This window comes from Xanthomonas dyei (genome assembly GCF_002939865.1).
Lineage (GTDB): Bacteria > Pseudomonadota > Gammaproteobacteria > Xanthomonadales > Xanthomonadaceae > Xanthomonas > Xanthomonas dyei.
The window spans coordinates 57,052-112,323 of sequence record NZ_MDEE01000005.1 but is presented as its reverse complement, the minus strand read 5'-3'; the positions used below and the strand labels follow the sequence as shown (position 1 = coordinate 112,323).

General features: G+C 64.5%; 54 protein-coding genes, 1 tRNA gene and 3 other RNA genes (2 of these 58 cut by a window edge). 19 read left to right on the top strand and 39 right to left on the bottom strand.

The window, feature by feature from the left end; genetic code table 11:
* Nucleotides 1-739, bottom strand: partial view of a sensor histidine kinase gene (locus XdyCFBP7245_RS05995; RefSeq protein WP_104614820.1) — the 5' portion only. Its footprint begins 461 nt before the window's first position; 739 of the gene's 1,200 nt are visible here — the first part of the coding sequence; the start codon lies at nt 737-739; its stop codon lies beyond the left edge, outside the window.
* A 435-nt stretch (nt 740-1,174) separates the two neighbouring features.
* Between XdyCFBP7245_RS05995 and XdyCFBP7245_RS05985 the strand changes: the two genes are divergently transcribed.
* The 5 genes from XdyCFBP7245_RS05985 to XdyCFBP7245_RS05965 all read left to right on the top strand — a co-directional run bounded on the left by XdyCFBP7245_RS05985 (nt 1,175) and on the right by XdyCFBP7245_RS05965 (nt 7,393).
* Entirely contained in the window at nt 1,175-2,419 is a 1,245-nt protein-coding gene (locus XdyCFBP7245_RS05985; RefSeq protein ID WP_170068541.1) for an efflux RND transporter periplasmic adaptor subunit, read from the top strand.
* Between the two features lie 371 nt (nt 2,420-2,790).
* Nucleotides 2,791-3,480 carry an ABC transporter ATP-binding protein gene (locus XdyCFBP7245_RS05980; RefSeq protein WP_104614818.1) on the top strand — a complete coding sequence of 230 codons (690 nt, stop codon included), beginning with the start codon at nt 2,791-2,793 and terminating at the stop codon, nt 3,478-3,480.
* Nucleotides 3,481-3,492: 12 nt separating this feature from the next.
* Complete coding sequence (locus XdyCFBP7245_RS05975) at nt 3,493-4,653, top strand: ABC transporter permease (RefSeq protein ID WP_104614817.1); 1,161 nt, start codon at nt 3,493-3,495, stop codon at nt 4,651-4,653.
* Between the two features lie 7 nt (nt 4,654-4,660).
* Entirely contained in the window at nt 4,661-5,986 is a 1,326-nt protein-coding gene (locus XdyCFBP7245_RS05970) for an ABC transporter permease (RefSeq protein ID WP_211287650.1), read from the top strand.
* A gap of 291 nt (nt 5,987-6,277) precedes the next feature.
* Nucleotides 6,278-7,393, top strand: coding sequence for an alpha/beta fold hydrolase (locus XdyCFBP7245_RS05965; protein WP_104614816.1), 1,116 nt, complete (start codon nt 6,278-6,280; stop codon nt 7,391-7,393).
* A 46-nt stretch (nt 7,394-7,439) separates the two neighbouring features.
* Here the strand turns inward: XdyCFBP7245_RS05965 and rarD are convergent, their stop codons facing one another.
* The gene (rarD, locus tag XdyCFBP7245_RS05960) at nt 7,440-8,357 is read right to left on the bottom strand and encodes an EamA family transporter RarD (RefSeq protein WP_104614815.1); all 918 of its coding nucleotides are present in this window, start codon (nt 8,355-8,357) and stop codon (nt 7,440-7,442) included.
* Complete coding sequence (gene yedA / locus XdyCFBP7245_RS05955) at nt 8,354-9,250, bottom strand: drug/metabolite exporter YedA (RefSeq protein WP_104614814.1); 897 nt, start codon at nt 9,248-9,250, stop codon at nt 8,354-8,356. The genes rarD and yedA overlap by 4 nt, the downstream gene beginning before the upstream one ends.
* A 329-nt stretch (nt 9,251-9,579) precedes the next feature.
* Here yedA and XdyCFBP7245_RS05950 point away from each other — a divergent pair, with 329 nt between their 5' ends.
* The gene (locus tag XdyCFBP7245_RS05950; RefSeq protein WP_372365884.1) at nt 9,580-10,008 is read left to right on the top strand and encodes a Rap1a/Tai family immunity protein; all 429 of its coding nucleotides are present in this window, start codon (nt 9,580-9,582) and stop codon (nt 10,006-10,008) included.
* Between the two features lie 30 nt (nt 10,009-10,038).
* On the opposite strand, the gene XdyCFBP7245_RS05945 is transcribed toward XdyCFBP7245_RS05950, so the two are convergent.
* The 4 genes from XdyCFBP7245_RS05945 to XdyCFBP7245_RS05925 form a co-directional block, all read right to left on the bottom strand.
* Nucleotides 10,039-10,114: non-coding RNA, sX9 sRNA (locus XdyCFBP7245_RS05945), on the bottom strand.
* A 150-nt stretch (nt 10,115-10,264) separates the two neighbouring features.
* Nucleotides 10,265-11,917 carry a M28 family metallopeptidase gene (locus XdyCFBP7245_RS05940; RefSeq protein WP_372469627.1) on the bottom strand — a complete coding sequence of 551 codons (1,653 nt, stop codon included), beginning with the start codon at nt 11,915-11,917 and terminating at the stop codon, nt 10,265-10,267.
* A gap of 123 nt (nt 11,918-12,040) precedes the next feature.
* A non-coding RNA gene (locus XdyCFBP7245_RS05935) (sX9 sRNA) lies at nt 12,041-12,116 on the bottom strand.
* A gap of 717 nt (nt 12,117-12,833) precedes the next feature.
* Nucleotides 12,834-13,778, bottom strand: coding sequence for an MBL fold metallo-hydrolase (locus XdyCFBP7245_RS05925; protein WP_104614812.1), 945 nt, complete (start codon nt 13,776-13,778; stop codon nt 12,834-12,836).
* Between the two features lie 62 nt (nt 13,779-13,840).
* On the opposite strand from XdyCFBP7245_RS05925, the gene XdyCFBP7245_RS05920 reads away from it, so the two are divergent.
* A non-coding RNA gene (locus tag XdyCFBP7245_RS05920) (sX9 sRNA) lies at nt 13,841-13,916 on the top strand.
* 191 nt (nt 13,917-14,107) lie between these two features.
* Here XdyCFBP7245_RS05920 and XdyCFBP7245_RS05915 read toward each other — a convergent pair.
* From XdyCFBP7245_RS05915 to rocF, 5 genes are all read right to left on the bottom strand, one after another.
* Entirely contained in the window at nt 14,108-15,397 is a 1,290-nt protein-coding gene (locus XdyCFBP7245_RS05915; RefSeq protein ID WP_104614811.1) for a tryptophan--tRNA ligase, read from the bottom strand.
* A 173-nt stretch (nt 15,398-15,570) separates the two neighbouring features.
* Nucleotides 15,571-15,780 (bottom strand): CsbD family protein, encoded by a 210-nt coding sequence (locus XdyCFBP7245_RS05910; protein ID WP_104614867.1) that lies wholly within the window; start codon nt 15,778-15,780, stop codon nt 15,571-15,573.
* A 246-nt stretch (nt 15,781-16,026) separates the two neighbouring features.
* Nucleotides 16,027-16,161 (bottom strand): entericidin A/B family lipoprotein, encoded by a 135-nt coding sequence (locus XdyCFBP7245_RS05905; RefSeq protein ID WP_005989324.1) that lies wholly within the window; start codon nt 16,159-16,161, stop codon nt 16,027-16,029.
* Nucleotides 16,162-16,239: 78 nt separating this feature from the next.
* On the bottom strand, nt 16,240-16,392 hold the full coding sequence (locus XdyCFBP7245_RS05900; RefSeq protein ID WP_055847227.1) for an entericidin A/B family lipoprotein: 153 nt from the start codon (nt 16,390-16,392) through the stop codon (nt 16,240-16,242).
* Nucleotides 16,393-16,502: 110 nt separating this feature from the next.
* The gene (rocF, locus tag XdyCFBP7245_RS05895; protein ID WP_104614866.1) at nt 16,503-17,426 is read right to left on the bottom strand and encodes an arginase; all 924 of its coding nucleotides are present in this window, start codon (nt 17,424-17,426) and stop codon (nt 16,503-16,505) included.
* A 319-nt stretch (nt 17,427-17,745) separates the two neighbouring features.
* Here rocF and XdyCFBP7245_RS05890 point away from each other — a divergent pair, with 319 nt between their 5' ends.
* The 4 genes from XdyCFBP7245_RS05890 to XdyCFBP7245_RS05875 all read left to right on the top strand — a co-directional run bounded on the left by XdyCFBP7245_RS05890 (nt 17,746) and on the right by XdyCFBP7245_RS05875 (nt 20,189).
* Nucleotides 17,746-18,198: a roadblock/LC7 domain-containing protein gene (locus tag XdyCFBP7245_RS05890; protein ID WP_104614810.1), complete on the top strand. Its 453-nt coding sequence runs from the start codon at nt 17,746-17,748 to the stop codon at nt 18,196-18,198.
* Between the two features lie 68 nt (nt 18,199-18,266).
* Nucleotides 18,267-18,626, top strand: coding sequence for a roadblock/LC7 domain-containing protein (locus XdyCFBP7245_RS05885; protein ID WP_104614809.1), 360 nt, complete (start codon nt 18,267-18,269; stop codon nt 18,624-18,626).
* 109 nt (nt 18,627-18,735) lie between these two features.
* Nucleotides 18,736-19,653 carry a hypothetical protein gene (locus XdyCFBP7245_RS05880; protein ID WP_104614808.1) on the top strand — a complete coding sequence of 306 codons (918 nt, stop codon included), beginning with the start codon at nt 18,736-18,738 and terminating at the stop codon, nt 19,651-19,653.
* A complete protein-coding gene (locus tag XdyCFBP7245_RS05875) occupies nt 19,650-20,189 on the top strand; it encodes a GTP-binding protein (RefSeq protein ID WP_104614807.1) in 540 nt (179 codons plus the stop codon). Before XdyCFBP7245_RS05880 ends, XdyCFBP7245_RS05875 begins: the two co-directional genes overlap by 4 nt.
* Before the next feature lie 298 nt (nt 20,190-20,487).
* On the opposite strand, the gene XdyCFBP7245_RS23710 is transcribed toward XdyCFBP7245_RS05875, so the two are convergent.
* A complete protein-coding gene (locus tag XdyCFBP7245_RS23710; RefSeq protein WP_146091649.1) occupies nt 20,488-20,925 on the bottom strand; it encodes a hypothetical protein in 438 nt (145 codons plus the stop codon).
* A 25-nt stretch (nt 20,926-20,950) separates the two neighbouring features.
* Here XdyCFBP7245_RS23710 and tmk point away from each other — a divergent pair, with 25 nt between their 5' ends.
* A complete protein-coding gene (tmk, locus tag XdyCFBP7245_RS05865) occupies nt 20,951-21,619 on the top strand; it encodes a dTMP kinase (protein ID WP_104614805.1) in 669 nt (222 codons plus the stop codon).
* Between the two features lie 251 nt (nt 21,620-21,870).
* On the opposite strand, the gene XdyCFBP7245_RS05860 is transcribed toward tmk, so the two are convergent.
* Nucleotides 21,871-22,797: a helix-turn-helix domain-containing protein gene (locus tag XdyCFBP7245_RS05860; protein ID WP_104614804.1), complete on the bottom strand. Its 927-nt coding sequence runs from the start codon at nt 22,795-22,797 to the stop codon at nt 21,871-21,873.
* A 127-nt stretch (nt 22,798-22,924) separates the two neighbouring features.
* On the opposite strand from XdyCFBP7245_RS05860, the gene XdyCFBP7245_RS05855 reads away from it, so the two are divergent.
* The gene (locus XdyCFBP7245_RS05855; protein WP_104614803.1) at nt 22,925-23,365 is read left to right on the top strand and encodes a YybH family protein; all 441 of its coding nucleotides are present in this window, start codon (nt 22,925-22,927) and stop codon (nt 23,363-23,365) included.
* A 110-nt stretch (nt 23,366-23,475) separates the two neighbouring features.
* Nucleotides 23,476-23,865 (top strand): nuclear transport factor 2 family protein, encoded by a 390-nt coding sequence (locus XdyCFBP7245_RS05850; protein ID WP_104614802.1) that lies wholly within the window; start codon nt 23,476-23,478, stop codon nt 23,863-23,865.
* Between the two features lie 30 nt (nt 23,866-23,895).
* Here XdyCFBP7245_RS05850 and XdyCFBP7245_RS05845 read toward each other — a convergent pair.
* From XdyCFBP7245_RS05845 to birA, 4 genes are all read right to left on the bottom strand, one after another.
* Nucleotides 23,896-23,971, bottom strand: a tRNA-Thr gene (locus tag XdyCFBP7245_RS05845).
* 32 nt (nt 23,972-24,003) lie between these two features.
* A complete protein-coding gene (locus XdyCFBP7245_RS05840; RefSeq protein ID WP_104614801.1) occupies nt 24,004-24,876 on the bottom strand; it encodes an SPOR domain-containing protein in 873 nt (290 codons plus the stop codon).
* A gap of 282 nt (nt 24,877-25,158) precedes the next feature.
* Nucleotides 25,159-25,887 carry a type III pantothenate kinase gene (locus XdyCFBP7245_RS05835; RefSeq protein ID WP_104614800.1) on the bottom strand — a complete coding sequence of 243 codons (729 nt, stop codon included), beginning with the start codon at nt 25,885-25,887 and terminating at the stop codon, nt 25,159-25,161.
* Entirely contained in the window at nt 25,884-26,864 is a 981-nt protein-coding gene (birA, locus tag XdyCFBP7245_RS05830) for a bifunctional biotin--[acetyl-CoA-carboxylase] ligase/biotin operon repressor BirA (protein ID WP_342352082.1), read from the bottom strand. Before birA ends, XdyCFBP7245_RS05835 begins: the two co-directional genes overlap by 4 nt.
* A gap of 75 nt (nt 26,865-26,939) precedes the next feature.
* On the opposite strand from birA, the gene XdyCFBP7245_RS05825 reads away from it, so the two are divergent.
* Both XdyCFBP7245_RS05825 and XdyCFBP7245_RS05820 read left to right on the top strand, forming a co-directional pair.
* Entirely contained in the window at nt 26,940-27,254 is a 315-nt protein-coding gene (locus XdyCFBP7245_RS05825) for a hypothetical protein (protein ID WP_104614799.1), read from the top strand.
* Between the two features lie 8 nt (nt 27,255-27,262).
* Nucleotides 27,263-28,018, top strand: a complete 756-nt coding sequence (locus XdyCFBP7245_RS05820; RefSeq protein ID WP_104614798.1) for a M90 family metallopeptidase — start codon at nt 27,263-27,265, stop codon at nt 28,016-28,018.
* A 279-nt stretch (nt 28,019-28,297) separates the two neighbouring features.
* Here XdyCFBP7245_RS05820 and XdyCFBP7245_RS05815 read toward each other — a convergent pair whose 3' ends face one another.
* The 6 genes from XdyCFBP7245_RS05815 to dusA form a co-directional block, all read right to left on the bottom strand.
* Nucleotides 28,298-29,485: a DUF1501 domain-containing protein gene (locus tag XdyCFBP7245_RS05815; RefSeq protein ID WP_104614864.1), complete on the bottom strand. Its 1,188-nt coding sequence runs from the start codon at nt 29,483-29,485 to the stop codon at nt 28,298-28,300.
* 66 nt (nt 29,486-29,551) lie between these two features.
* The gene (locus tag XdyCFBP7245_RS05810) at nt 29,552-31,141 is read right to left on the bottom strand and encodes a DUF1800 domain-containing protein (protein ID WP_386261304.1); all 1,590 of its coding nucleotides are present in this window, start codon (nt 31,139-31,141) and stop codon (nt 29,552-29,554) included.
* A gap of 123 nt (nt 31,142-31,264) precedes the next feature.
* Nucleotides 31,265-32,635, bottom strand: coding sequence for an ATP-binding protein (locus XdyCFBP7245_RS05805; protein ID WP_211287651.1), 1,371 nt, complete (start codon nt 32,633-32,635; stop codon nt 31,265-31,267).
* Nucleotides 32,636-32,710: 75 nt separating this feature from the next.
* Nucleotides 32,711-33,394, bottom strand: a complete 684-nt coding sequence (locus XdyCFBP7245_RS05800) for a response regulator transcription factor (protein ID WP_002808458.1) — start codon at nt 33,392-33,394, stop codon at nt 32,711-32,713.
* A gap of 71 nt (nt 33,395-33,465) precedes the next feature.
* Nucleotides 33,466-33,768, bottom strand: a complete 303-nt coding sequence (locus tag XdyCFBP7245_RS05795; protein WP_104614863.1) for a hypothetical protein — start codon at nt 33,766-33,768, stop codon at nt 33,466-33,468.
* 335 nt (nt 33,769-34,103) lie between these two features.
* Nucleotides 34,104-35,108, bottom strand: coding sequence for a tRNA dihydrouridine(20/20a) synthase DusA (dusA, locus tag XdyCFBP7245_RS05790; RefSeq protein ID WP_104614795.1), 1,005 nt, complete (start codon nt 35,106-35,108; stop codon nt 34,104-34,106).
* 66 nt (nt 35,109-35,174) lie between these two features.
* Here dusA and XdyCFBP7245_RS05785 point away from each other — a divergent pair, with 66 nt between their 5' ends.
* On the top strand, nt 35,175-35,540 hold the full coding sequence (locus tag XdyCFBP7245_RS05785) for an NIPSNAP family protein (RefSeq protein ID WP_211287648.1): 366 nt from the start codon (nt 35,175-35,177) through the stop codon (nt 35,538-35,540).
* A 27-nt stretch (nt 35,541-35,567) separates the two neighbouring features.
* On the opposite strand, the gene XdyCFBP7245_RS05780 is transcribed toward XdyCFBP7245_RS05785, so the two are convergent.
* From XdyCFBP7245_RS05780 to aroE, 12 genes are all read right to left on the bottom strand, one after another.
* Nucleotides 35,568-35,792, bottom strand: coding sequence for a hypothetical protein (locus tag XdyCFBP7245_RS05780; RefSeq protein ID WP_170068538.1), 225 nt, complete (start codon nt 35,790-35,792; stop codon nt 35,568-35,570).
* 758 nt (nt 35,793-36,550) lie between these two features.
* Complete coding sequence (locus XdyCFBP7245_RS05770; RefSeq protein ID WP_104614793.1) at nt 36,551-37,126, bottom strand: ankyrin repeat domain-containing protein; 576 nt, start codon at nt 37,124-37,126, stop codon at nt 36,551-36,553.
* Between the two features lie 57 nt (nt 37,127-37,183).
* Nucleotides 37,184-38,689: a catalase KatB gene (katB, locus tag XdyCFBP7245_RS05765; protein ID WP_211287647.1), complete on the bottom strand. Its 1,506-nt coding sequence runs from the start codon at nt 38,687-38,689 to the stop codon at nt 37,184-37,186.
* 567 nt (nt 38,690-39,256) lie between these two features.
* A complete protein-coding gene (locus XdyCFBP7245_RS05760; RefSeq protein ID WP_104614861.1) occupies nt 39,257-39,868 on the bottom strand; it encodes a DUF6624 domain-containing protein in 612 nt (203 codons plus the stop codon).
* Nucleotides 39,865-40,998, bottom strand: coding sequence for an ATP-grasp domain-containing protein (locus tag XdyCFBP7245_RS05755; RefSeq protein WP_104614791.1), 1,134 nt, complete (start codon nt 40,996-40,998; stop codon nt 39,865-39,867). The genes XdyCFBP7245_RS05760 and XdyCFBP7245_RS05755 overlap by 4 nt, the downstream gene beginning before the upstream one ends.
* Before the next feature lie 20 nt (nt 40,999-41,018).
* Nucleotides 41,019-41,186, bottom strand: a complete 168-nt coding sequence (locus tag XdyCFBP7245_RS24135) for a hypothetical protein (RefSeq protein ID WP_017156254.1) — start codon at nt 41,184-41,186, stop codon at nt 41,019-41,021.
* Nucleotides 41,187-41,205: 19 nt separating this feature from the next.
* A complete protein-coding gene (locus XdyCFBP7245_RS05750; RefSeq protein WP_104614790.1) occupies nt 41,206-43,392 on the bottom strand; it encodes a peptidase domain-containing ABC transporter in 2,187 nt (728 codons plus the stop codon).
* On the bottom strand, nt 43,389-44,669 hold the full coding sequence (locus XdyCFBP7245_RS05745) for a beta-barrel domain-containing protein (RefSeq protein ID WP_244907771.1): 1,281 nt from the start codon (nt 44,667-44,669) through the stop codon (nt 43,389-43,391). The genes XdyCFBP7245_RS05750 and XdyCFBP7245_RS05745 overlap by 4 nt, the downstream gene beginning before the upstream one ends.
* A gap of 145 nt (nt 44,670-44,814) precedes the next feature.
* Nucleotides 44,815-46,947, bottom strand: a complete 2,133-nt coding sequence (gene dinG, locus XdyCFBP7245_RS05740) for an ATP-dependent DNA helicase DinG (protein ID WP_104614789.1) — start codon at nt 46,945-46,947, stop codon at nt 44,815-44,817.
* A gap of 268 nt (nt 46,948-47,215) precedes the next feature.
* Entirely contained in the window at nt 47,216-47,443 is a 228-nt protein-coding gene (locus XdyCFBP7245_RS05735; protein WP_104614788.1) for a hypothetical protein, read from the bottom strand.
* Complete coding sequence (locus tag XdyCFBP7245_RS05730; RefSeq protein WP_104614787.1) at nt 47,440-47,793, bottom strand: hypothetical protein; 354 nt, start codon at nt 47,791-47,793, stop codon at nt 47,440-47,442. Before XdyCFBP7245_RS05730 ends, XdyCFBP7245_RS05735 begins: the two co-directional genes overlap by 4 nt.
* 10 nt (nt 47,794-47,803) lie before the next feature.
* Entirely contained in the window at nt 47,804-48,655 is an 852-nt protein-coding gene (gene aroE / locus XdyCFBP7245_RS05725) for a shikimate dehydrogenase (protein ID WP_055847161.1), read from the bottom strand.
* A 52-nt stretch (nt 48,656-48,707) separates the two neighbouring features.
* On the opposite strand from aroE, the gene XdyCFBP7245_RS05720 reads away from it, so the two are divergent.
* Nucleotides 48,708-49,589 carry a TolB family protein gene (locus XdyCFBP7245_RS05720; protein ID WP_104614859.1) on the top strand — a complete coding sequence of 294 codons (882 nt, stop codon included), beginning with the start codon at nt 48,708-48,710 and terminating at the stop codon, nt 49,587-49,589.
* Nucleotides 49,590-50,208: 619 nt separating this feature from the next.
* Here XdyCFBP7245_RS05720 and XdyCFBP7245_RS05710 read toward each other — a convergent pair.
* From XdyCFBP7245_RS05710 to XdyCFBP7245_RS05700, 3 genes are all read right to left on the bottom strand, one after another.
* Complete coding sequence (locus XdyCFBP7245_RS05710) at nt 50,209-52,743, bottom strand: PepSY domain-containing protein (protein WP_104614786.1); 2,535 nt, start codon at nt 52,741-52,743, stop codon at nt 50,209-50,211.
* Between the two features lie 368 nt (nt 52,744-53,111).
* Complete coding sequence (gene hemB, locus XdyCFBP7245_RS05705) at nt 53,112-54,101, bottom strand: porphobilinogen synthase (RefSeq protein ID WP_104614785.1); 990 nt, start codon at nt 54,099-54,101, stop codon at nt 53,112-53,114.
* Nucleotides 54,102-54,324: 223 nt separating this feature from the next.
* Nucleotides 54,325-54,567 (bottom strand): hypothetical protein, encoded by a 243-nt coding sequence (locus tag XdyCFBP7245_RS05700; protein ID WP_005989387.1) that lies wholly within the window; start codon nt 54,565-54,567, stop codon nt 54,325-54,327.
* A 348-nt stretch (nt 54,568-54,915) separates the two neighbouring features.
* On the opposite strand from XdyCFBP7245_RS05700, the gene XdyCFBP7245_RS05695 reads away from it, so the two are divergent.
* Nucleotides 54,916-55,272 carry the 5' portion of a hypothetical protein gene (locus XdyCFBP7245_RS05695; RefSeq protein ID WP_104614784.1) on the top strand. 99 nt of this gene lie beyond the right edge of the window, so 357 of the gene's 456 nt are visible here — the first part of the coding sequence; it begins with the start codon at nt 54,916-54,918; its stop codon lies beyond the right edge, outside the window.

Below are 55,272 nucleotides of genomic sequence, written 5' to 3'. Positions count from 1 at the left end.
GCACCTGCGCCAGTGCGTCGCGCGAGATCTGCGCCACCGCATCGATCTCGCTCCGTGCGGCCTGCGGGTCGCGCTCGATCAGGCGTGCGGCCAGATCGGATTTGAGCGCCACCAGCGACAAGGTATGGCCCAGCAAGTCGTGCAGATCGCGGCCGATGCGTTCGCGTTCGGCGGTGGCGGCCAGGCGGCGGACTTCGTCTTGCGATAACCGCAGCAGCGCGTCCTTACGCTCGTTGATGCTGTACACCGCGCCGACCGCCGCCATGCCCAGCACCGACACCGGCAACCACACCAACGACTGCCAGCCCAGCCCGAGCCAACGCGCCCAGCCCAGGTACAGCGCGTTCATCAGCAACAGCATGGCGAAGTGCCGCCGCAGCGCGTACGGCGTGGACGGGCGCAGACTCAGGCAGGCAAATACGAAGTAGCTGATACCCGAGGCGTATATCGGCAGCAACGCGGCACTGAGCACGCCCATCGCCCAGGCATAGCGATACAGGGTGCCGCGCGGTGCCAGCAACATGCGTGCGTACAGCAGCAGGAAGATCGGATACGACAACAGCGTGCACAGCCACCAGGTGCTGTCGTACCCGCGCGAAGAAAACACCGGCACCACAAACACCCAGGCCGACCACAGCAGATGCACCGCATCCATCCATGGCGATTGGCCTTGCGCCAGGCGCGCGGCCACTTGCGAATTTGCGGCCGGACGAAGCCAGGCCGGGAGAGTCAGGTGCATCGGGATGGATCCGTAGGAGTGAGCGGATTCTGCCACTGCCGGGTTCGCCTGGGCGCGCCACGTGGCAGGTCGCGGCGGACGAGCGGCCTCATGCATGCGGGTCACCGCCGCTAGTGGATGGCATGCGATGTGATGGTGCGGCAGCAGGGACGTCGACGTCGGATTGGCGGAGACAGCGCATGGGGATTTCGGCAATCAGGCGGTGGCGCAAGCGTGGTCGCTTGCCGCCGATACGCACAGTTGCGCCTGTCATGGCGTGCAGGTGACAGCTGTCACTGGTCGATACGGCGGCCTTGGTCGCATGCTGCGCAGCACCTTGCAGTTGCACCGCACCGGCCGACCGTTGGTCGCCTCGCTGCAGTTGGTGACTTCCGGCAGCTTGCGGCGCGCCCTGCAGGCAGTCACATTCTGCGCAGCCTTCTGTCCTGGTTATCGATGAACACATCCGCCGATCTGCTCAAGCAACTCCGCATCGACCGCCAGCGTCCTGCCACGCCGCCGCCCGTGCGCCGCACCGGCTGGATCATCGCCGCCGTCGTCATTGTCATCGTGCTCGTTGCGGCCGCGTGGTGGTTCACCCGCACACCGGTGATCAAGGTGCAGACCGCGCCGGTGGTGGCGATCGGCGCCGGCAGCAGCAGCGCCTCGGTGCTGGATGCTTCGGGTTACGTGGTGGCGCGGCGCATGGCCACGGTGTCGGCGCAGGTCACCGGCAAGGTGCGCGAAGTGATGATCGAAGAAGGCATGCGCGTCGAACAGGGCCAGGTGATGGCCACGCTGGACCCGTTGGATGCCGATGCGCAGCGCACACTGTCTGCATCGCAGGTGTCGGCCGCGCGCAGCCACGTCGACAACATCCAGGCGCAACTGGCCGTGGCCAATGCCGATGCCACGCGCCTGCAATCGCTGGTGGGCGCACAACTGGTATCGCGCTCGCAGTACGAACAAGCCACCGCACAACGCGACGCATTGCGCGCGCAGTTGCAGAACGCACAGCGCAACGTGCAGGTGGCCTCCGATCAACTGGCCATTGCCGGCATCCGTTCGGACTTCAACGTGGTGCGCGCACCGTTTGCCGGTGTGGTCACCGCCAAGGCGGCGCAGCCGGGCGAAATCGTCTCGCCACTGTCTGCCGGTGGTGGCTTCACCCGTACCGGCATCGGCACCATCGTCGATATGGAATCGCTGGAAATCGAGGTGGAAGTCGGCGAGTCCTATATCGGCCGGGTGCAACCGCAGATGCCGGTGGAAGCGGTGCTCAACGCCTACCCGGAGTGGAAGATTCCCGGCGAAGTGATCGCCATCATCCCCACCGCCGACCGCGGCAAGGCGACGGTGAAGGTGCGGGTGGCGCTCAAGGTCAAGGACCCGCGCATCGTGCCGGAAATGGGCGTGCGGGTGAGTTTTCTGGAACAGGCCAAACCGCAGGAAGCGGCCAAGCCGCAAGGCGTGCGCGTGCCGGCAGCGGCGTTGGTGGAACGCGACACGCGCACCGTGGCCTTCGTGATCGGCGAGCGCAATGCGGTCAGCGAGCGCGCCGTCACCACCGGCATGACGATGGGCGAGGATCGCCAGGTGGTCTCGGGGTTGAGTGCAGGCGACAGCGTGGTGGTGAACCCCCCAACGCCCCTGAAGGATGGCGACATCGTGGCCGAAGCGGATGCCGATGCTGCGCAGTAACGGCTGGCCCGGCACGCACAACGCCGTTCCGCGGTATCGCCTGTAGTGCGCGGCATCGGTGTTGCCAGCATCACGCTGCATCGGGATGGGCTTGTTGCAATGAAATATCGTCGTTAGAGAGCGGAAGGCGATCCAGCCCATCCGCTTACAGCAGGTGTTATGTGCTGTTTGAGGGGGCCTCGAACGGCATCAAACACGGGGAGTCGCGCGAGTGCGGCACACGGCGATCCGGCTGGCTCTCTGCGCACACCGCACAGCACCACGCTGCTGATGGATCGCTTCACCGTCGTCGTGCCTCGCATCGTCGCTCACGCAATCGCAGTTGTTGTGCCGCATCGCTTCCTTATCCCATTGCATCATCAGGAGTCGCCATGACCGCTCTCGTCAGCTTGCGCAACATCACCAAGACCTACCAACGCGGCCCGGAGCAGGTGCAGGTGCTGCACGGCATCGATCTGGACATTGCCGCCGGCGATTTCGTCGCGTTGATGGGCCCGTCCGGTTCGGGCAAGACCACCTTGCTCAATCTGATCGGCGGGCTGGACAGCCCCAGCGGTGGCGAGATCGAAATCGAGGGCGAGCGCATCGACCGCATGAGCGGTGGGCAGCTCGCTACCTGGCGCAGCCACCACGTCGGCTTCGTATTTCAGTTCTACAACCTGATGCCGATGCTCACCGCGCAAAAGAATGTGGAATTACCGCTGCTGCTGACCTCGCTCAACGCCGCGCAGCGCAAGCGCAATGCGGAGATCGCCTTGACCCTGGTAGGCCTGCAGGAACGCCGCAACCACAAGCCCAGCGAGTTGTCCGGCGGCCAGCAGCAGCGCGTGGCGATTGCGCGCGCCATCGTGTCCGATCCCACTTTTTTGATCTGCGACGAACCCACCGGCGATCTTGACCGCCACAACGCCGAAGAAATCCTGCGCCTGCTGCAGGAACTCAATCGCGAACACGGCAAGACCATCGTGATGGTCACCCACGACCCCAAGGCCGCCGAGTACGCCACGCACACCATCCATCTGGACAAGGGCGAGCTGGCCGACGCGCCACTCGCGCTCTAAGGGAGCGCTGCCATGAAGTATTTCTCGCTGGTGTGGGCGCAATTATTTCGCAGCAAGACACGGACCTTGCTGACGCTATTGTCGGTGGTGGCTGCGTTCTTATTGTTCGGCATGCTGGATTCGGTGCGTGTGGCGTTTACCTCCGGCGGCAGCGTCAGCGGGGTGAATCGCCTGGTGGTGGCCTCGCGCCTGTCGATCACCCAATCGCTGCCGATCCGCCTGGAAGCGCAGGTGCGCAGCGTGCCGGGCGTGCGCGATGTGACCTCGGCCATGTGGTTCGGCGGCATCTACCGCGACCCGAAGAATTTCTTTCCCAACTTTTCGGTGGCGCCGAACTTTTTCGACGTCTACAGCGAATACGCGCTCCCCAAGGAGCAGCTCAAGGCCTTCCAGACCACGCGCACCGGCGCGGTGGTCGGCGAAACCCTGGCCAAGCAATTCGGCTGGAAGATCGGCGACACCATCCCGCTGCAGGCCACCATCTTTCCGCGGGGCGGCAGCAACGACTGGCCGTTGCAGCTGGTCGGCATCTATCGGATGAAGGATCGCACCGTGGCGGCCAATCAGGAACGCCAGTTGATGATGAACTGGAAATACTTCGACGAATCCAACGACTACATCAAGAATCAAGTGAGCTGGTTGACGGTGACCCTGAGCAACCCCGACCAGGCCTCGCGCGTGGCGCAGGCCATCGATGCGCTGTCGGCCAACTCCGATCACGAAACCAAGTCGCAAACCGAATCGGCGTTTCAGCAGGCCTTCGTCAAGCAGTTCGCCGATATCGGGCTGATCGTCACCTCGATCATGGCCGCGGTGTTTTTCACCCTGTTGCTGCTCACCGGCAACACCATGGCGCAGGCGGTGCGCGAGCGCATTCCGGAGTTGGCAACGCTCAAGACGCTGGGCTTTCAGGACCGCACGGTGCTGAGCCTGGTGATGATCGAATCGGTGTTGTTGATCAGCCTGGGCGGGTTGATCGGCATGGGCTTGGCGGAATTGGTCATCCCGGCGGTATCCGCGCGCAGCGGCGGGCTGATGCCGACCCAGACCGTGCCGTTGCAGACCTGGCTGGTGGCGTTCGGCTTGATGGCCGGCATCGGCATCGTGGTGGGTGTGCTGCCGGCGTTACGCGCGCAGCGCTTGAAGATCGTCGATGCCCTCGCCGGCCGCTGACAGGAGCATGCACATGCAACGCAAATGGAAAGATCGTGGCGTCACCGTGTTGTCCGTGGTGCTGCTGGCACTCGGCCTGGGGCTGTGGATCGCACTGCCGTGGATGTGGTTGCTGCCGATCGCGGTGCTGCTGGCGCTGTGGTTGGTGGTCACGCGCAGTGGCCGCCTGTCGCTGGCCGCCGCGCGCATCGGCATCGCCAGCCTGCCGCAACGCTGGGGCTCCACCTCGGTGATCGTGGTCGGCATTGCCGGCGTGGTCGGCGTGCTGGTGGCGATGCTGGCGATGGGCCAGGGTTTCCAGGCCACGCTCAACAGCACCGGCGACGACACCACCGCCATTGTCTTGCGTGGCGGCTCGCAGGCGGAGACCAACTCGGTGATCACCCGCGACCTAGTGCCGCTGATCGGCAGCCTGCCGGGGATCGCCACCGATGCCAACGGGCGCCCGATGGTGTCGCCGGAGTTGTCGCAAGTGGTCAACATCGCTTCGCGCTCCGATGGCACCGACGTCAATGCGCAATTGCGTGGCGTGGGCGAGCAGGCCTGGGGCGTGCATGACAAGGTCAAGATCGTGCAGGGCCGCCGCTTCAGCACCGGCCTGCGCGAAATGGTGGTCGGCAAAGGTGCGTTGAATCAGTTCCGCGGCCTGGAGCTGGGCAAGACGCTGACCCTGGGCAGCCAGCAATGGACGGTGGTGGGCGTGTTCGCCTCCGGCGATGCGCACGATTCGGAGATGTGGACCGATGCGCAGACGCTGGCCACCACCTACAACCGCCGCGCGTACCAGTCGATCAGCGTGCGCACCGCTGGCAAGGCGGGCTTCGATCAGTTCAAGACGGCCATGGCGGCCGACCCGCGGCTCAAGCTGGATGTGGAAACCACCCGCGCGTATTACGGCAAGCAAGGCGGCGGGTTGAACCGCCTGATCAGCATCCTGGGCACGGTGATCGGCGCGATCATGGCGGTGGGCGCGGTGTTCGGTGCGCTCAACACCATGTATGCGGCGGTGGCCACGCGGGCGCGTGAGATCGCCACGATGCGGGCGATCGGGTTTCGCGGCACGCCGGTGATCATGGCGCTGATGCTGGAAACCATGCTGCTGGCGCTGCTGGGTGGGCTGCTCGGTGGGCTGATCGCCTGGGCGGTGTTCAACGGCTACACCGTCTCCACGCTGGGCAACAACTTCAGCCAGGTGGTGTTCCAGTTCAAGGTGTCGCCGGAGCTGCTGTGGAGCGGGTTGAAGTGGGCGCTGGGCATTGGCCTGGTCGGCGGGCTGTTCCCGGCATTGCGCGCGGCGCGGTTGCCGATCACCACCGCATTGCGCGAGGTGTAGGCAGTCCTTTGGACTGCCGGGATTGGGGATTTGGGAGTGGGGATTCGTCACAGCGAAGGCGCGATGCCGGTGGCGGCGGCATCGTGGGTTCTCTGGTTTCAAGCGGTTGTTGAACCGCCTGGGGCTGGGCGTCGGGATTTGAAGACGCAGTCGCTGCCTCCGTCGCTGCAGCGCTGCCTGCAGTAACTGAATGTATTGCAGGCTGTCATCGTTTTGTCACCGCAGTGCGGTAGATGCGCGCGCCCGGCAGGCCGTAGCCTGCTTGGCCGTTTGATCCATAACTGTATTGCCATGACGCGCCTGTTTCTGCTGGCCTGCGCCTGCCTGTGGCTGGCCGGCTGCTCTTCGTCCTCCACCTCGCTCAGCGAGCGCCTGGTCGCGCCCGGTGGCGTGTCGCCGTTGCTGGACGAAGAACGCATCGCCGCCACCATCGCCACGGTGCCCAACCGCAGCGGCCATGTGGTCACGCGCGATGCGGTGCCGATCTTCTGGCGTGCGATCGATCCGGGCCACTACGCCATGCACTACCGCTACCTGGGTCAGCGCAACGACCCGGCGCATGCGCTGGATGTGGATTTCAGCTTCAGCGTGCCCCGCGTGCCGCCGCCGGTGCCGCGCGGCACCGTGGTGTTGCTGCACGGCTGGATGATGGACGGCGATTCGCTGCTGCCATGGTCGCTGCAACTGGCGCAGGCCGGCTATCGGGTGATCACCATCGATCTGCGCAACCACGGCCATTCCGGTGGTGGGCCGTCGGGCTACGGCACGCGCGAGTCCGACGACGTGATCGATGTCATCAACGCACTGCAGCCGCGCGGCGAAATCCACGGGCCGCTGTATCTGTTCGGCATTTCTTATGGTGCGGCCACCGCGCTGTTCACTGCCGACAAACTCGGCCCGCGCGTGGCCGGCGTGGTGGCGATGGAATCCTTCGCCAATGCCGGGCGCGGCATCCGCGACATGGTGCCGCACTTGCTGACCAGCCAGCCCAGCGGCTGGCGCGGGCACGCGGTGGCGGCGTACGCACGCTGGCGCTATGCCGACCAGAATCTCGATGCGGTGATCGCCGCCGCCGACAGTCAACTCAAGCTGGATCTGGACCATGTCGATGTGGCGCAGGCGCTGGCCGACACGCGCAGCTGCGTGTTGCTGCTGCATGGCGATGCCGATCAGCACATTCCGGTGGCGCATGGCCGCACTTTGGCGCTGGCCAGCACGCGCGCGCATTACGTCGAGTTGCGCGGCGAAAACCATCTCAGCCTGCCGTTGCGGCTGGACCTGCTGGGCGCACCGATCGACCACTGGCTGGCGCAGGTTCAACACAGCCCCGGACACTGCCCCGCTCCGCAGGCACTGCCGGCCTCCACGCTGGCGGTCGCGTTGCCGATGCCGGTACCAAGTAGCTGATCGAGCATTCGCTGCGTCCTTCGCACAGGACGCAGCCGGCACGCGCTCAGCGCACCGCCACCGGCTGCCGCGCGCGCAGCACGCTGTCGCCGACAAACAACAGCAGCCCGACCCAGATCGCAGCGAATCCGATCGCACGCCCCTGATCGAACGGCTCATGGAAGAACCACACGCCCAGCAACAGCTGCAGGCTCGGCCCGATGTATTGCAGGATGCCCACCAGCGACAGCGGGATCCGCCGCACGCCGTACGCAAACCCGATCAGCGGCACCGCCGTCACCACGCCGCCGAAGATCAGCAGCAGATCGGTGCGCAGATCCCAGCCGCTCAGGAACGCGCCGCCGTGGCCCTGCTCGCCCCATCCCGCCAGCAGCAGCGCCGGCACGAACAGATACACGCTTTCTACGCCCAGGCCGGCGACCGCATCCACCGCCACCAGCTTGCGCAGCAGGCCATACATACCGAACGACACCGCCAGCCCCAACGCAATCCACGGCGGCGCACCGGCATCGATGGTCAACCACAGCACACCGATTGCGGCGCACGCCACCGCCAGCCACTGGATGCCGCGCAGGCGCTCTTTCAGCACCAGCACGCCCAGCAACACGCTCAGCAATGGATTGATGAAGTAGCCCAGGCTGGCTTCGATCACATGCCCGGCGTTGATCGCCCAGATGTACAGGCCCCAATTGAAGGCGATCGCCACGCTGCTGCCAGCCAGCATCCACAACGCGCGCGGCTGCGCGGCAATCGTGCGCCACCAACGCAGGCCCGAGGTCGCCACCAGCCACGCCACCACCAGCAGCGCGCTCCACACGATGCGGTGCGCAATGATCTGCAGCGATGGCACCGCCTTGAGCAGATGCCAATACAGCGGCACCAGACCCCAGATCACAAAGCTCGCGGCGGTCATCGACAGACCACGCCGCGCCTCCACCGCCGACACCGGCACGGGCGCGCTCATCGCCGCGCCTTGGCCAGGGTGACCACCAGCACGCCGCCCAGAATCACCGCCATCGCGCCAATGTCGTGCGCGGTGAAGTGCTCATGCCCCAGCCACGCCCCCAGCGCCACCGCAATCACCGGATTGACGTAGGCATAGCTGCCGGCCAGCGCCGGGCGGACGTGATGCAGCAGCCACACATACGCAGTGAACGCCACGATCGAGCCGAATACGCACAGGTACGCCACCGCCATCAGGCCATGCGGTGTTGGCCAGGCCTGCGGGCGCTCGCCGATCAGCAGGCCGGTGCTCACCAGCAGCACACCGCCGCACAGCATTTGCCCGGCAGCAGTCATGAAGGGCGATGGCAGATCGCGTCCACGCGACCACACCGAGCCGAATGCCCAGCCGATCGGCGCGATCAGCAACAACACCAATCCCCCCGGCGTTGCGGTGAGACTGCTGCCGGCGTTGAGCCACACCACGCCCAGAAATCCGATCACGATGCCCAGCCATTCGCCGCCGCTGGCATGCTGCCCGCGCAACGCGCCGAACAACGCCATCCACAGCGGCACCGACGCTACCGACGTGGCCGCCAAGCCCGAAGACACGCTGCGCTCTGCCAGCACCACCATGCCGTTGCCCAGCAGCAACAAGGCCGCGCCCATCAAGGCCACGTTCTTCCATTGCGCACGCGTCGGTACCGCCACGCCGCGCCAACGCAGCACGCTGTAGAGCACGCTGCCGGCGATGATGAAGCGCGCGCCGGACACCATCGTCAGCGGCTGCGCGCCGCCTTCCAGCGCAAACCGGATCGCCAGATAGGTCGAGCCCCAGACCACATAGACCAGCAGCAACGCGAGAGCGACCAACCCGCTGCGCGCAGGCGCTGCAGCGTTGTGAGAGGAAGACATCGGACCAGAGCCAAGTGCAGCGGAAGTGGTCATTCTAGAGCACCTGCACAAGCCCCAAAACGGCTGACCACACCTGGCAGGCAGGCATCAGGCGCCTGGACGGCGTGCACCACCACGCCAGCGCTGGCGTGTCGATGATGCGCACGGCTGCGTCTGTTTGGCCGCGACGCAAGAGCGGCTGAAAGGCGCGATATGGACCATGCAAAGCAAGTGCAGCCTACGCGCAGCCATGCCGATGCCGGCCGCCGGGCGCGTGCGTCTACTGTTCGCGCAGTCGCTGCTGGTCGCGTCAAGGCTTTACATGCATGCTCATGGCCGCCTTGCGCGCTATGGTGCAACTCACCCATCTTTCCGGAGCGCAGATGCTACGTCGCCTTCCCTGGCTGGCCATGGCCGCCCTGACCGTTCTCTCCACCACCGCAGCGGCACGCACACTCGAGCCGTGGGAACTCAGCGGACGCAAGTTGATCGAGGCGGGGCTGGATGGCTCGTTGGCGCCGGAGATCGACGCACCCAACCAGCCCGAACTCAAGGTCATGGTCTCGGCCAGCCGCGCCGGCGCCTATGTGCTCGGCGTGGCCAGCACCAGCTATCGCACGCAATGGTGCATGCCGGCGGGCAAGGCAGGCCCGCCGGATCTGCTGCCGATCATCGCCGATATCACCGCGCTACCCGATGCGCGCCTGGACGAAGCCGCTCCCGGCCTGATCATCGAAGCGCTGCGCAAGCGCTATCCCTGTGGCAAACCCAAAAAATAAAACTGCAGCCGACGCTCCGCGCTTTAGAGCGGCTAACAAACCGTAGCGAGCAGTCGTCAGGTGGGTGTGGACGGCGCGGAGGAACCGGAGTGTACGAGGGGTACATGCCGATTCCGAGCACCGGCCGCGCCCGCCTGGCGGCTGCACAGTCGTTTTGTTAGCTGCTCTTAGCGGTTGGATGCGCTGCGCACGGGCATCGCCAGCGATGCAACGCCCGGCCCGGTAACACCGCAGCGGGCGTTTGACCCGTCAGGTCTTACTTGCGCGCGGCATCGCTCTTGGCGCGGATGGCCTTGAACTCCGAGCCATCCTGCCAACTCGGCCACTGCCGGCCATTGGCCAGCGCCACGCCTACGTCGTAGACCAGCGTGGTATCGGCGGCATGGCCTGTGGCATCCCATTGCGGAGTCCAGCGGTCGCAGGGCTGGTGATAGCAGTCGGCGAAGTATGTATCGCGCAATGCCTTGCCCGCCTTGACGCCGCCTTTGAGCATGTCCAGACCCGGGCCTGCGGTGATCGCCGGTACGCCCATGCGCGCAAAGGCGAAATGATCGGCGCGGTAAAAGAAGCCCGCTTCCAGATTCGGGTCCGGCGAATACGTGCGATCGCGCGCTTTGGCGGCCTGTTCCAGATCGCCTTCCAGCGACACGCGGCCACGGCCCCACGAGGCGATATCGCGCGTCGGGCCGTCGGGGCTGAACATCTCCATGTTGAGCACCGCCACGGTCTTGTCCAAAGGCGCCAGCGGATGTGCCGCGTAATAGTTGGCACCGAGCAAGCCCTTTTCTTCGGCGGTCAATGCAATGAAGTACAGCGTGCGCTGCGGCTTGGGGCCGGCGGCGAACACGCGCGCCAGTTCCAGCACGCTGGCCACGCCGGTGGCGTTATCCACCGCACCGCGTCGCACCGTATCGCCGCTGGCATCGGCCTTGCCGATCCCGAACGCATCCCAGTGCGCGGAGAAAATCACCGTCTCGTCCGGATGCTGGGTGCCGGTGAGCTTGGCCACCACGTTATGCGTGACCACGCGTTCGCGCTTGAGCTTGAAGTCCACCGACAACGTGGCATCGCCCAGCGCAATCGGTGCGAAGTCGCGCTGCTGCGCGCGCTGCTTGGCCTGTTCGAAATCCAGCCCGGCCTGCGTGAACAACGACGCTGCCAAGCTGCGCTGCATCCAGCCACGCACCGGCACGTGTTGCGCACGTGCATCGGCATCGCTGCGTTCGATATCGAACAGCGGCGACAGGCCCGAGCTCTGCACCGTGGCCCAGCCATACGCGGCCGGCGCGGTCTCGTGCACGATCAACACACCGGCGGCGCCGCGGCGCGCGGCTTCTTCGTACTTGTAGGTCCAGCGGCCGTAGTAGGTGACCGCCTTGCCGTCGAACGCGCCTGGCTGTGCGGTGTCGAAGTCGGCATCGTTGATCAGCACCACCGCGATCTTGCCGCGCAGGTCCACGCCCTTGTAATCGTCCCACTGCCGCTCCGGAGCACTGATGCCGTAACCGACGAACACCAGCGGCGCATTCTTCAACGCCACCTTGTCGATCGGCCGCAGGCTCTGCAAGGTCACATCGGCGCCGTTGACCAAGGTCTGCGTCTTGCCGCCCACACGCAGCGTGGCGCTGACCGGGCCCTCCACCTGCGCGCGCACCAGCGGCACGGCCTGGGTCCAACCGCCCTGCTCGCCACCCGGCTGCACGCCGGCGGCCTTGAACTGCTCGACCAGGTAATCGACGGTGCGCTGCTCGCCCGCGCTCGCCGGCGCACGGCCTTCGAATGCATCCGATGCCAGCAAGCGCACGTGCCGCGACAACGCCTCCGCATCGATGCCGCCACCGGGCAGATCGTTGGCGGCCTGCGCCACACCTCCCACAAACAGGCAGGCGGACAACAACAGGATGCGCATCGGGTTCACGGCGTGGCCTTGCAACAGATAGATGACACACAGTTTACAAGCGTGCAGCCAACACCGGAGCGCAACGACACGAGAATGCATTCAATTGCATGGACTGCACTCCTGGCTTAGAGCGGCTACCAATACGTCGCGAGCAGTCGTCAGGTGGGTGTGGACGGGGCGGAGGAACCGGAGTGGACGCGTGGTACATGCCGCACCGAGCACCGGCTGCGCCCGCCTGGCGGTGAGCACAGTCCTCTTGTTGGCCGCTCTAAAGCGCGGGGGCGCTGTTTGAGTGAAGCTAGCGCGCAGATAGCGTCATCGAGAATGTCTCATTTCGCCAAACGCCGATGAAGCAGATCACACACAACATCTTTCCTACGGTATGGATGCATCGCGGGCAGAGCGGCCGATCTGCGGCTTGGATGCAGGGCTCTTGCCCGCCCACCATCGCGGAACACGCCGCAAGTCCGTCCTTGTAAGGCGCTTACGCGGCATCCATGCCGCGTCGTAAGGTCCAGAGACGATCGGCAGGCAAGGGCCAGTCGGGAATGTCGGTATGCAGGGTGCAAGCAACGCACGATGCATGTTGTTCGGATCACCGTGGTTTCGGTGAGCTTTCCAACGCAAGCCGAGCAACCAACAAGCTTTCAAGAAAGCAACCGACTTACTTTCTGGCGCGGTGTCCTCGCCGCTTGCGGGACCCTTGGCGGCATGGATGCCGCCAAGGAGCCTCCACGGACGGATTCACGGCGTGTCCCGCAAGCGGCGAGGGCATCGCGCCCTCGACTAGCTCGGCTTGGGAACATCCAACCGACACTGACGCTCACGACCTAGGTCAGCGTCAGAGCTAATCGACTGGTTCGACGGCATCCACGCCGCCATTGATGCAGCGTTCTAGAAGTTTTTTCCAGCCACTCCAAGCGCGCTAACTGGTCCGCGTTGCGCGATCCAGCCAACACGCCAGGCCCTGCGCGTTGAGTTCGATATCGATCGCCAGCAACTGCGCCACCGCCGCGTCGTCCAGGCGGCAGCCGTGCAGGCGGGCGCGCTCCAGATACAGTTCGGTCAACACCGCCACCATGCAGCAATGGCGGTCCGTATGCTGTGCGCAGCTCAGTGCGATGGCGGTCATCGCATGGATCTGCTCGATCAGCGCCTGCGCCAATGGCTCCGGCGAAGTGACCCGCCCGTAGTGGGTCAGATACATCGCCTCCGGCGCGGTCTCCATCAGCCGCGCGATCGACTGCAGCATCGCCTCCGGCTCGAATTGCACCGGCGAAGAGGTCGGCAGGATGAAAGCGCCCTGCGCGCTATCGAGCTGGCGATACGACAGCCCGAAGGTGTCGCCGGTGAACCAGCTACGACTGCGTGCATCCCACACGCATAGATGATGGCGCGCGTGTCCCGGCGTATCGATCGTACGCAGCGCGCGTTCGCCCAGCAACACCGAGTGACCATCGACCGCCTCCACCACGCGCTCGGCCGGTACCGGCACGATTTCGCCGTAACTGCGCGCCATTTCCGCCTCGCCATACACCGCGGTCGCACCGGCAATCAGGCGTGTGGGGTCGATCAAATGCGGCGCACCGCGTGGATGCACCAGCACGCGCGCATTGGGCAGATGCTGCAGCAAGGCACCGGCACCACCGGCGTGATCCAGGTGCACATGGGTCAGGATCAACCATTCCACCTGCGCCGGCGTCAGCCCCGAGGCCCGCACTGCCGCCAGCATGTGCGGCACCGACAGCGAGGTCCCGCAATCGACCAGCGCCCCGCGTTGCCCCTCGACAATCAGATACGCCGCGTCGAACTGCACGCCGCCAAAGCCGGTATCGATGGTGTGGATGCTGGGATCGTTCAATGCGGTCATTCATATTCCGTGGCGATAAGAGCAACTGACAAAACGACTGTACGGCCTCTGTTCGGTGTGGGATGTACCACACGCACACTCGGGTCACTGCGCGGCGTCCACAACCACCTGACAACTGCTCGCTACGTGTCGCTAGCCGCTCTAAAAAAGACAGCCGCAGTGTAGGCGCAGGCAGTGGGCGCGCGGTGTGCCGATGATTCCAGGCAACGATGCATTAACACGACGACTTCAAGCACTAGGCAGACGTGCTGCCGGATCTCGGCATTGCAGCTGCGATGCAATCCCCACGCGCGCAAGGCGGTTGCCGCACCTTGCCGCACCCGCATCGATCACGCCTCGCGCAGCACCCGCATCGCCGCAAGGACCGCATCGGCTTGCACCTGCGCATGCACGCCTGGCAGTTGCAGATCGCTGGCCTGCTCGGCCTGTTTCAGCCGTGCAATCAGCTGGCCTGCATCGCGTGGCGAGGCGAAGCCGTCGCTCTGCAACAGCAGCGCACCGGCACCGTCGTTCAACTTGAAATAGAACTGGCCATCGTTCTCGCGGTATTGCTTGAACACCGGCAAGGCGATTTTTTCGCCCGCCTGCGCGGCCGCAGGACCCGCCTGATCGGACAGATCGCGCAGACCCACCGCAGCGCGCAGCTCGGCCAGCAGTGGCGTGGCGTAACGCGCACGCAAGCGTACTCCGCCGGCGCGCAGAATCGCTTCGATCTTGGCCGGCTCGGCCATCAGCGCCTCGTAACGCGTGCGCAGCGGTGCGATCTCCTGGTCGATCCGCTCGAACAACTGCTGCTTGGCATCGCCCCAGCCGATGCCGTCGGCAAATGCCTGCGCAAAGGCGGCCGTTTCCTGCGGCGTGGCAAAGGCCTGATACAGCTGGAACAACGCCGACCCTTGCGTGTCCTTGGCTTCGCCCGGCGCACGCGAATCGGTCAGGATCGAGAACACCAGCTTGCGCAGTTCCTCGCGCGGAGCGAACAGCGGAATCGTATTGCCGTAGCTCTTGCTCATCTTGCGGCCGTCAAGGCCAGGCAAGGTGGACACCTGCTCGTCGATCACCGCATCGGGCAAGGTGAAAAACTCGTGCCCGTACACATGATTGAAGCGCTGCGCAAAATCGCGCGCCATTTCGATGTGCTGGATCTGATCGCGTCCTACCGGCACCTTGTGCGCATTGAAGATCAAAATGTCCGCCGCCATCAACACCGGGTACATGAACAACCCGGCGCTCACGCCGGCATCGTCGTCTTCGCCGTCGGCGCGATTCTTGTCCACCGCCGCCTTGTAGGCATGCGCGCGATTGAGGATGCCCTTGCCGGCCACGCAGGTGAGCAACCACATCAACTCGGTGGTCTCGGGCACATCCGATTGGCGGTAGAACCAGACCTTGTCCGGGTCCAGGCCACAGGCCAGCCAGCTGGCGGCGATTTCCAGCGTGGAGCGTTGCGTGCGCGCCGGGTCCTGTGCCTTGATCAGGCTGTGCAGATCGGCCAGGAAATAGAAGCTCTCCGCATCGTCGCCGGCGCTTGCCTGGATGGCCGGACGGATCGCGCCGACGTAATTGCCAAGGTGCGGGGTGCCGGAAGTGGTGATGCCGGTGAGAACGCGAGTGGTCATCTGCGTAATGCCAGGGAGTCAGCGCGCAAGTTTAACGGTTCCGTGCGCTGCTCATCGCCCCATCCCCGGATGCGCCCCTGACAGACGCACAACGGGCCGCACATGGCGGCCCGTTGCATTCATCGGTGCTCAGCTGCCTCGCTCACCGTTGCCGGAGCGGCGCTGTGCGCAGATCAGGTGTCGTCGCGCAGCGATTTTTCGAATGCGCGCACTTCGGTCTGGGCGCGGTCGCGGTCCCAGCCATAGCGTTCCTGCAGTTTGCCCTGCAGATATTCGGCATTGCCTTCGGCAACCTTGAAATCGTCGTCGGTGAGATCACCCCACTTGGCCTGCATCTTGCCCTTGAGCTGGGTCCACTTGCCGGAAATGACGTCAGTGTTCATTGCGTTGACTCCGCTGATGCGGCCGCGATTGACCGTGCTGGCAGGTTGCCTACGCGGGCGTTTGCTGTGCATCAAGAGGTGTCAAGCCGGCAATCACCGCACTGAACGGGCGCATCCGGCGTGTCACAGCGCATCGGCGCCTCCGCGCGAGGCGCTGCGGTCACGCCCTGCGCATCGGTGGGGCCCGACAGCTGCCGGACAAAAAAACGGGCCTTGCGGCCCGTTTTTGTTGCATGCGGCGTCAGATCACTTACGCGCTGCGTCTTCCACCTTCTCGCCAGCGCCCTGCACGTCCTTGCCGGCACCTGCGACGGTGTTGCAACCCGACAGCATCGCGACCGAGAACATCGACAGCACCAGCAGCACAATTGCACGCTTCATAACAGACTCCTTCGTGGGTAAAGCGGCGCGTTGCCGCAGATCAATCGAATCAGACAAACGCCACCAACCGGTGACGGATCAGCACTTACCGTCGCTGCATTTCTCGGCAGTCTTTTCGACCTTGCCGCCCGCGCCCTGCATATCTTTGCCGGCGCCGGCCATGGTATTGCAGCCAGTCATCACGCCGGCCGAGAACAGGCCCAGCACCATCAGTGTCAGCAGTCGCTTCATTTGCTCTTCCTCGGTCTGCGCCCGGTGCCAACGCACCTCGCTTGGCGCCAAATCTGACTGCGCGGACGTGGATTTGATGTGAACGAGGGCCTGCCTCGTTCAGCGCTGGATCAATCTCGCATCAGGGTGGATTTGCCGAACAGGCTTTCGACCAGATCCACCGCCAGCTCGGCGGTGGCATTACGGTTGTCCAGCACCGGGTTCAGTTCGACGATATCCAGCGACCCCATGCGCCCGGTGTCGGCAATCATCTCCATCACCAGCTGCGCCTCGCGGTAGTTGGGGCCACCCGGCACCGTAGTGCCCACGCCCGGCGCGATGCTGGGGTCGAGGAAATCCACATCGAAGCTCACATGCAGGTGGGTGTCGGCGCTCATGCCCTGCAGCGCGGCTTCCATGGTGCGCTTCATCCCGGCCTCGTCGATGTAACGCATGTCGTAGACGTCGATGCGGTGCTGCTTGATCAGGCGTTTTTCTTCCGGGTCCACCGAGCGGATGCCGATCTGCCGCACCTGCTCGGGCAGCAGCGCCGGCGCGTTGCCACCCAGATGCGTCAGCGCCTGCGGGCCCAGCCCGCACAGGCAGGCCACCGGCATGCCGTGCACGTTGCCCGAGGGGGTCACTTCGCTGGTGTTGAAGTCCGAATGCGCGTCCAGCCATAGCACCCGCAGCGGGCGCCCCTGTTCGCGGCAGTACTTGGCCACTGCGGTGATCGAACCGATGCCCAAGCAGTGGTCGCCACCCAGCATGATCGGCATGCGTCCGGCCTGCAGCTCGGCGTAGCTGGCGTCCATCAGCGCCTGGTTCCAGGCGACGACTTCGTCCAGATGCCGGTAACCGGCCTGCGGCGCCTGCCAGGGATTGCGCGGGCCATCCAGGTTGCCCAGATCGCGCACCTCCACGCCACGGCCGATCAAGGCCTCCTGCAAGCCGGCGATGCGCAGCGCCTCCGGCCCCATCCGTGCGCCACGGTGGCCGGCACCGATGTCGGTGGGAACGCCAATCAGGGAAACCGGCACGTACTGCGTTGCCATGCATTGCTCCAGCATCGATAAAGCCATGCAGTCTAGTGGCGCGCCCGCGCAGTGACGCGCGGCAGCGCAACACGGCATGCGATTTGCATCTGTCTGCCGGCACAACGGACGGGTTTAGATCTGCCTCGACGCGCCGCTACAGTGACGTGCCACGGCAGTTTGTGGCGCGCTGGACATTGCAGATTCTGCTTGTCTGACCGCCCAGTTAAGCGCCTGAGGCTGGTGTGACTGAGCACTAATACCTCGGTGGTATGGTGCGCCGGCCAGCGCAGCACACGCATCACGTACGCGCTCGGGCCATCAGCAACAGGGGAGTTTCATGCCGCATAACGCCGTCAACCAGGTCGTCAAGGCTGCCGTGGGCGAAGTCGCGCGGGCATCGCATCAGTACGACCTGCACCGGATCGGGCGCGAATTCGCGCAAACCATCGAGCGCGAGCCGGGCATCCGGCTGTTGATGCTGTCCACCGCCGATGGCCGCGCCATTACCGAACAATCCAGCCTGGATGTGGACGGGCGCCGCCTGGCCGCGATGGCCAATTCGTTCCTGACCCTGGGCGAGACGCTGGCGCGCGAGTCGAGTTTGAGCGAAGCCGATTACGCAACCATCAGCACGCGTGGCGGGCAGCTGGTGCTGATCCGCATCCGTGCCGACAAACCGCTGACGCTGACCGCCGTAGGCGGCGCCGACCTCAATGCAGCCGCGCTGCTGTTCAACGCGCGCGACTGCGCCGGCCGCCTGGCTGCAGCGCTGGCGCAACCGGCCGGCTGATGCTGTTGGCATTGTTCGTGCTTGCACGAGCGCACCGATTTTTCTCACCGTTTGGAAGGGGACCACCGATGTCAAAACTCAATCTGGAACAATTGCATTCGCTCGCCGGTTTCGTCGGCGCCGCGCTGGTCGACAGCGACAGCGGCATGGCCCTGGGCATGACCGGCGGCACCGAACTCAACCTCGAGCTGGCCGCAGCCGGCAATACCGAAGTGGTGCGTGCCAAGCGCCGCATCGCCGAGCAGCTCGGTCTGCACGACACCATCGAAGACATCCTGATCACGCTGTCGCGCCAGTACCACCTGCTGCGTCCGCTCGAGAGCAACGGCACGCTGTTTCTGTATGTCGTGCTGGATCGCGCCAAGGCCAATCTGGCCATGGCCCGCCACGAGCTCAAGGCGTTCGAAAAGACCCTGGATTTCAGTTGATGCCTGTCCAGCGGCGCATCCGCGTCGCCGACCCTGCCTGCCGGTGCGTACCGGCAGGTGTTGTCGTTCTTTTGCGCCACGACCTTTTGCGCCACGCCTGCGCCCTCTCATGACCACACCCATTCACGCCATGCGGGTCGCCACGGCCGGCCTGGATCTGCTGCACACCACGCGCCTGAAACTGGCGTGCTCGCTGCTGCTCGCCGAGCGTATCGACGTGCAGTTGGGCGAATGGCCGCAGCATGCGGCCGACGTGGTGGTGCTGGGTCTGGAAACGTCCGATGGCCTGGCCGCATGGCAGGCATTGCAAGGCCAGCCGGTGCGCGTGTTGGTGGTCTCGCGCACGCCGGTCGCCGGCGCCTGGCTCAAGCACGGCGCCACCGTGCGCGAACTCAACGAACAGATGCGTCTGCTGTTGTCTTCGCCACACGCTGCCCAGGTGGCCGAACCGGCGCTGCTGCTGCGCCATTGCCGCGGCGAATTCGGCGCAGGCCCGGTGCTGCTGCGCACTGCGCACCTGCAGGTGCGCGTGGACCTATCCAGTCGCTGCCTGCACCTGCCAGCCGGCCTGTCGCTATCGGAGCTCGTTGCCGCATTGGATCGCCCCGGCTGGCAGTCCGTGACCGGCGATGCCGATGCCGCACTGACGCAACGCATCTCCTTCGAAGCGCTGTATTTCGCCCTGCCCGAGCACCTGCGCCCCGCGCTGCCGGCGGTGGAGGCCAGCCGTGCGTTGCAGCTACGGCAGTGGCCGGAGCTGAGCGTCGACACCAGTTCGCCTGCGCAGCTGCTCGCCATTGCCCACCTGCATGCGCGCCCCTGGCGCCCGCAGGCGCTGGCCAATGCTTGCAAGCTGCCGCTGCAGACGGTGGAATGCCTGTTCGCCGCCGCACTTGCCAGCGGCCTCGCCCAGACTGCGGAGATTTCCGTGCCGTCACCGCCGCGTCGTCCGGACAGCAGCAACTCCCGGTTTTTTTCCTGGGTCGCACGTCGCTTTGGCCTCTCTCTTTCGCAGGCGCAGTCATGAGTCTTCCAGCCAACAAACTGGTGTTCGTTGGCGGCATGGGCGCCGGCAAGACCACCGCGGTGCGCGCCATCTCCGACGTGGAGCCGGTCAGCACCGAAATGCCGCTCAGCCAGGATGCCTCTGGCGACAAGACCTACACCACGGTCGCGCTGGACTACAGTTCCATCGAGCTGGAAGACGGCGAATTGCTGCACGTCTACGGCGTGCCCGGCCAGAAATATCTGGATTTCATGTGGCCGCTGGTCTGCGACGGCGCACTGGGCGTGATCGTGCTGACCAATGCGCGCGACCCGCAGATGCTGGAGGCGACCCTGGCGCTGCTGCGTGAGTTTTCGCAGATCGCACCGGACGCCAGCCTGGCCGTGGGCATCACCATGACCGACGAGGTCGAAGACTTTCTGCTGCCGCCATTTCGCGATGCGCTGGCGGCCGAAGGCTTCCGCATTCCGGTCATGCGCGTGGATGCGCGCTCGGCCACCCAGATCACCTTCCTGGTGAAATCGCTGCTGTCCTATCGCTATACCTCGGCAAGCTGATTGCCGGCGCGCGGTAATGGTACGGCGGGCTAGCGGTAAACCGCGCAAAAATAAACAAGGAATCCGGTCACGACGGGCCTAAAAGGGCGTCACGCGGGGGATGCCGCCTCTAGGGTGGCGGCGACGCGTCCTTCTTCCTTGAAGCCAGAAACGCGACTCAGTCATGATACGAATGAGCGCTGCGTCTGACTTATTCAGTATGCCGAGCGGACAGAAGCGGTGACATCGGGACATTCCCGACATCGCGCAGGACATACCCGTGATAGTGAATCGGCAATAGCGGCAGCGCCAGGGAACGCTACGGCCGGGGAACCTGTGAACAACCCGCGGTATCACGCGTGAACCGCACTATTGGCGCAGATGCAGTGATCGCCGCTGCACACAGCCAAAGACCGACGTCTTGCGGCGATTGCCGCGCTTGGCAGCGCGCGGGTGAGGTGTCCAGGCGCTGGTAGATACGTCCGCTCGGCATCAGATGCGCCATCGATATCTTCGACGGCGGGCTGTGTTCGAACGCTGGGTGCTTGTGGATGGCAGATGGCGGGATGCGCACGCATGACGTGCCCGGCAAGCGTTGCGCGATGACGTGCCAGCGGGGCGCCGCCATCGTCACCGTCCTGCGCAACGTGCTCATGTGGGACGAAGATTGTCGCTTGCGTGCATGCCATTGCGTGATCCAGCGCCCCCGCAGCAATGCAGGGCGAAAGCCCTGCAAGATCGCCAGCGACGGATCCATTGCCACGATCGGATAAAGTAGCGCGATGACAATCGAACTGAAGCCCGGTGGCTTGCTGATCGCGATCGAAGGTATCGACGGCGCCGGCAAGACCACCCTCGCCCGCAGCCTGGCCAACGCACTGGAAGCGGCCGGCGCCCGCGTCGTGCTGAGCAAGGAGCCGACCAATGGCCCCTGGGGCACCCAGCTGCGTCAGTCCGCCGCCACCGGCCGCCTGAGCGCCGACGAAGAAGCCGAGCTGCTGATCCGCGACCGCCACGAACATGTGGACACCCTCATTGCCCCCGCATTGGCACGCGGCGACATCGTAATCCTGGACCGCTACTTTCCGTCGATGGTCGCCTACCAGGGCGCCGCCGGCCTGCCGCTGGACGAGTTGCTGGAACGCAATGCCTTCGCGCCGCGCCCGGACGTGCTGCTGCTGCTCGACCTGCCGCCACCCACCGGCCTGGCCCGCATCCGCGCCCGCGGCGACGCACCCAACCACTTCGAAACCCAGGACAACCTGGAACGCTGCCGTGCCATCTTCGCCGCGCTGCAATTGCCGGGTAAACATGTCGTGGACGCCAGCGCCGATGCAGACAGCGTCTTGCGGCAAACCCATGCCATTGTCGTGGCAGCCCTGGCCGAACGCTTGAGCGGCGACGCCGGCAAGGCCGTGCTGGAACTGCTCTCGGCTGGTCGCCCGGCCTGACCTGCCAAGCGTCCTGCCGCGCAGCCAGCACCACCGCTGCGCGATGCAGATTTTCAAGCTGCGAGCTACGCGCGACTTACCCGCACACGGGAGCTCGGCCCGCTTGCTGAGGAGAGCGGTTGCGCTGAGGGCACGGCCAGCCAGGTGTCCCGACGAAGCCGCTGCCGCATCAGGCGCGTCGCGCCATCACGTCCCGATGGCGGAGATGGCGGCGGGCCACCGCTCTTTGCGCAGTCGCATGCAGGCGGTCGCTATCGCTCGGCAACCCGATACCGCCGCCGAAATTCCGACGGCGTGCAACTTACTTCCCGCCTGAAAAACTTGTTGAAGTTGGTCGCTTCGTCGAAGCCCAGTTCTTCGGCGATTGCGGCAACCGGCAGCGACGTGTGCACCAGCAGGCGCTTGGCTTCCAGGTTGATCCGTGCGGCAATGAAGGTCTTTGCGGTGGTGCCCATCGCCGCTTGCACTGCGCGCGCCAGGCTCTTTTCCGTGCACCCGAGCCGATCGGCGTAGTCGGCAACCTGATGCCACTGTGCAAAATAGTCTTCGACAAGCTGCTGGAACCGGTGGAAGCGGCGCAGCGCCGCAGACACCGCAACATCGCGCACGTGGGTACGGCCATGCACAATGCTGAGCCGCGTCAGCAACGCATGCAGCTGATGACGCAGCAGCGCGTGCACGTCGTCTTGCGGCGCCTCCATCAGCGTGTCCTGGCGCATCTGCACGATCACATCGGTCAGCCGCTTCAAGTCATCGCGACCGAGCTGCACATGGTCCGGCAGCTTGCCCAGGTCGAAGGCGAGCTTCAGATCGCCCGGCGTTGTTGCTGCCGGCAGCACGAACTCCTGGCGGAAAATCACGTTCCACCCATCCCAGTCGTCCTTGATGCCATAGCTGTGCGCTTGGCCGGGCCGCACGATCACTAGCGAACCTGGCGCGCAGGCGATCGCCTTGAAGTCGATCAGCTGGGTGCACACGCCCTGGGTCACGCACAACAAGGTGTGGAATCCGTAGCGGTGCGTCGCCTGCACTGCTTCCCGGGGTGCGCGGGTACGCAGATCGGCAACCGTGAAGACTTCAAGGTCGAGACGATAGGGGGCCTGCGGGTGATAGGCCAACGGCAGGATCTGCGATCTCGCCTGCGCCTTCGCAGAACGGCTGCGCCCGGAACTGGTCATCGGCCTGCACCATTTGAAAGATGTCCGGAAATGATCATTCGCCGTCCACTTTGGACCGCTCGCGTCGGCCAATCAAGTCCAATAATCACTCCCACAGCACGCCCCCACTTTCCTGAGAAAACAGACGATGCACGCCGATATCGAACGGATCACCCAGGCCATTCTGGCCGTGGACAACGGCATCAACGCACGCTGGAATGAGGGCGACGTCGATGGCGCACTGGAGGCCTACAGCGACGAGGTGTCGTATTTCGATCCCCTGACCGCGCTGCGTCTGGACGGTCATGCGGCGGTGGAGGCCTACTTCCGCAACGTGTTCGAGGGCAAGCTCAAGATCCTGCGCAACGACTATATCCAGCCGGTGGTAATGGTCAGCGATAACCGCGACATGGCTGTGTTGCACTACAACCTGCAGAACATCCTCGGCGACGGCCAGGGCGGTGAGACGCCGGGTACTGCCTGGAATTCGACACAGGTCTTCCGCTACATCGAAGGACGCTGGCGCGTCGTGCACGTCCATTGGTCGATCACGTTACATCCCGGCGCCCAGCAAAGCCTGATGTCCTGACCTATCGCCGCAGACCGCACCGCGCTTCACTCCCACTAAAGATCGGCCAACCAGGCACCCACGCCTGCAGGCCTTGCACGCTTACATTTCAACCAACCGAGGAAACCACCATGAACACCATCGACATTGCCAAGTCCTACATCACCTCGGTCCAGACCGGCGACCACGCAACGCTGGGCAGCCTCATTTCGCCCGACGTGATCTGGCACCAGCCCGGCAACCATCAATTCTCCGGCACCCACCAAGGCATGGCGGTGGTCGGGCCGATGCTGGGCAAGATGATGGAGGTCTCCAACGGCACCTTCGCCATCAGCCGTGCCGATGACTACATGGCCAGTGGCGACTGGGTGGCCATCACGCTGGAATTTTCCGGCCAGGCCAACGGCGTCACGCTCAAGCAGGCCGGCGTGGATCTGCTGCGCATCGAGGACGGCAAGATCGTCGAAGTCCGGCTATTCTCGGCCGATCAAATCCAGGAAGACGCATTTTGGGGACGCTGATAGCCAAGCCCCGCAGCGGAAAGGCCTTCGTGGTGCCGGCACCCGGATTCGAACTGGGGACCTACCGCTTACAAGGCGGTTGCTCTACCAACTGAGCTATGCCGGCAAAGGCAGGCGCGTTGCGCGCCGGTGCGCATTCTAGCGCAGCGCGGAGCAATCTAGCGATCGTTGCCGCGTTGCGCCTGCGGCGCTCTGCAACGCAACGGCCGTCGCCGTACTGCGCATATCGACCCACCAGCGCGATTGGCCGCTGCCGCTGGGCACCAACTGCGCGGGAAAGCCCGCGCTCACCAGGCTGGCCTGACGCCGCTCGGCGCGCTCGCGGCTCTGGTACTGCCCCAGCGCAACCGTGTTGTCTTCGCCCTGCGCGATCACGTAATAGTCGCCGATGCCGGCGGCCGCAATGCGCTTGACCAAGGCCTGCGCCACGGCGCGGTTGCCCACATTGGGCAGCATCACCCGGAACGTACTGACCCCGGCGTCGGCGTCCTCGCGCACGCTGGCGCGGCTGACCTGGCCGCGAACGCGCGCCAGCGCGGCATCGGCATCGCTGCGTGCCGCATACGGCCCCACGCTGACACAGCGCTCCGGGGCGGCCGGCGGTGTCGGCACTGGAGCCGGCTTGGCGACGGCGGTGTTTTCCTCAACAGATTTCGAAACGTTCTTCGCTGCCGCTGCCGCTGCCGCGTCGGCCGGACGCGGTGCCGTCTCGGCCACCGCCGGTGTTGGCACAGGTTCGGGCGCAGGCGTTGGTGCTGCCATCGGCGCAGGAGACGGCGTAGTGGAATCAGCCGCAGCACCGGCATCCGGCGTTGCAGCGGTTGTCACTTCGAGACGCGGCACCGCTGCTGCTGTCGCCTTGGTCGGCAACATCGGCAGCAGGTCCAAGCGGGCAACCCCGGACGGTTGCGGCGGTGAGGCCGGTGGCGTCGGCGGTGGCTGCAACGCCCACCACAGTGCCACCCCGGCATTGAGGATGATCAGGACAACGATGAGCGCGCGTACGTACATGCGTCGATTTTAGAGCGTGTCATGTGGCTTGGGGGGAGTGCGAAGCGTCGGCGCCGCGGCGGGACCAGGCGCGCAACACACTCTCGGTGCGTAACTAGAAGCCACCTTGCTTGCGCCGGCCGGCGGCAACGCGTGCCCCCAGCAGCGCTGCCAGGGGCTACGTCGCCGGTGTGCCAGCACCCTGCTGCGGAGAACCTAGGCAGCCAGTCAAGCCGGCGCCACAGTGCATCCACTCGGACCACTGGTGGCCCCATGCCTCTCAGCCGACCCGCACAAGGCGCTCTACGGCGAGGACGAATGCATCGCCCAGGTTGCCAGTCCATCCAGCACCAAGGCCGCGCGAAAGCTGGCATCGGGCAACAACGGCAGCAGCGGTGGCGCGCCGCCGCCATGCATCAGCAGCCGTACCGGCAGGCCCAGGCTGCGTTGTGCGTGGTGCAGGCTGCGCTCGATCAGCGCCACCGCCGCGCCATCGCAGCCGGAGGTCAGGGCATCGTCGGTGTCGTTGGCCAGTTCGACATAGTCGCCACCGCTGGCCGGCAACTGCACCGCACGCGCATGCAGCGCTTCGCGCATGGTGGTGGGCGAGGCGGCGATCCGCCCGCCGTGATGCTGCCCATCGGCACCGAGCACATCGATGGTCAGCGCGGTGCCCACCCCGGCCACCAGCACCGGTGCGTCGCCACGCGCGCCCAGCAAGGCCAGAAACCGATCCACCCCGAAGCGGCTCGGGTCGGCATAGGCAATGCGGATGCCGGCGCATTCGGCTGCGGTCCGCACGATGCGCACCTGCGCGAAACGCTCCTGCAGGCAAGCGATCATCCGCTGCGTCAATGCGGGCGCCGCCACGCTGGCCACGTGCGCAATGCGCCCGGACGGCAACGCCGATAACGCCGCCGCATCCATCGCCTCGGCACCGTGCGCCCAGGCCTGCACGTCGCCGGCGCGGTGGCCGTGCAGCGGGGCGTACTTGAAGCGCGAATTTCCCAGGTCGAACAACCACTCGCTCATGCAGGTCTCACGCTGACTTCTCCGGAGTGGAACAGGCGCACCGTTTCGCCCAGTTGCACGCGCAATGCACCATCGGCGGCCAGGCCAAGCGCCACCCCACGATGCAGGGTGCCGCCTTCTTCAACCTGCACGGTGCGCCCACTCAGCACATCCAGCGCCGCATAACGCTCCAGAAACGGCGCCAACCCCTGCGCTTCGAACAGATCCAATGCCGGCAGCAGGCTGGACAGCACCGCTGCCGCCACGCTGTCGCGCGACACCGCGCGCCCGGCCAGGGTATCCAGATCCACCCACGGTTGGTCGATCGTGGCAGCGGCGGCCGGCGGCATGTGTACGTTCAAGCCCAGCCCGATCACCGCACGCGCATTGCCGGCCATCTCGCCGCCGCCTTCGATCAGCAGACCGCCCAGCTTGCGCTCGCGCGCCAGCAGGTCGTTCGGCCACTTCAGACCGACATCGGCAAACCCCCACCCGCGCAGGGCTTCGGCCACTGCCACGCCTACCGCCAGGCTCAGCCCGGCCAGCTGGCCCAGCCCGCCGCTGAAACGGCGCGATGCGGACAGATAGATGTGTGCGGCCAGCGGCGAGGTCCACTGGCGGCCGCGTCGACCGCGCCCGCCGGTCTGGCGCTCGGCCAGCAACACAGACACGCCGTGTTCGGGCGCCGGGCGCGCCAGCAGCGTGGTGTTGGTGGATTCCAGCGTCCAGGCCACTTCCAGCGCGGCCAGGCCCGCTGCCGCGTCGGTCGCCATGGCCACACGGATCCGCGTGGCATCCAGCAGGTCCAGCGGCGCGGCCAGGCGGTAGCCATCGCCTGCCCGTCCGTCGATATCGACACCGGCAGCGCGCAAATTCTGGATGCGCTTCCACACGGCGGCACGGGTCAACCCGGCATCGCGCGCCAACGCATCGCCGGACAGCCGGCCGCTCGCAAGTTTGGCCAGCAACGCGCGGTCATCCACGGCAACGGTTCCCAAATCTATCCGTGAAAGTATGCGCCAAGCCTTCGCGGCCGCCCAGCGCGGCTTGCGTGAGGGAGTGAAAACCGCGTTATGATCGACGACTCACGCCGCTTGCCCTGGATGTGGACGATGCGCCGACTCACGGTTTGCCTGCTGTTCTTGTTGGCTCCGCTTGCCGCCCTGGCATCGGACCAGTTGGTCGATGGCGATCATGAGAGCTGCGTCAGCACCAACTCGGCCGCACGCGGCAGAACGCCCAATGGCGAACCGGCAACACCGGCACGCGCGCCGCAACACAAGCCTGCACCGGCAACCGGCGGTGGTGGCAGCGATGGCGATGGGTTGTTCCCACGCATGCGCATGATGCCGCGCTGGCACAGTTTTCTGCCGGGCATGTTCCGCTGATCCAGTGGTTGACGCGCTGGCTACGCCGGCCGCCGCTCGAGATTCCTGATGCGCTTTGGCAACCGGTGTGTGACCGCTGCGCCTGGGTTGCCGCGCTCGATGCGCGGCGCCAGCAACGTCTGCGGGCGCTGACCGCGCAGTTTCTGCATCAAAAAACCATTTCGCCGGTCGATGGATTGCAGCTGCAGCCGCACGACCACGTGTTGCTGGCCGCCACCTGCTGCCTGCCGTTGCTGGAAATCGGCGCAGCCGGGTGGCGCGGCTGGTCGCAGCTGATTGTCTATCCGGACGCCTTCCGTGTGCAGCGCACCCATCTGGATGCGGCCGGGGTGATGCATGCCTGGGACGACACCTTGATCGGCGAGGCCTGGGAACAAGGTCCGTTGATCGTCAGCTGGGCCGATGTGCAAGCCGATCTGGACGACCCGCAGGCCGGCTTCAACGTGATCGTGCACGAGATGGCGCACAAGCTCGATGCACTGGACGGCGCGCTCGACGGCACCCCGCCACTGCCGCGCGATCGGCAACGCCGCTGGGCACGCGATTTTCAGCACGCATTCGATGCGTTCTGCCAACGGGTGGACGCCGGCCACGATACCGAGATCGACCCGTACGCAGCCGAAGCGCCGGAAGAATTCTTCGCAGTGGTCAGCGAATATCACTTCTCGGCGCCGCAGGTGCTGCAACGCGTGATGCCGGAGGTCGCCGCGCATCTGGTCAGCGTGTATGGGCCTTCGCCGTTTGCATCGGATGGCCACGGTTGATTGCGCCGCGCAAGCGTTGCGCGTTGGTTTGCGTGCAGGTATGTGGATGTTTGACGGCGCGAGTGCTGTTTGCGTCAAGTCGATTGCGCGTGTCGCGTGAACCTGATCGTCTTTGGATGTGCGCACTGAGCTAGAGCGTTAGCGCTGCGCTGCAAGCCCTTGGTCACACCTGGCGAGTGGTCGTTACGTACACATTGGGCAAGACAAAAAGACTCAGCGCGAAGATGAGCAATGGCAGACACTGCGCAGCGTTCAATGGCGCGATGTCATCGATCGCGCTTACACCAATCCAAGATCACGCGGTGTCGCGCCTGGAAACACGCGTTCCAGCTGCGCGGGCGACAAGCCCCACAAGCGCTGCAACACGCCACCGAACACGCTGCGGTAGTTGCTGAGCACCGGATAATCGCGGTTCTGCAACAGGTGCGCCTGATCCACCGCAACCTGCCCGCCGGCAATCCGGCCGCCGCGCACGCCACCTCCCAACACCCAGTACGTGGTGCCATGCCCGTGATCGGTCCCCTTGCTGCCGTTCTCGCGGAAAGTGCGGCCGAACTCGGAAATCACCACCACCACCGTATCGTCCCAGGCCGGGCCCAAGGCATCGGCATAGGCGGCCAGCCCTTCGCCGAGATTGCGCAGGTTATTGGCCAGTCCGCCCGTCACACTGCCCTGATTGGCATGCGTGTCCCAACCGCCAACATCCACAAATCCCAGCCGATACCGCTCGCGCATCAAGCTCGCCATGCGTCGGGTTTCATCGGCAAAGGTGCGCGCGCTGGCAGCGCCGCGGCCGGCCTGCTCCATCTCTTCGCGCAACTGCGCGGTGACCTGCTGGCGCAACGCAAGTCCTTCGCGCGCCGCCGTCGCCAGTGGCGTGGCGTCGTACATCTGCGACAGGATCTGCGACTGACGCGCATCCAGCCCGCCCTTGCCGATGCCCCGCAGCGAGACGTTGGGCAGATCGCCGCCGCCTTGAAAGGTCAGCGGCAACGAATCGGTGAAGGCAATCGCCGGCACGCCACTGAGGACAGCCGACAGCCGCGCCATGAACCCGGAACGATAGTCGCGGTGCTTACCGGCTTGCCCGGATTCGATATCGTCCTGGGTTTCGAAGTGGCTACGCGACACATCATCAGTGCCGGCAAATGGCACGAACGCCAGTTGATTGCGTTGCCACAACGGCAGCAACGCATCGCGCATCACCGGGTTGAGCCCCCAGTGCGCGTCCAGCGCGATGGCGCTGTCCGGATTGGCCGGATCCGGCCGCGCAATCGCCAGCGTGGGCCGCGACTGGTAATAAAAATCGCTGCCATGCGGCACCAACAGATTGTTGCTGTCGTAGCCGCCGCGCAAGAACACTACCAGCAGGCGCGCGCTATCGCGTGGCGCGGCAAACAGGCGACCGGCCCACGGCAGACTTGTGGCGGCGGCGGCAGAAGCAAGCAAAAATTGACGTCGTTGCATGGTGTACTCCCACGGCGATGCCTGCATCGCACTCGGTGATCAGCGTCGGTGAATCAGCGGTATGAATCAGCGGTAGTTGAAGTCCGGCGACGCCAACAAAAACCCGTTCCATTCCGCCGGCGAGCGCGCCTGCTCCAGCGCCTGCTGCGTACTTGTCGCCAGCGACGGCGCGATCCAGCGATATGCCGCGCGCGTGTCGATGCGCGTCAGCGGCGGAATCGGCGTGTCGTTGTCGCCATCGCGCCGGAACAATTGTTTGGGGCCGCTGCCCAGCGCGCGCGCCACCTCGAACCTGCGCGCCAGTTGCCCGGAGCTGGTCCAGGCCTGCGATTGCAGCGGCCATCCGTCGGGTGTGATGCGCCCGAACAGCGGCTCGCCCAGTTGCTGCGCCCAACTGGCCATCGGGCCGGCATTGATCACGGGCTGGTCTTCGTAGGCCAGCCGCATCGCCGAGACCACGAAGCGATTGGGGTCCTTGAACTTGCGCGGTTGCGCCTGCGCAAATTCCGCAGAATTCACCATGGTCTGCATGACCTTGCCGATATCGCCATCGCTGCGCTGGAAGGTGCTGGCCATGCGCGCGACCAGTGCCGGCGGCGGCGTGTCGCTGACGAAGTACTCGGCCATGCGCTGCGAGACGAAGCGCGCACACGCCGGCTGGCGCACCAACAGCCGCACCGCACGTTCGATTTCATCCAGTCCACCGCCGGCAATCCGCTGACCCAGCAGCATCTTGTCGCCGGGCTGATGACGCGCCGGGTTGAATTCGAACAGACCCTTGCGCACCACCTGTGGCTGACCAGGCACGGTCATCGGCACCGGCGGCGCACCATCGGCCTTGATCGGCACCAGGCCCGCGCCGGTGAGGATCAATGCCAGCTGCTGCACATCCTGCTGGGTGTAGCCGCCATGCACGCCCAGGGTGTGCAGTTCCATCAGTTCGCGCGCGTAGTTCTCGTTGACCTTGCCCTTGGCATTCTTGGCGTTGTCCAGATATTCGAGCATCGCCGGGCTTTGCAGCGTGGCCATCACCAGATCGGCAAACTTGCCGGTGGCATTGGGACGGATCGCGTTTTCCATGTAATCGGCGGCCATCCACTTCACGCGGCCTTTGTCGGCATACACGCTGAAGTGATTGAGCCAGAACCACACCAGCTGCTCGCGCAGCTGGTCCGGTGCGTACACCGCACGCAGTAATTGCGCCTGACGCGCTTGATTAATCATCTGACCGCCGCGTGCCTGCCAATCCTTGCGCAAGGCGACTTTTTCATCGCCATCAGGCATGGCTTGCAGCCGGATCTTGTCGGCCTCGTAGCGGGTCAGCAAGGTGTCCAGCGGGGTGTGCAGTGCATCGAAGCCTTGCAGCTGCGCGCGAATCGGTGCCGGTAACACAGCGTCGTCACTGGGCTGGAGCAGCAGCGCGCCATAGCGCTTGGGGCCAAGCCGTTGTAACTGCGCGGCGCCATCGGCATCCACACCATAGGTGGCACGTTGTAGCCAGCGCGTCTGGGTTGGCGTCAACGGCGTTTCGGCAGCATGGCCGACCGCGGCGAACGCGCAGCCGGCAAGCAGCAACGCACAGCCCCAAGTGTGCAGCCATCGCCGTGGCAAAGGGCGCGTTTCCGCGCAGGAGACTTGTGCAACGCGCTCGATCATGCGGCTCTCCATCGCAGGTGCCTGCGACCTGACCAGTATGGTCAAGCAAACGCTCGAGGCGTTAAACGGTTGTCGGAGCAGTGCAGGCCATTGCCCACGGGTTCATCCGGACACGTGGGCGCGTCACAACCCCGGAGGCAGGGTCACATCGAAGCGGGCGCCGCCCAGTTCCTGCGAGCGCACCACTTGCAACTCACCGCGATAGGCCTTGATCAGATCCTGCACGATCGACATGCCGATACCGTGCCCCTGCACGCGCTCATCGCCACGCACGCCACGCTGCAGAATCTTGGCGACATCTTCCGGCGCAATGCCAGGGCCGTCGTCTTCGACCGAAAGGATCAGGCCGGCGCGCCGGCTACCGGTGGTCGGGCCGGGCTGTGCGGTCAGCAGCACCCGGCTGCGCGCCCACTTGAAGCCGTTTTCCAGCAGATTGCCAAGCAGTTCCTGCAAATCGCCCGGCTCGCCATGAAAACGCGCATCCGGCGAAATATCGAACTCGCACAGCACGCCCTTGATCGAATACACCTTCTCCAGACCGCGCACGATTTCTTCGGCGGACGGCTCGATCTGCAATGGCGCTGCAAACAGTTTGTGGCCGCTGGAGGCCGCGCGCGCCAGCTGATACGACACCAGATCGTTCATGCGCCGCAGCTGCACGTCCATCTCTTTATGCAGATCGTGCTCGGAGGCGCCGCTGTCGAGCTGCGTGCGCAGCACCGCGATCGGCGTCTTCAGGCTGTGCGCCAGATCGGCCAGCGTATTGCGTTGGCGCTCCAGGTTGTCGCGCTCGCTCTCGATGAAGGCGTTGATGCTGTCGGTCAGCGGCTCCAGCTCGCGTGGATGCTGCTCGCTCATGCGCTGGATCTCGCCGCGCTGCACCTTGGTCAGCTCGTTGATCACGCGCCGCAGCGGGCGCAGGCTCCATTGCAGGATGAACGCCTGCAGCACCAGCAGCACCACGCCGGCACTGCCGAGGTAAAACCACACCGCGCCACGGAAAACACGCAGTTGCGCGCCCATCGAGCGCGCGTCTTCCATCACATAGATGGTGTAAGGGATCTCACCGCCGTGCTCGCGTTCGACGTAACTGACGCCCAAGCCATAGCGATACAACTGGCCCAGGCTGCCATCGATCTGGGTCATCTCCAGCGGGCCGATGAATTCTTCCTGGCGCGGCTCCAGCATGCGGCCATGCGGAATGTTCGGGCCTTCGGCCGACATCGAAGTCCAGCTTTCGTCGGGACGCACGACCTCCACATACAAGCCGCCACCAGGCACGTCGAAGCGCGGATCGGGCGGCTGCCCGCCGATATAGATCGAGCCGTCGCGGACAAAGTCGATATTGGCGGCGTAAGCCGAGGCGTAGTTCTTCAGCCGCTCACGCAGGTTCTTTTCGGCAGTGTCGGCAAAGGCGACATCCAGCGCGTAACCGGCCAAGGCCAGGAAGGCCACCAAGCTGAGGCTGGCGGCCAGCAGCTGGCGCGCCTGCAACGAGCGCGGGCGCCAGCGTTTGTACCATTTGGAGCGCATCGGCACCTAAGTCTTCCTGCTTGCCGACGCGCGGACTCAGCCTTCGGTGCGCGGAATGGCGAAGCGATAGCCGCGACCACGCACGGTCTCGATCGGCTTCAACTCACCATCCGGGTCGAGCTTCTTGCGCAGGCGACCGATGAACACTTCCAGCACGTTGGAGTCGCGATCAAAGTCCTGCTGATAGATATGTTCGGTGAGGTCGGCCTTGGAAACCAGTTCGCCGGCATGCATCATCAGGTACTCGAGCACCTTGTATTCGTAACTGGTCAAGTCGACATTGGCGCCGTTGACGCTCACCGTCTGCGCCGCCAGATCCAAGGCCACGGGGCCGCATTCCAGCGTCGGCTTGCTCCAGCCTGCGGCACGGCGCAGCAGCGCGTTGACGCGAGCCAGCAGCTCTTCGACGTGGAACGGCTTGACCAGATAATCGTCGGCGCCCTGCTTGAGGCCTTCGACCTTGTCCTGCCAGCTCGAACGCGCGGTCAGGATCAGTACCGGGAATTTCTTGCCTTCGTCGCGCAGCGCCTTGATCAGCTCCATGCCCGACATCTTGGGCAGGCCCAGATCGATTATGCCGACGTCGAACGGCACTTCGCGGCCCATGTACAGGCCTTCTTCGCCGTCCTGTGCAGCGTCGACAGCAAAGCCTTCACGCTTCAGACGCGCGGCAAGGGTCTCGCGCAGCGGAGCTTCGTCTTCGACCAAAAGAATACGCATGCACTCTCCCTAGTAACGTTATCGGCCCAAGGCCGGGGAATTTATGAGACTGAACGCCAAACTATCTACGTTCAGTGGTTATCGTCGCGTGGTGGCGCGTCGGGAGGCGGAGAGCTGCGCGGGGGTGCGGCCTGCGTCTGCTCCGGCTCGTACACCGTGTGGACGCGCCCATCTTTCATGTACTTGACCCGATTGAGGTTGCCGCCATCGAACGGCACACGCTCGGCACCCAGAATTTGTCCACCGGTAGACCGCTGCACGTGGCGAATGGTGTCCGACAAGGTGCGGCTGTTGCCGCGTGCCGATGCCGGCATGCCCTCGCGACCACCCTGCGCCATCGGGTACCCCTGGCTCCACGCCGACGGCGCGGCCACGGCACCCAAGAGGGCGACCAGGACGGCATAGCGGGCGCGGCTGAGCGAGTCGGTCACAACTGGATCCTAGCGGGTTGTTCAGGAACATTCAAAATTCGTGAAACCGGCGATGCATCACAAACGGCCGGGCGACGGAAATTGAGCCAAATTCTTGATTTTGGGGGGTGAATCCGATCTGAACTTTTTAGCTTCGTGTCAACGCCATTCAGCCAAATGAATGCCGCCAGGAGAGTAGACGCCCTGCCAGCAAGGCTTTCCCGCTCGGTGCCGGGCTCCAAACCACAATCAAGAAAGGACCCGGCCTGCCTGTTCAGCTGATGCAAGTGCCGGGCCAGTCAGGCGACGATGCGCCACGGCCGGCTGTCGGTCCGCTGCAACGCCTGCTCCACCAGCTCCCAGCCAGCGCCCGGACGGTGTGCACCTTCGCTCAAAACCTGCCGAAACGCCCGCCCGCCCGGCTGCCCGTGAAACAGGCCCAGCACGTGCCGGGTGATGTGCTTCAGGGCCAGGCCCTGTTCCAACTGGGACTCCACATAGGGGCGCAGTGCACGCAGCAACGCCTCGCGCGACTGTTCGGGGCGCCGGGTCAATGCGGCATCGAGCTGATGCAGGACATACGGGTCGTGGTACGCGGCGCGACCGAGCATCACGCCGTCGATCTGTTGCAGGTGCGCCAGCGCAGTGTCGACGGCGGCAATACCGCCATTGAGCACCACCGGCACGCCGGGACGCTCCTGCTTGAGGCGATACGCCCAGTCGTAGCGCAGCGGCGGCACTTCGCGGTTTTCCTTCGGCGACAGGCCCTTGAGCCACGCATTGCGGGCGTGCACCACCACCATCGCCGCGCCGGCGGCGACGATTTGATCGACAAAACGGGCGAACACCGCGTAGTCGTCATCGTCGTCCACGCCCAGACGGCATTTGACCGTGATCGGCAGGTCGGTGGCCGCGCACATGGCGGCGACGCACTCGGCCACCAGCGCCGGTTCGCGCATCAGGCAGGCGCCGAAGCGCCCCGCCTGCACGCGGTCTGACGGGCAGCCGCAGTTAAGGTTGATTTCGTCATAGCCCCATTCCTGCGCAATGCCGGCCGCCTGCGCGAGCAGGGCCGGATCGCTGCCGCCAAGTTGCAGCGCCAGCGGATGCTCGACCGGATCGAAACCGATCAGCCGCGTGCGATCGCCATGGATCACCGCGTTGGCATGCACCATCTCGGTATACAGGCGTGCGGACGGCGCCAGCAGGCGATGGAACACCCGGCAATGCCGGTCGGTCCAATCCATCATCGGGGCGACGGACAGGCGCAAGGAGGCGGCGTAGCGATCGGCGGAAGCGGTCATCGACGGTTGGCCGCGGCGAGCGGACATTGGAATGCGAAGCAGGATCAACAGATTACACGGGCGTCGATGAATCTGCGGCAGTGCGGTATAGCACGTTGCGGCACCTTCGACTGCCGGGCTCACTGTCTGATCGCTTGTTGGCTGCGCCAGGTGATCGAGACTTACCAACTGGTCGAATTCGAACACGACACGCGGTTGTGGATCCCGCTGGCGGCGCGCTTCGGCGGCCAGCATCACGGCTATCTTCTGGCATCGGAAGGGGCGAACAACATCGCATTGGCGATGTTTTCGTTTCCCTCGCTCGCCCAATACGATCGGCATCGGGTGGCATCGCGAGAGATTGCGGCGTGTCTGTTGGCGTTCGCCGATGCGGAGCGAACGCGATGCGTCGTCAATGACGAGCGCAGTTGCTTTGGTCCGGTGCTGGCGTAAAGCCGTGCAATGCCGGACGTAGGGCGATTACGGGTTGCGGAAGCCCACACGCTCTTCGGCGCTCAGCGGCTTGCCGAGGGCGTGGTACGAAGCAGCCAGAGTGATCAGGGCAGTACCCATCACCGCGTAGAAGCTCCACGAGGTGGCCAATACGTGCACCTGGCCGAACACCAGCGCGACGACCGCAGTGGCGGTGCACAGCACCATGGCGAGCAGGGACATCAGAAAAGGGATGGAAGGGTCGAGCTTCATGGCCGGGGGTTCCAAGGTGCGATAGCTTCAGCATCGGCGTTCCCGGCGCGTTCTTGAACTGTTTTCTGCGCTTTTTCCGAACCAATTTTAAGCAAGTCAGCGCGCACTCAGTTTTATGTCAAAGCCCTGGCGCACCAGGGTTTCGACGTCAGAAATCTCCTGACGAGATGGCGGAAAATCATCACCACCGCCAGACGTCCAGCGCAGCCGCGGCGGAAAACCGACGCGATGGGCATCACGGTTTGGCGAGGCCGAATTGACGCCGCTTACGTCACGAACGTGTGCGGTCGTTGCCCTAATGCTGCGTGCGGAACAAACCGGGATCATCGTGCCGCGCTACTAACAGCTGCGGGCGCCAGCCCAGTCAAAGGCCTGTCCGTCCGCGCGCTTGCCGGGACGGTAAGACACCGTCGCAGTGCCATGGGGAGCCATCCGTGCGCGTCGGCGCTCCGGGATCGGGTGGATGCAGACGCGATGGAGATACCGCAACGTCTGCGCGATCGATACCGAATCCGCACATCGGCTGCGCCTGTCTAAGCGCTACGCGGCAGGGCCGCCCGATGGTCGTGTTGGGGGCATGCGCGTGCCGAGATGGATGCCGCTCAAAGCGTCAGCGCAGGTGATGACAAAGGTCCGGCTGGCGAGTGTTGCTGCGGACGATGGTCCGCGCCCGACGTTTCACACACTCTCAAAAACAGCTTGAGCACACGCGCAACTGGCGAAGCATGCAAGACATGCCGGTCGCGCAGCTGACGTACTCAGCGTGCCGGGGCGGTGGCGAATTCGCCGCGCTGCAACTTCGTCACATCGTTGCCCTGCCCGTCCTTGAGGCTGAGGTCTGCGCCCTTGGCGGCCAGGTCCTTGAGCACGTCTGTTCGCTGGAACAGCGCTGCGTACATCGCCGCGGTCTGGCCGGCGTTGTTGCGTTGGTCGGGGGCGCAATCGGCCTGCATCAGGCGCTTGGCGATGCCCAGCTCGCCCTTGAAAATCGCACCCATCAGCGCAGTGTTGCCGCGCTTGTCCTGCGCGCAGGGGTCGGCGCCGGCACTGAGCAACTGTTCTACCGCCGGGCGTTGGCCGTGGTAGGCGGCCAGGATCAGCGCGGTATAGCCCTTCTCGTCGCGGGTATTGAGGTCGTAATGCGAGCGAATGAACTCGGCCAGCATGTCCTGACGGCCTTCGCGCGCGGCATCGAAGAAGTACTCACGCAGCTGCAGCTTGACCTGCTCGGGGCTGGACGTGGATGAGGTGGTCGCTGCGGGGGTGGCAGACGGCGAGGCAGCAATGGCTGGCGCGCATAGGGCGCTCAGCACGACAAACAGCAGAGTGCGCATATCGCTCTCCCAAGACGGGGACGGCACCGCAGCGTGGCCGCGATGCCGTCGGAGGGATCAGTCCTGCAGGCTGGAAGCAAGCTGCTTGACGCGAGCCAGGTCGCCCTTGGCAACGCGGGTCACACCGGTGCCGTACTCCGGGTCGGCCTTGTACAGGAACGACAGCACCAGGTGCTTGCTCTCGGTGTCGGTGTTGGACAGCGATTCGCCAAAGCTCTGCACCAGATCGGCACGATCCTTTTTGCTGTAGGAACGGTACAACTCGCCGGCCTGCTTGAAGTTCTGCTCGCGGGTGATCTTGGCCTGCTGGGTGGTGCCCGACAGCGGCAGTTCGCTATAGCGTGCGGCGGTGTCCTGCGGACGCGGCTCCAGGCGGCTCGGCTCGTAGTTCACGCCGCTGCTGGTCTGACCGATGTTGCCCTGGCCATCCTGATTGCCGTTGTTGACGGCCACGCGTGGACGGTTGACCGGCAGGCTCAGGCCATTGGCACCGATGCGATACAACTGGGTGTCGGCGTAGGAGAAGATACGGCCCTGCAACAGGCGGTCTTCAGACGGTTCGATACCCGGCACCAAATTGGCCGGCGCCATCGCGACCTGCTCGGTCTCCTGGAAGAAGTTGTCGACATTCTTGTTCAACACCATCTGGCCGACCTTCTGCTCCGGCACATCCGGCCAGATCTTGGTGGCATCGAGCGGGTCGAAATCGAACTTGGCCAGGTCTTCCGGCTTGAGTACCTGCACATACAGGTCCCACTTCGGGTAATCGCCCTTCTTGATCGCACCGACCAGATCGTTGGTCAGGTGGCTGTAGTCCTTGGACTGGACGGCGGCAACCTGCTTGGGATCGAGATTCTTGATGCCCTGCAGCGTCTTCCAATGGAACTTGACGTAGTGCACTTCGCCTTGCGCATTGACCAGCTTGTAGGCGTGCACGCCGTTGCCATCCATGAAGCGATAGCCGGCCGGTGTGCCTTCGTTGGAATACAACAGGGTCAGCGTGCGGGTGCTTTCGGGCACGTGCGAGAAGAAATCGAAGCGGCGCGAGTCGTCGTCCAGATTGGTGCGCGGGTCCGGCTTGAACGCGTGGACCATGTCGGGGAACTTGATCGCATCGCGAATGAAGAAGGTGGGAAAGTTGTTGCCGACCAGATCCCAGTTGCCTTCGCTGGTATAGAACTTGGTGGCAAACCCATGCGGGTCGCGCAGCGTTTCGGGCGAGTGATTGCCATGCACGACCGACGAGAAGCGCACGAACACCGGGGTCTTTTCGCCAGCGCTGAACACCTTGGCCTTGGTCAGGTTGGACAGATCGGCAGTGGCGGTAAACTCGCCTTTGACGCCGGTACCGCGCGCATGCACGACGCGCTCGGGAATGCGCTCGCGATCGAAGCGCTGTAGCTTCTGAATCAGCTGCACATCCTGCAGCAAGGTCGGGCCGGTGGCACCGGCGGTCTGCGAATTCTGGTTGTCGCCGACCTTGGCGCCGTTGTCGCGGGTCAGTACAGATTGGGCGAAGACCGGCGGAGCGATCAGCGTGGGGGCTAGCAGGGCTAGCACCATGAGGGATCCAGGGCGCATGGCGTCAGCTCGTGTTGAAGGACCTGAAGCATGGCGAGCGGGCCGAAGTGTGAGAAGTCGTTAGTTATGATCGCAGCGATAGGCGAACATGATGATGACTACGTTACGTGATATGCATCGCGTTAAACATTGGCCGCGAGTCTTAAATCAGCGCACCAACCTGCGATATTCGGTGAGCAATAGCATCGTAATGACCTCACGCTTGGGCTAGCGAGGATGCCGTTGCTGCAGCGCGGCGATCATGCGGTCCTTGTTATGCGCGCCACAGCAACCAAAGTGAGCGCCCATCATCCATTGCACCGATACACGCAAGCGCCCGGTTAGATACTGCCGGCCTGCACGATCACCAGATCGCAGATGGGTCGACATCGTGTGCAGGCCGATTGGGCATCACACTCTTCGGGTCGCGCCTTGCTCGGTGGCACGCGCGCGCTCAAGCGGCAACCGCAAGTCGAGAACACGGATCGACGCTGAGCTCATCCTTCACGCTTCAACCCATAAGCAGACGCAAGACCTGCGCGCTGGTGAGTGGCCCACATCGTATTCGGATCAGAGCCCGCCAGCGCTGCCCTCTTCCTCAGGCAGCCCTGCCTCTGCTCGTCGCTTTTTTAAGTCGGCAGGATTCTCTAACTCGAACAAGCTGCCGTCGGCCTTACGTTGCGTACCATAGCGCTGCGGCTTACCCGACATGATGAGATTACGATCGATGAATAAGGCGAGGTCCGGGGCGCTGTAGGCGCCACGTTCCGCCGCTGCCTGCATTTTTTGAAGAAAGTCATCGCGAAATGCTCGATCGGTCGAATGCTGCGCGATCAAAAATCCAGCATGCGCGCCATCCTCACCGACAGAGGCAATGTCGGGAAAGCCAAATTGATCGATCAGGCGGGACAGGGCGGCCTGGTTTTCCCGCTGCGATGCAACCAAGCGCATGGCCATTTCCTTTGCTGCCCCCTGATTGGCCTGCAACTGCTGCGCTGTGACCGCACCACGAATGTCTCCACGGATCTTCTGGTCGGCATCAGCAAGTGCCAGCAATTGCTGACGGTAGGACGCATTCATGGGTTGATGCCTCGCCGGTCGCTCCTCTCTGTCTTTCGCAAACGCCTGCCCGGGCGTCGCCGTTTGCCACAGCAACAGCACCCCCAGCAACAACATTCTCATAAGCACGCAGCTCCCGATTCTGAGGAACATCTTGCCCTTGCCCGGCCATCGCTCACCGCGGGCGATTGGGGTAGGCGTGGAAATTCCATGAATCTGTCGATGCGACCATAGACCAAAAGTGAGCAAAATTTACTCGCGATCTCCATTCCCTGGGCTTTCTCGTCCAGATAGAGAAACTGCCCACCCGGGTTGAGTTCAAGAAACACCGGCTCGCCGCCGCCGACAGGCACGACGAAATCTGCGCAGAAAAAATCGACACTCAGCACCGACCTCAGTGCATCAAGCTTGGCCTGAAGCCCAGGAAACAAGGGCACCCAGTCATAGCGCATGGTCGTCTTGTGCCGAATAGCACGATAGTCGATCTCACCCTCCAGGGAGTGACGCATCTGCATACAGGCATACTCGCCGCCCATGCAGACGATACGTAAATCGGCCTGATGGTCGACGACCTGCTGATAGGTCGTTGGACATGCGCGCAAATCGGCGTCCGCCAACGGCTCTTTGTGAGAAATGCGTGTGGCGTAGGAGACGCTATAGTTATCGCCGTCTGCCCACGCGCCGACATTGAATGGCTTGACGACCACGCCGTTCGTATGTCGCTGACGAAATGCATGAATGTCGGCGGGACAACGGCTGATCAAGGTCTCAGGTACCACCAGGCCACTGGCAACAGCAGCGGCGAGCTGTAACGGCTTCTGATCTGCGGCAAGTGCCGCGAGCGGTGCGTTGACCCAGCGCTGGACGCCATGTCCGCCGCCAAGCAGTGCGACCGCTCCCAGATCGAACAGTAGCCCCTCTGTCTTGATGAACTTGATGTCCTGATTGTGAACATGTGCGGGCGCTGTTTTGTTGAACATTAAACGGCGGCTCCATGCCGCATCGTAAGCAACCGGTGAGCCTTCTCGGACCACGCTCGCGCCGCTTTGCCCGTAGAGCAAAGAACCCTCGAGGCCACACGGCCATTGGCTCGTATCCAACAAGCTTACCGTATGCCCGGATGCCGCAATCATCGCCGCGATCGTGAATGCGTGCGTATCGCGATGAGGAGCGACGATCAAAACCGTCCTAAGATCGTTTTGCATAGGCGCAATGTATCCCATAGTGCAACCGAAGCATGGCGACATTTTCATGCCGCCATGCCGGGGGACGCTTAGCCGACGATAACGATGGTCTCAGTGTCGACAGCCTCGACAATGATGATGATCAACGTATCGCCAGCACCACCGCAGGACACAGCACTGACTTCTTCCTGAGTCATTTCACGTGCGAAGCGCTGGGCGACGGGACGTGAGTTTTCCATGAGTTCAAAGTTTTCCATTCCTTACTCCTTGGCTGCTTCAGGGTAGTTCGTCGGCGAGATTGCCGACGCACTTCTCGATGCCGTGACCGGCATCAAGTCTGTCGGCACCATGACGGCTGCCCGGCTTGTCACCCGACTCGGCAACAAGCGATATCCTGCGATCGGCAGAGGCGATCGTTTCCTGGCGATGCGCGATGATGATCCTGGTCATTTTCATCGCTTTGATATGAGCGTTGACGACCTGGTCCCTGGTGGAATCCAGATGACTGGTTGCTTCGTCCAGCACCAGAATCTTTGGTTGGCGATACAGGGCACGTGCCAGGATGACGCGCTGACGTTGCCCCCCCGACAGAATCGAGCCCATGTCGCCGACGAGCGATTCGTATCCCATGGGCATCCGCGCGATATCGTCGTGGATCGCTGCCAACTGCGCGGCACTGGCGATCCGCTCGATATTCGATTCAGGATCGAAGAAAGCGATGTTATCGGCCAGCGATCCCGCAAACAGCTGATCGTCCTGCATGACTGCAGAGACCATTGCCCGGTAATTCTCTAGCCCAAACTTGCGGATATCGACGCCACCGACCTCGATGGTGCCCTCAGTCGGCTCGATCAGGCCCAGCAACAACTTGGCGAATGTCGACTTGCCGCATCCGCTCGGGCCCACGATAGCGACCGACTCACCCGCTTCGATGTGCAGGTCAAGATTGCGTATGACCCAGGGATCGTCGTCAGAATAACGAAAACTCAGCCCTTTCACGCGAATCTCGGGAACCGGCTCCGGGCCGCTATAGCTTGAGATTTCGTCTAGCTCTGGCGCAGTTGTGGCGATATCGGCGATCCGCTCGGCATGCAGGCGCAACATCTTGAGCTCGATGAACTTGTCGACCAGACTCGCAGCCCTGCTGGTAAAAAGATCTGCAAAGGCCAGGAAGGCGACCAACATGCCTGCAGACAGCGTCCCTGTCATTGCCAGATAGCCGCCGATGGCAATCAGGAACACCCTCTGCGTTCCAAACAGACCTTGATTGAGCGCGTTGAATGCAAGGCCGAAGCGTTGCGATTGCATTTCCAGGCGCACACTTTGCGCGGTGGCACCGAACAATCTGCCTTGACGCAGCCCCTGCTTGTTGGCCAGCTTGATCGCTTGAATGCCCCTTACCGACTCCATCAGCTCGCTTTGCTGACGTGCGGCATAAGTGAGCTGATCGCGGCTGACCACAAACTGGAGTCGATAGAACGCCAGACGCAAACCGAGATACACGCCGAAGCCGGCCAGCACCAAGCCCGTGAGTGCAGGGCTATAGGCCAGCAGGACTGCCACTGCCAGGCATCCGGTCAGACCGTTGAGCAGTGCCTCGACGAAGCTGCCGGTCAACGTCGTCTGGATGGACTTCAACGAAGAAAAGCGCGACAGCACATCACCCATATGCCGCTTTTCAAAATACTCCAGTGGAAGCCGCAGCAAGTGGCCGAACAGATTGGTGATCCATTGTGTGTTCAACGATGCGCCAAGCCAGCTGACCACCCAGCTGCGCGCGAGCATGAGAACCGTCTGGAAGACGACGGTCAACAGAAAGGCGATGGTCAGTATCTTGAGCAGCGGCATGTCTGCCGAAACCAGCACATGGTCGATGACCCACTGCATCTGAAAGGGCAACAGCAGCGTCAGCGCTTCGATCGCCAATGCCAGTCCGAATATCTGCACCAACCCGCGCTTGAGTCCGAAAATGCGTCCGGTGAGCGCGCGCAACGACAACGCTGGCGTTTCGACCGAAGGCTCGAAGCTCGCACCAGGCTGCAATTCCAGCAAAACGCCGGTGAAATGTTTGCCGAGCTCTGTCATCGGCAACCGTAGCGTCCCTCGTGCAGGATCGTGAAGCAGTGCCACGCCCCGTACGACGTGCTCCAGCACGACGAAATGCGACATATCCCAGTGCAGGATGCAGGGTTGCCTAAGCTCTTTCAGATATCCAGGCTCGGCCCGCATAGCGCGGACATCTAGCCCCATGGCGCGCCCGATCTGTACTAATCGCTCAAGGCGCACACCTCTGAGCGAGATGTTGAAACGCCGCCTAACCTGCGCAAGATCGATTTTATCGCCGTGATAGCGGGCAATCATGACCAAGCAGGCAAGACCACACTCGGCCGCCTCGGTCTGCATGATCGGGACGATATGCGCACGATTCGACAGCAGCTGGTGAACGGACGTGGTGTCGATCATCCGCGCTGCCCAGCCGAATCATCGGAGAGGCGCGCCGTCATTTCGTAGACAGGTTCAAACATCCATTCGATCAACCGACGCTTCTCAAGCAGGATATCTGCGTCAAGCACCATGCCGGGACGAAGCGACTCCTTTCTTCCGTTAGCCACGATGTGCTGATGTTCCAGCTCGACCACCACACGATAGCGAGCATCATCGATCTGCTGCCCTAGCAGCGATGACACTTCCTTGGAGGTGATCGCGCTACGAGAGACTTCAACTACGCGCCCTGCATGGCGGCCGAACTTCTGATAAGGGAATGCTTGATAGCGCAGCAGTACGCGATCGCCGCGTGCTACGAATCCAATCGCCTTAGATGGCACCCACAGCTCAGCCCGTAACTTGATGCCCTTGGGTAACAAGGTGATCAGAGGCTGTTGCGCACCGACCGGTTGCCCTACGTGCACAAGCAGGTTTGTGACGATTCCGTCGGTCGGCGCACGCAACACCACCGAGCGGCGCGCCTCGGTTTCCGAGAGGGATTGGGCGACATCTGCGATCTGCCTAGCGATCTCGTTACGCTTTGCTTCCAAGGTTGCAGGGTTTTGTTCAAGCTGCGACTGGAGTTGAGAATGCTCAACACGCAGATCCAACGCATGTTTCTGCAACTCTTTGAGTTGCCCCTGATTCTGGATGGCAATGTCTTGCTGCTGCAGCAATTGAACCTTGGTCAATATTCCCTTTTCTGCAGCGCTCACCCACTGTTCGTAGAGTCGATGCGCACTCTCTGTGCGCTGGCGTTGCAAGCGAATCTGGTCGGCAGTGTTATCCATCTGCGCTTCAAGCAGGGTTACGCGGCGACGCAGATCGCGCTGCTGGGCATCGTAGAGCTGATTCTGGGCCTGCAGATCTGCATTCAGGCGACCACGCTTGATCTGCAGCTGCGAAATTACCGATGCTTGGGTGTCACCAAGTGATGTGCTGTCCTGCTCTCCGGAAATTTCCACTATCGGCTCGCCCGCCCGCACCGTCGCCCCCTCTGCAACGAATGCGTTGGAGACGATGCCGGCACTGAGTGGTGTCAAGGTCAGCAGACCACGGTCCGGTACTAGCGCGCCGTTGACCGCTTCGTGCCGCGTAAAACTTCCGAGGCAAAGCAGCCCAAACACGGCAGCAATAAGAACTAGCGCAATAGCAAACAACGGCCAACCGAACTTCGGCGCCTGAAGACGCACTGGTACAAGCCACGCATCGCGGCGGGCGCGTAAGACTTCTTCCCTGAAGAACCCACCTGGCATGTGCACTCCCTGCTTCGCTGCGACCTACGCCTATTTTCTTCAGGCTCAGTTAATCAGCAAAACAAACGCGGTAAAGCGCACTGCGTCGCATAACGCCATGCCGTTATGGCGACCTATGTGTGGAACAGATCCATGGCAAGCCCAACTAGCCGATCACCCGCTTGAACGGCGGCAAGGCATCGATGATGCGTTTGCCATAGCGACGCGTGAGCAGGCGCGAGTCGAGAATGATCACGCGGCCGTGGTCGTTGGAGCTGCGGATCAGCCGCCCTGCAAACTGGGTGAGCGTGCGTAGCGCATGCGGAATCGCAATCAGGTTGAACGCGTTGTGGCCGCGACTTTCCAGCCATTCGCTCAAGGTCGAGGTCTGCGGGTCGGTCGGCACCGCGAACGGCACCTGGGTGATGACCACCGTGGTGCAGGCATCGCCGGGCAGGTCCAGGCCTTCGCCAAAGGAATTCAAACCGAACAACACCGAGCCTTCGCCAGCAGCGATGCGGCGCATGTGTTCGGTGATCAATTGCGACTTGTTGCCTTCGCCCTGCACCAGCACACGGTTGCGCTGCGCCAGCGGCATCAGGTCGGCGACCTTCTCCATCTTCCAGCGCGAGGTGAACAGCACGATGCTGCCCTTGGCGTTCCAATCCAGTTCGCGCACCAGATACTTGGCCACTTCCTTGGGATGCCCTTCGCGGTCGTCCGGGGTGACCGGAAAATTGGGAACGATCAGTTCGGCCTGATTGGGCAGGTCGAATGGCGAGGCCAGCGAGGCCATTTCGGCGTGATCGGGCAGGCCGTTGTCGATGGCGAAGGATTGGAAATCGCCACCGCCGGTGAGCGTGGCCGAGGTCATCACCACCGAATCCACTTCGTTCCAGATCATCGTGCGCAGCACTTGCGCGGCCGACACCGGCGAGCAGTGGCAGATCAGATCGCCGTCGCGCGACAGCGTGATCCAGCGCGCCATCGGCGGCTGCCCTTCCTTGTCTTCGCGCCGCCAGCCGCCCCACAGATTGTGCTGCTGCTCGGCCATTTCCAGCGCCAGGCCCAGGTTGCGTTGCAGCCGTTCGCGTGCGGCATCGTCCTGCTTGCCCTTGGCGATCGCACTGTGCGCGGCATGCACCCAGTTGAACAGCGCGCGGGTTTCTTCGCCAAGCTCTTCGATGGCCGGGCCCCACTGCGGCGGCAACTTGCCGTTGGCAGCACGCCACAACGGGTCGCGCTCGCCGGGCTCGGGCTTCCACACACGCTCGACGTCGGCATGGAAGGCCTTGAGCAGTTTGGACACCCGCGCGGCCACCTCGATGGCTTCGTTGGGCAGCAGGTTGCCGATCTTGTCCTTGTCCACCGCGCGGTACGCGGCGGCGATGAGAATCTGCATGCGGCCCGTGCGCTTGGCCATCTCGTCCAGCGGCAGATTGGCCGCGCCCTGGTCGATGGCCACGCCGGCGATGTGATGGCCTTCGTCGAGCACCAGCAACATGTCCGATGGCGGCGCGATCAGCGGCTGGCCGTTTTCGGCATCGCCCAGCGACAGCGAGGACAGCAGCAAGGCGTGGTTGGTGACCACGATCTGCGCTTCGCGCACATCGGTGCGTGCCTTGAGCACCGGGCATTGCGCGGCATAACTGCAGCGACGCCCCGCACAGCCGGAGGCGGGCGTGGTGATGCGCATGCGCAACGGCACCGAGACCTGCTCGGGGGCATCGTCCAGGTCGCCGTTCCAGGTGCGCGCGGCGTAGGCCTTGGCCAGCCGTTTGGCCAGATCGGCATCGACGGGGCTGAGCGGGCGATCGTAGAGCGCCTGCTCGTCTTCGAACATGGCGTTCTGGCTGGTGTCGCCTTCCAGCTCGGCGGCATTGCGCGTGCACAGATAGCGGGTGCGGCCCTTGGCCAATGCCACGGTCGCTTCCAGACCGGTGGCCTTGAGGAAGGCCGGGATATCGCGCTCCACCAGCTGCGACTGCAGCGCCACGGTGCCAGTGCTGATCACCAGTTTTTTCTTGGTCGCCAAGGCGATCGGCACGCCGGCGGTGAGATAGCCCAGGCTCTTGCCCACCCCGGTGGGCGCCTCGGCGATGCCGATGCCGCCGGAGGTGGCCAGCGCACGCGAGACCAGGCCGATCATCTGGCTCTGCGCGCGGCGGGTGGCAAAGCCGGGCGTATTGGCCTGCAGCTTGGCGTAAGCGTCGCGGATGCCGGCCTTGATCGGGTCGGTCAGCACACGCTGGGCGGGGACGGGCGCGGACGGCGCAGCCGGTGGGACAAGGTCACTCATCGCGCTATTTTCGCACGGACCGGCGCAGCGCCTGCGACCGATACGCGCGGCAGCTGAACCTGTTTGTCGGCTGCCGTTGGATCACCCGGGACCAGCGCTTGTGGCGGGCGTCGGCGGGTGAAGGCGAATGCTGCGCTAGGCGCCTGCGTGCTCGCTGCGCTTGTGGTTGTCGAGCAATGCTGGTCGTTGCGAATGCCACGCAGCGCTGCGGAGCCGCGCTTGAAGCCCGGCGACCGCCACGCACCGCCAGACGTTCAGAACAGTGCGATCAAGCCCGTTTCGGCCAGGCGTAGCGCGTCCAGACCAGGCCGATCACTGCCATCATCACGCCCACGGCCAGCATGCCGATGCCCACACCGGCCGGACCGAAGCGTTCGTACAGCAGGCCGGCCCGGTTGACGGTGGCCAGCGCCTGCGGATGCAGCAACGTCCAAGCGCCCTGCCCTGCACAGATCAGCCCGACCAGGGTGAGCGCCAACGCCTTGAGCGGAATCATGCGCGCGGACCGGCAGCAGGCGGCAACCGTTGCAGGCTGCGCGCCAGGGTCCACACCAGCACGCCGATGCCCACGCCTTGCACGGCGGTCAGCACGAAGCGGCCGACGCCCATCACCAGACCGATCTGGCGCACGTTGCCCTGCTGCATCAACAGCATCGGAATCGCCTGCAAGGCCACTTCGGCCAGCACACAACCCAGCAGCAGCCACAGCCCGGCCAGCGCGGCACGCCGCAGCGGCCCGTGCGGGGCGCGCCACAGCAGCACCAGCCCCAGCAACAAGGCGATCAGCATCGGCACCCGCGACAGCAGGCTGGTGATCAGGCTGAGCAGGATGTCGGTGGTGGTCATGGCCAACGGCTCAGTCCGCGCTGACCAGCACGGCGTCGCGCGCGCGCAGCGCGGCATAGACCGGGTCGGTGTCCGGGCGTACGCCATGCCACAACGCGAAACTTTCCGCGGCCTGCTCCACCAGCATGCCCAGGCCATCGATGGCGTAACGGCAGTGCGCCGCGCGTGCCCAGGCCAGGAAGGCGATGGCGGTTTCGCCGTAGTTGAGATCCACCGCGGCGGTCAGGCTGTTGACCAGGCCCAGCGGCAACGAGAACGCACCGGCGTCGCGGTCGCGCCCGGCGGCAGTGGCATTGACGATCAGTTCGAAGTCGCCCAGTTCGCGCAGGTCTTCGATGTAGCGCGACACCACCCGGCCGGGTTCGCCCAGCGCATCGCACAGCGCGTCGGCGCGCTCGGGCGAGCGGTTCACCACCACCATCTCGGTGATGCCGGCATCCAGCAGCGCCGGTGCCACCCCGCGTGCGGCGCCGCCGGCGCCCAGCAGCAACACGCGACGACCGCGCAGATCCAGGCCGTGGCGATCGGTGAGGTCACGCACCAGGCCGACGCCGTCGGTGTTGTCGCCCTGCCATTGGCCATCGTTGCGCACCAGCGTGTTCACCGCTCCGGCCAGCTGCGCGCGATCGCTCAGGCTGGCGGCCAGCGCAAAGGCGGCCTCCTTCAACGGCAGGGTGACGTTTGCGCCCTTGCCGCCTTCGTCGGCGAAGCGCTGCAGCGTGCTGGCGAACGCGTCCGGCGGCGCATCGATGGCGGTGTAGTCCAGCGCGATGCCGGTCTGCTTGCCGAAGTCGGCATGGATGGCCGGCGACAGCGAATGGGCGACAGGGTGACCGAACACGGCATAACGGGATACGGGCATGAAACGCTCTCTGGTTGACTAGACTGTGCTCGACTTGGAGCAGGAACACCGCATGCAACTTCGATGGACGCCGCTCGCGCTGGCGGCGAGTTTACTCTTCGTCCCGTCCGCGTCGGGACTTGCCGAGTTCGGCATCGAAGGCATGGGTGTGGTGTCCACGCCGGCCAACGAGACGCATGCCACGCTCAGCCCGGATGGGCAGCGCATCGTCTGGGCCAGCGACCGCGCCGGCGGCGTCGGGGGGTGGGACCTGTGGCAGGCGCAGCTGCGCGGCGGGCGTTGGCAGGACGCGCAGCCGCTGCCGCTCAACACCGCCCAGGACGAGATCACGCCGCTGTTCAGTGCCGATGGACGCTGGCTGCTGTTCGCCTCATCGCGGCCCGGCGGCGCCGGTGGCAGCGATCTGTACCGCGTACCAGTGGATGCGCAAGGCGGCCTGGGCGCGGTGCAATCGCTGGGCGCGGCGATCAACAGCCGCGGCAACGAGCGCGCACCGAGCCTGTCGCTGGACGGCACGCGCCTGCTGTTCGCCAGCGATGGCCATCGCGGCGCCGGTGGCCTGGATGTGTTTGTGGCGCGCTGGGACGGGCGCGCGTTCACCGCACCTGCGCCGCTGCGCGACATCAATACCGCCGCCGACGAACTGGATGCGGCCTGGCTCGGCGACGGGCGTGGCCTGGTGTGGGCGCGCGGCGCAGTCGATGGCCCCAGCCAGTTGCTGCTGGCCGCATGCAACAACGGGCACTACGCCCAGGGCCAGCCGTTGCCGCTATCGTTCAACGGGCCGCAGGAGCGCACGTTTGCGCCGGTGGTGGATGCAGCCAAACCGGGCGAACTGCTGGTGACCGGCAGCGCACGCGCACCACGCGCGGGCCAGCTGGATATCTACCGGATGAAGGCGCCGGCGGTGGAGGGCAATGCCAGCTGCCGCTGAGGGCGGATGGATGCGCGAAGTCAAAATAAAAGCGGCTGGCAAAGCACTTCGCGCTGGTCTATTTCAGAGCGGATGGTGTAGGTCTTCAATGCAGAGCGGCTGAGCTGCGGCTTGGTTGTGACTTGCGGCTTGATCGGCGGCGTGGCTGCAGGGCCCTTGCCCGCCTACCATCGCGGGACACGCTGCAAGTACGTCCTTGTAAGCTCTTACGCGACGGTAGCCGGGCAAGGACCAGTCGAGATGGTCGGTGTGCATGGCTTTCAGCAAAACAATCAGCAAACTCTATGGTTCGGTGCTCTCGCCGCTTGCGGGACCGTGTGGCGGCATGGATGCCGCCACCGAGCCTCCACGGACGGATTCACGGCGTGTCACGCGAGCGGTGAGGGCGCCGCACACTCGACCAACCAGGCTTTGACATGTTGTTAGGGAAGCTCTGAACAACTCTTTCATAGGCTTCCGATCGACGCCTTGAATAGACTAAATCACGCGCAAGTGCTTGATTTTCAGCGACGGCGATTGTCGTGATCAGGCCAGATTGCAAATCTCTCTCGCTGGGTCATGAGTTATTCAGAGGTTCCTTAGCCCCTACAAGGCTGCGACGCAATGGTCATGACTGCGTTCAATACACATCGCGCCGATAGCGGCCCGCTGCGGTAAGCGCGTCCACGCGGGTGTCGCCCAGCAGTTCGCGCAGCGTGACGTCGACCGCGCGCGCCATGCTGTCCAGGCTGCCGCAAACGTAGATCACCGCACCGCGATCGATCCAGTGCCGTAGCGCGTCGCCGGCATCGCGCAATTGATGCTGCACGTAGCGCTTGTGCGGCTGATCGCGCGAGAACACCCAGTCCAGTTGTTGCAGATGACCGCTTACCTGCCAGGCCTGCAGTTCCTCGGCCAACAGCCGGTCGTGTGCGGCATGGCGTTCGCCGAACAGCAGCCAATGCCCGTGCACGCCGGCCAGCTCGGCCTCGCGCAACAAGGCGCGCAACCCGGCGATGCCGGTGCCGTTGCCGATCAACACCATCGGCGCCGCTTCGATGCGATGGAAGCCTGGATTGGTGCGCAACCGCGCGCGCACTGCCGCCCCCATCGGCGCATGACAGATCAACCAGCCCGAGCCCAGCCCTGGACTGCCATCGCTGCGGGTGGTCAGGCGCACCACTGCGGTGGCCACGCCATCGGCCGGCACGCTGGCCAGCGAGTAGTCGCGCGTGGGCAACCAGTCGCAGGCATCCAGCCAGGTTTGTGGATCCGGACACGGCGCTGGCGGCGTCGCAGGCGCGGGCGGCAGCACACGCTCGGCAGCAGCCTGATGCAGCGGCAGCAACTGCGCATCGACATGCACCAACGCATCGGACGGCAGGCCCCACGCCGCCAGACACGCACGCACCTGCGCATCGGCGTGCGCAGGCTGCACTTCGAGGATATCGCCCGCCTGCCAGTGCGCCTCAAGCGGTGACTGCAGGTCGATGCACCAGATCGGCGCGCCCTCGCTACCCGGGTTGAGATGCGTGCGCGACGACAGCGTCCACTCGGTCAGGCGCGGACGCGTCAGCGCAACCGCGGCCAGCGGCGCGCCGGCAATCTGCGCCAGCTGCGCATGCCATTGCGCCAGCGCCTGCGGATCGGCGTTGTCCATTTCCACGGCAGGAAACAACGCGCGTGCACCCTGCGCGTCCAGCCACTGCTCGATGCGCCGCGAAAACCCGCAAAACTGCGCGTATTGGCGGTCACCCAATGCCAGCACCGCGTAGGCCAGCTGCGGCAAGCCGATGCGTTGGCGCATCAGTTCGCGCTCGAACCCACGCGCCGCATCCGGCGGCTCGCCATCGCCGAACGTGCTGATCACCAGCAAGGCGTGCCGGGTGGCCTGCAGTTGCTGCGCATCCACCTGCGCCAGCGCGCGCACCTGCACCGGCAGGCCGGCCGCTTGCAGATGCCCGGCCGCCTGCCAGGCCAGCCGTTCGGCAAAGCCGCTCTGGCTGGCGAAGGCGATCAACCACGGCTCGGCCCGCGAGGCCGGCGGTGCGTTCTGCAGCACCACGCGTGCGGCGCGCAACTCGCGCTTCTTGCGGCGGCGATCCAGGTACAACATCCAGCCGCTGATGAAGAACACCGACATGCCGAGGCTCGCCAGCATCACCACGATGCGCCCCGGCAAGCCGAAGAAACTGCCCGAATGCAGCGGGAACATGCTCACCAGCCATTGCTGGCCGCGCGGCAACCGCGCGTAATCCTGGCGCTGCAGCAAGGCGCCGCTGGCCGCGTCGATGTCCAGATTGTCGTAGGCGCGGTCGTGGTCGGGCCGATCCGGAAAAAACCGCACGCTCATCGGTTGCCCGGCGCGGGTGGGCACCCGTAGATCCAACGCGGCGTGATGGGTCCCAGGGATACCGTCCAGGGTGCGCTGCACACGTGCGTAATCGACCGTCGCCGGCCGATGATCGCCCCCGTCGCCGCGCATGGCCGGCTCCTTGCCGAGCAAGGCCGCCATGCCGTCGCGGTACCAGTCGTACGACCAGGTCAGCCCGGTCAGCGCAACCAGCAGATAGACCAGCAGACACCAGGTGCCGAACACCGCGTGCAGGCTCCACAGAAAACTGCGCCCCTGCCGCCGCCATTCCACCACCCACCAGGTTCGCAGCCTCCACCAGCGCCGCGGCCAACGCAGATACAGCCCGGACGCGCAGAAAAACAGCAGGATCAAGGCGCATGCCCCGGTCACTGCCTGGCCGCGCTTACCTGCTGCCAGATGGCGGTGCAGGTCTTCGATAAACGCAAATGCGCCAATCAAGCGCGGTGCGTCAACGCGCTCACCGGTGTACGGGTCGAAGTAAACGCGCCCGCCGCCCTTGCCCGCCAGACGTGCGTTGGATGGCCGCGCGCCGGTGGGGTCGATCAGCATGCGTGTCACCGCCTGCTGTTTTCCTGCGTCGCGCGGCAGCAGGTCGAGGCGCTGCAGCAACACATCCACCGGCAACGCACGCTCGCTGGCGGCGTGCCGCACCGCCAGCTGCGCGATGGCCGGGTTGGCCAGCCGCACGATTTCGTTTTCGAAGGACATCAGCGCGCCGGTCACGCCCATCACCGACAGCACCAGACCGGCGGTGATGCCGAGCAGCCAGTGCAGTTGGAACAGAACCGTCTTGAACACGCGCGAACAACCTGGAGCAGCAAGGCTCTCCATTGTAGATGAGAATCGTTATCGCAGTTGGCGCACTTGGTTCGATCGCGATTGCGTGGTCTCGTAGGCGGTCTGCCCGATTACGGCTCCTGCGCATCTAAATCAATGCTTAGTTGTCGGCCTGTCAGGCCGGCGCCGTGCCAGGTGCGGGAGGTCGATCGCATGGCATCAGATCAATCGCTGCAGCGCGAAGCAGGCCGGCTGTGCCGGTCCGTGCAAACACGCGGAAGATCCGACCAAAAGATCGACGGCCTGCTTCACTACATCGCACCCACCTGCAGCGGCATCCACGAAAGATGCCGCCACAGCGCCGCTCCACGCAGCACGTCTGGACGCGCTCAGCCTTCGCGCAACCAGCGCGCCACTTGCGGCGCGAAATACGTCAGCACGCCGTCGGCACCGGCGCGCTTGAAAGCCATCAGCGCTTCCAGCACGCACTTGCGTTCGTCCAGCCAGCCGTTGGCGGCGGCCGCCTTGAGCATCGCGTACTCGCCGCTGACCTGGTAGGCAAACGTCGGCACGCGAAATTCTTCCTTCACCCGGCGCACCACATCCAGATACGGCATGCCCGGCTTGACCATCACCATGTCCGCGCCTTCTTCCAGGTCCAGCGCGATCTCGCGCATGGCCTCGTCGCTGTTGGCCGGGTCCATCTGATAGGTGGTCTTGTCGGCCTTGCCCAGATTGCCGGCGCTGCCCACCGCATCGCGGAACGGGCCGTAGAACGCCGAGGCGTACTTGGCCGAATACGCCATGATGCGCAAGTTGAGATGGTCGTCGGCATCGAGCGCGCGGCGGATCGCGCCGATGCGACCATCCATCATGTCCGAGGGCGAAATGATGTCCACCCCGGCCTGCGCATGCGACAGCGATTGCTTGACCAACGCCTCGACAGTGATCTCGTTGAGCACATAGCCGGTGTGATCGATGATGCCGTCCTGGCCGTGCGTGGTGTACGGGTCCAGCGCCACGTCGGTCATGATCCCCAGCTCCGGGAAGCGCGATTTGAGCGCGCGCACCGCACGCTGCGCCAGACCGTCCGGGTTCCAGGCTTCGGCGGCATCCAGACTCTTGCCGGCCGGGTCGATCACCGGGAACAGATCGATCACCGGGATGCCCAGTTCCAGCGCGTTTTCCGCCTCGCGCAGCAGCTCGTCCAGCGACAGCCGCTCCACGCCCGGCATCGAGGCGATGGGCGCGCGGCCGGACAATTCATGCACGAACACCGGCCAGATCAGATCATCGGTGGTCAGGGTGTTTTCGCGCATCAACCGACGCGAAAACGCATCGTGGCGCATGCGACGGGGGCGATAGTGCGGATGGGCCATGACACGGCTCCTTGAGATAGCGCGTCAGTTTACGCCCGCCATTGCGTGCGGGACGCGCTGCGACGCAGTGTCGCAGCGCTGCAACGGCATGGCAGGCCGCGATCGGCGTGGCCTATCTGCAGGTCGGGCAGAGCTCCCAAGGCTGGGAATGCAAGCCCTGCCCGATGCGTGCGTCGACACACACGCCGACGCACATTTGCATCAGCGCCTTGTCGAAAGCGCCCTAGATCACCCCGCCACCCAGGCTCAGGCGGATCACTCCAACCACGATCACCAACCCGTTGAGCAGCAAGCCGGTCTTGGCCCGGCCGCGGTTGCCGGCCGAGGTGAACAACAGCGCGATCGCCGCGATCAGCGCACCCACTGCCGCGAACGGAATCAGGAACCAGTTGCCCCACCCCAGCAGCGGGATGAAGGCCAGCACCATCCACAGCAACGCCACAATGCCCCAGAGCAGGCTGATCAATCCCACGTGCCACCTCGTCCATCGAAGAAAGGCCGAGCTTAACGGGCTACCTGCCAAGACGCCGTGGGCGGGTGGTCACCCTGACCAATGGCGGCTTGGCAGCAGCCTCACATGGGCATGACTAGGGTGCGACAAGGTCTGGCGCGATGCAGTGCGACTGACAAACCCACACGGGCAGCCACCGCCAGGTGGCGCGGCGAGCGCTCGGCGCGGACTGGACCGTTCGTACGCAGTGGCTCCTCCGCGTCGCCGGCCCCCATCCGAGGGCGGCTTGTTACCTCGTGTTAGCCACTCTTCAGTCCGGGCGCCGGATCATCGCCGTCATCACCATCATTCAGGGGCCACATCATGAACAGGCATTTCGTCGTCGGCGCTGTACTGGCCCTGCTGCTGGCCGGCTGCGCCAGCAGCTCCAAGGTGATGCTCGGCCAGGCGCGCGCGCCGATCGACCCCACCCAGGTGCAGGTCTATTCGCATGCCCCGGTCGGCTCGGTGGAGATCGCCCAGCTCGAATCCACCAGCGCCGCCGGCTTCGGCACCCAGGGCCAGACCGACGCGGCCGTGCAACGGCTCAAGCGCGAAGCCGCCAAGCTCGGCGCCAACGGCGTGGTCATCGTCGGCGTCGGCTCCGAGCGCTCCGGCGGCGGCCTGTCGGTCGGCGGTGGCAGCTACGGCGGCCGCGTCGGCGGCGGTTTGGGGATCGGC

Bases quoted from the DNA above. Each gene is read 5' to 3' on its own strand.
- XdyCFBP7245_RS05800 (WP_002808458.1), bottom strand. From the start codon at position 33,394: ATGCGTATTCTTTTGGTCGAAGACGAAGCTCCGCTGCGCGAGACCCTT.
- aroE (WP_055847161.1), bottom strand. From the start codon at position 48,655: ATGCCCGTATCCCGTTATGCCGTGTTCGGTCACCCTGTCGCCCATTCG.
- yedA (WP_104614814.1), bottom strand. From the start codon at position 9,250: ATGTCTTCCTCTCACAACGCTGCAGCGCCTGCGCGCAGCGGGTTGGTC.
- XdyCFBP7245_RS05860 (WP_104614804.1), bottom strand. From the start codon at position 22,797: ATGACCAGTTCCGGGCGCAGCCGTTCTGCGAAGGCGCAGGCGAGATCG.
- XdyCFBP7245_RS05910 (WP_104614867.1), bottom strand. From the start codon at position 15,780: ATGAACACTGACGTCATTTCCGGCAAGTGGACCCAGCTCAAGGGCAAG.
- XdyCFBP7245_RS05905 (WP_005989324.1), bottom strand. From the start codon at position 16,161: ATGAAGCGTGCAATTGTGCTGCTGGTGCTGTCGATGTTCTCGGTCGCG.
- XdyCFBP7245_RS05755 (WP_104614791.1), bottom strand. From the start codon at position 40,998: ATGAAAATGTCGCCATGCTTCGGTTGCACTATGGGATACATTGCGCCT.
- rocF (WP_104614866.1), bottom strand. From the start codon at position 17,426: ATGGCAACGCAGTACGTGCCGGTTTCCCTGATTGGCGTTCCCACCGAC.
- XdyCFBP7245_RS05760 (WP_104614861.1), bottom strand. From the start codon at position 39,868: ATGAGAATGTTGTTGCTGGGGGTGCTGTTGCTGTGGCAAACGGCGACG.
- XdyCFBP7245_RS05950 (WP_372365884.1), top strand. From the start codon at position 9,580: ATGGTGCAACTCACCCATCTTTCCGGAGCGCAGATGCTACGTCGCCTT.
- dinG (WP_104614789.1), bottom strand. From the start codon at position 46,947: ATGAGTGACCTTGTCCCACCGGCTGCGCCGTCCGCGCCCGTCCCCGCC.
- XdyCFBP7245_RS05975 (WP_104614817.1), top strand. From the start codon at position 3,493: ATGAAGTATTTCTCGCTGGTGTGGGCGCAATTATTTCGCAGCAAGACA.
- XdyCFBP7245_RS05875 (WP_104614807.1), top strand. From the start codon at position 19,650: ATGAGTCTTCCAGCCAACAAACTGGTGTTCGTTGGCGGCATGGGCGCC.
- XdyCFBP7245_RS05925 (WP_104614812.1), bottom strand. From the start codon at position 13,778: ATGACCGCATTGAACGATCCCAGCATCCACACCATCGATACCGGCTTT.
- XdyCFBP7245_RS05825 (WP_104614799.1), top strand. From the start codon at position 26,940: ATGATCGACGACTCACGCCGCTTGCCCTGGATGTGGACGATGCGCCGA.
- XdyCFBP7245_RS05730 (WP_104614787.1), bottom strand. From the start codon at position 47,793: ATGACCACCACCGACATCCTGCTCAGCCTGATCACCAGCCTGCTGTCG.
- XdyCFBP7245_RS05980 (WP_104614818.1), top strand. From the start codon at position 2,791: ATGACCGCTCTCGTCAGCTTGCGCAACATCACCAAGACCTACCAACGC.
- rarD (WP_104614815.1), bottom strand. From the start codon at position 8,357: ATGAGCGCGCCCGTGCCGGTGTCGGCGGTGGAGGCGCGGCGTGGTCTG.
- hemB (WP_104614785.1), bottom strand. From the start codon at position 54,101: ATGGCCCATCCGCACTATCGCCCCCGTCGCATGCGCCACGATGCGTTT.
- XdyCFBP7245_RS05890 (WP_104614810.1), top strand. From the start codon at position 17,746: ATGCCGCATAACGCCGTCAACCAGGTCGTCAAGGCTGCCGTGGGCGAA.
- XdyCFBP7245_RS05810 (WP_386261304.1), bottom strand. From the start codon at position 31,141: ATGATCGAGCGCGTTGCACAAGTCTCCTGCGCGGAAACGCGCCCTTTG.
- XdyCFBP7245_RS05880 (WP_104614808.1), top strand. From the start codon at position 18,736: ATGACCACACCCATTCACGCCATGCGGGTCGCCACGGCCGGCCTGGAT.
- XdyCFBP7245_RS23710 (WP_146091649.1), bottom strand. From the start codon at position 20,925: ATGGATCCGTCGCTGGCGATCTTGCAGGGCTTTCGCCCTGCATTGCTG.
- XdyCFBP7245_RS05850 (WP_104614802.1), top strand. From the start codon at position 23,476: ATGAACACCATCGACATTGCCAAGTCCTACATCACCTCGGTCCAGACC.
- dusA (WP_104614795.1), bottom strand. From the start codon at position 35,108: ATGACCGCTTCCGCCGATCGCTACGCCGCCTCCTTGCGCCTGTCCGTC.
- XdyCFBP7245_RS05940 (WP_372469627.1), bottom strand. From the start codon at position 11,917: ATGCGCATCCTGTTGTTGTCCGCCTGCCTGTTTGTGGGAGGTGTGGCG.
- XdyCFBP7245_RS05780 (WP_170068538.1), bottom strand. From the start codon at position 35,792: ATGAAGCTCGACCCTTCCATCCCTTTTCTGATGTCCCTGCTCGCCATG.
- XdyCFBP7245_RS05855 (WP_104614803.1), top strand. From the start codon at position 22,925: ATGCACGCCGATATCGAACGGATCACCCAGGCCATTCTGGCCGTGGAC.
- XdyCFBP7245_RS05785 (WP_211287648.1), top strand. From the start codon at position 35,175: ATGAATCTGCGGCAGTGCGGTATAGCACGTTGCGGCACCTTCGACTGC.
- katB (WP_211287647.1), bottom strand. From the start codon at position 38,689: ATGGTGCTAGCCCTGCTAGCCCCCACGCTGATCGCTCCGCCGGTCTTC.
- tmk (WP_104614805.1), top strand. From the start codon at position 20,951: ATGACAATCGAACTGAAGCCCGGTGGCTTGCTGATCGCGATCGAAGGT.
- XdyCFBP7245_RS05745 (WP_244907771.1), bottom strand. From the start codon at position 44,669: ATGCCAGGTGGGTTCTTCAGGGAAGAAGTCTTACGCGCCCGCCGCGAT.
- XdyCFBP7245_RS05915 (WP_104614811.1), bottom strand. From the start codon at position 15,397: ATGACCACTCGCGTTCTCACCGGCATCACCACTTCCGGCACCCCGCAC.
- XdyCFBP7245_RS05965 (WP_104614816.1), top strand. From the start codon at position 6,278: ATGACGCGCCTGTTTCTGCTGGCCTGCGCCTGCCTGTGGCTGGCCGGC.
- XdyCFBP7245_RS05735 (WP_104614788.1), bottom strand. From the start codon at position 47,443: ATGATTCCGCTCAAGGCGTTGGCGCTCACCCTGGTCGGGCTGATCTGT.
- XdyCFBP7245_RS05835 (WP_104614800.1), bottom strand. From the start codon at position 25,887: ATGAGCGAGTGGTTGTTCGACCTGGGAAATTCGCGCTTCAAGTACGCC.
- XdyCFBP7245_RS05900 (WP_055847227.1), bottom strand. From the start codon at position 16,392: ATGAAGCGACTGCTGACACTGATGGTGCTGGGCCTGTTCTCGGCCGGC.
- XdyCFBP7245_RS05885 (WP_104614809.1), top strand. From the start codon at position 18,267: ATGTCAAAACTCAATCTGGAACAATTGCATTCGCTCGCCGGTTTCGTC.
- XdyCFBP7245_RS05970 (WP_211287650.1), top strand. From the start codon at position 4,661: ATGCACATGCAACGCAAATGGAAAGATCGTGGCGTCACCGTGTTGTCC.
- XdyCFBP7245_RS05840 (WP_104614801.1), bottom strand. From the start codon at position 24,876: ATGTACGTACGCGCGCTCATCGTTGTCCTGATCATCCTCAATGCCGGG.
- XdyCFBP7245_RS05770 (WP_104614793.1), bottom strand. From the start codon at position 37,126: ATGCGCACTCTGCTGTTTGTCGTGCTGAGCGCCCTATGCGCGCCAGCC.
- XdyCFBP7245_RS05985 (WP_170068541.1), top strand. From the start codon at position 1,175: ATGAACACATCCGCCGATCTGCTCAAGCAACTCCGCATCGACCGCCAG.
- XdyCFBP7245_RS24135 (WP_017156254.1), bottom strand. From the start codon at position 41,186: ATGGAAAACTTTGAACTCATGGAAAACTCACGTCCCGTCGCCCAGCGC.
- XdyCFBP7245_RS05815 (WP_104614864.1), bottom strand. From the start codon at position 29,485: ATGCAACGACGTCAATTTTTGCTTGCTTCTGCCGCCGCCGCCACAAGT.
- XdyCFBP7245_RS05750 (WP_104614790.1), bottom strand. From the start codon at position 43,392: ATGATCGACACCACGTCCGTTCACCAGCTGCTGTCGAATCGTGCGCAT.
- XdyCFBP7245_RS05720 (WP_104614859.1), top strand. From the start codon at position 48,708: ATGCAACTTCGATGGACGCCGCTCGCGCTGGCGGCGAGTTTACTCTTC.